Source organism: Brevundimonas sp. (assembly GCF_051860745.1).
Lineage (GTDB): Bacteria > Pseudomonadota > Alphaproteobacteria > Caulobacterales > Caulobacteraceae > Brevundimonas.
Genome location: NZ_JBHYDN010000001.1, coordinates 72,638 through 129,748 on the forward strand (window position 1 = coordinate 72,638; position 57,111 = coordinate 129,748).

Annotated in this window: 52 protein-coding genes, 1 pseudogene and 1 riboswitch (1 of these 54 running past the window's edge); of the genes and pseudogenes, 32 read left to right on the forward strand and 21 right to left on the reverse strand. The window is 63.9% G+C overall.

The features are described 5' to 3' along the window. Together ACTIEW_RS00340 and ACTIEW_RS00345 are read left to right on the forward strand one after the other, a co-directional pair. A partial coding sequence (locus ACTIEW_RS00340; RefSeq protein ID WP_439475915.1) for a calcium-binding protein occupies positions 1–1,511 on the forward strand: 1,511 nt, incomplete at its 5' end. A gap of 132 nt (positions 1,512–1,643) precedes the next feature. Continuing rightward, the gene (locus ACTIEW_RS00345; RefSeq protein WP_439475916.1) at positions 1,644–3,821 is read left to right on the forward strand and encodes an AGE family epimerase/isomerase; all 2,178 of its coding nucleotides are present in this window, start codon (positions 1,644–1,646) and stop codon (positions 3,819–3,821) included. 5 nt (positions 3,822–3,826) lie between these two features. On the opposite strand, the gene ACTIEW_RS00350 is transcribed toward ACTIEW_RS00345, so the two are convergent. After that, positions 3,827–3,997, reverse strand: coding sequence for a hypothetical protein (locus ACTIEW_RS00350; protein ID WP_439475917.1), 171 nt, complete (start codon positions 3,995–3,997; stop codon positions 3,827–3,829). Positions 3,998–4,199: 202 nt separating this feature from the next. Between ACTIEW_RS00350 and ACTIEW_RS00355 the strand changes: the two genes are divergently transcribed. Next, positions 4,200–5,093 carry a metallophosphoesterase family protein gene (locus ACTIEW_RS00355; RefSeq protein WP_439476298.1) on the forward strand — a complete coding sequence of 298 codons (894 nt, stop codon included), beginning with the start codon at positions 4,200–4,202 and terminating at the stop codon, positions 5,091–5,093. 92 nt (positions 5,094–5,185) lie between these two features. Here the strand turns inward: ACTIEW_RS00355 and ACTIEW_RS00360 are convergent, their stop codons facing one another. From ACTIEW_RS00360 to ACTIEW_RS00380, 5 genes are all read right to left on the reverse strand, one after another. Further along, a complete protein-coding gene (locus ACTIEW_RS00360; RefSeq protein WP_439475918.1) occupies positions 5,186–6,529 on the reverse strand; it encodes an O-antigen ligase family protein in 1,344 nt (447 codons plus the stop codon). 46 nt (positions 6,530–6,575) lie between these two features. After that, entirely contained in the window at positions 6,576–6,800 is a 225-nt protein-coding gene (locus tag ACTIEW_RS00365) for a hypothetical protein (RefSeq protein ID WP_439475919.1), read from the reverse strand. A gap of 129 nt (positions 6,801–6,929) precedes the next feature. Beyond that, complete coding sequence (locus ACTIEW_RS00370; RefSeq protein WP_439475920.1) at positions 6,930–7,997, reverse strand: tetratricopeptide repeat protein; 1,068 nt, start codon at positions 7,995–7,997, stop codon at positions 6,930–6,932. 173 nt (positions 7,998–8,170) lie between these two features. After that, the gene (locus ACTIEW_RS00375; protein WP_439475921.1) at positions 8,171–10,312 is read right to left on the reverse strand and encodes a GumC family protein; all 2,142 of its coding nucleotides are present in this window, start codon (positions 10,310–10,312) and stop codon (positions 8,171–8,173) included. Between the two features lie 293 nt (positions 10,313–10,605). Next, a complete protein-coding gene (locus ACTIEW_RS00380) occupies positions 10,606–11,301 on the reverse strand; it encodes a polysaccharide biosynthesis/export family protein (protein ID WP_439475922.1) in 696 nt (231 codons plus the stop codon). A 492-nt stretch (positions 11,302–11,793) separates the two neighbouring features. Between ACTIEW_RS00380 and ACTIEW_RS00385 the strand changes: the two genes are divergently transcribed. The 7 genes from ACTIEW_RS00385 (at position 11,794) to ACTIEW_RS00415 (ending at position 20,036) form a co-directional block, all read left to right on the forward strand. Further along, a complete protein-coding gene (locus ACTIEW_RS00385; RefSeq protein WP_439475923.1) occupies positions 11,794–13,728 on the forward strand; it encodes a polysaccharide biosynthesis protein in 1,935 nt (644 codons plus the stop codon). Between the two features lie 252 nt (positions 13,729–13,980). Beyond that, entirely contained in the window at positions 13,981–15,450 is a 1,470-nt protein-coding gene (gene wecC, locus ACTIEW_RS00390) for a UDP-N-acetyl-D-mannosamine dehydrogenase (RefSeq protein ID WP_439475924.1), read from the forward strand. Further along, complete coding sequence (wecB, locus tag ACTIEW_RS00395) at positions 15,447–16,565, forward strand: non-hydrolyzing UDP-N-acetylglucosamine 2-epimerase (protein WP_439475925.1); 1,119 nt, start codon at positions 15,447–15,449, stop codon at positions 16,563–16,565. Before wecC ends, wecB begins: the two co-directional genes overlap by 4 nt. Positions 16,566–16,570: 5 nt before the next feature. Then, positions 16,571–17,818 (forward strand): glycosyltransferase family 4 protein, encoded by a 1,248-nt coding sequence (locus ACTIEW_RS00400; RefSeq protein ID WP_439475926.1) that lies wholly within the window; start codon positions 16,571–16,573, stop codon positions 17,816–17,818. A gap of 5 nt (positions 17,819–17,823) precedes the next feature. After that, positions 17,824–18,423, forward strand: a complete 600-nt coding sequence (locus ACTIEW_RS00405) for a sugar transferase (protein ID WP_439475927.1) — start codon at positions 17,824–17,826, stop codon at positions 18,421–18,423. After that, a complete protein-coding gene (locus ACTIEW_RS00410) occupies positions 18,404–19,378 on the forward strand; it encodes an ATP-grasp domain-containing protein (protein WP_439475928.1) in 975 nt (324 codons plus the stop codon). The genes ACTIEW_RS00405 and ACTIEW_RS00410 overlap by 20 nt, the downstream gene beginning before the upstream one ends. After that, complete coding sequence (locus tag ACTIEW_RS00415) at positions 19,365–20,036, forward strand: HAD family hydrolase (protein WP_439475929.1); 672 nt, start codon at positions 19,365–19,367, stop codon at positions 20,034–20,036. Before ACTIEW_RS00410 ends, ACTIEW_RS00415 begins: the two co-directional genes overlap by 14 nt. 10 nt (positions 20,037–20,046) lie before the next feature. Here the strand turns inward: ACTIEW_RS00415 and ACTIEW_RS00420 are convergent, their stop codons facing one another. Next, a complete protein-coding gene (locus ACTIEW_RS00420) occupies positions 20,047–20,925 on the reverse strand; it encodes a class I SAM-dependent methyltransferase (protein WP_439475930.1) in 879 nt (292 codons plus the stop codon). Between the two features lie 85 nt (positions 20,926–21,010). Next, a complete protein-coding gene (locus tag ACTIEW_RS00425; RefSeq protein ID WP_439475931.1) occupies positions 21,011–21,748 on the reverse strand; it encodes a class I SAM-dependent methyltransferase in 738 nt (245 codons plus the stop codon). Between the two features lie 245 nt (positions 21,749–21,993). On the opposite strand from ACTIEW_RS00425, the gene ACTIEW_RS00430 reads away from it, so the two are divergent. From ACTIEW_RS00430 to ACTIEW_RS00485, 12 genes are all read left to right on the forward strand, one after another. Continuing rightward, a complete protein-coding gene (locus ACTIEW_RS00430; protein ID WP_439475932.1) occupies positions 21,994–23,184 on the forward strand; it encodes a DegT/DnrJ/EryC1/StrS family aminotransferase in 1,191 nt (396 codons plus the stop codon). Positions 23,185–23,392: 208 nt separating this feature from the next. Further along, entirely contained in the window at positions 23,393–24,427 is a 1,035-nt protein-coding gene (gene gmd / locus ACTIEW_RS00435) for a GDP-mannose 4,6-dehydratase (RefSeq protein ID WP_439475933.1), read from the forward strand. Then, on the forward strand, positions 24,411–25,319 hold the full coding sequence (locus ACTIEW_RS00440) for a GDP-mannose 4,6-dehydratase (RefSeq protein WP_439475934.1): 909 nt from the start codon (positions 24,411–24,413) through the stop codon (positions 25,317–25,319). Before gmd ends, ACTIEW_RS00440 begins: the two co-directional genes overlap by 17 nt. Then, positions 25,316–26,581, forward strand: a complete 1,266-nt coding sequence (locus ACTIEW_RS00445) for a hypothetical protein (protein ID WP_439475935.1) — start codon at positions 25,316–25,318, stop codon at positions 26,579–26,581. Before ACTIEW_RS00440 ends, ACTIEW_RS00445 begins: the two co-directional genes overlap by 4 nt. Positions 26,582–26,721: 140 nt before the next feature. Further along, on the forward strand, positions 26,722–27,798 hold the full coding sequence (locus tag ACTIEW_RS00450; RefSeq protein WP_439475936.1) for a glycosyltransferase family 4 protein: 1,077 nt from the start codon (positions 26,722–26,724) through the stop codon (positions 27,796–27,798). Between the two features lie 557 nt (positions 27,799–28,355). Beyond that, positions 28,356–29,714, forward strand: a complete 1,359-nt coding sequence (locus ACTIEW_RS00455) for a hypothetical protein (RefSeq protein ID WP_439475937.1) — start codon at positions 28,356–28,358, stop codon at positions 29,712–29,714. Between the two features lie 106 nt (positions 29,715–29,820). Next, a protein-coding gene (locus ACTIEW_RS00460) for an IS3 family transposase (RefSeq protein WP_439475938.1) occupies positions 29,821–30,926 on the forward strand; the annotation gives its coding sequence in 2 pieces (ribosomal slippage) (positions 29,821–30,079 and positions 30,079–30,926; 1,107 coding nt in all). Positions 30,927–31,234: 308 nt separating this feature from the next. Then, entirely contained in the window at positions 31,235–32,368 is a 1,134-nt protein-coding gene (locus ACTIEW_RS00465) for an N-acetyl sugar amidotransferase (RefSeq protein WP_439475939.1), read from the forward strand. Then, complete coding sequence (gene hisH, locus ACTIEW_RS00470; protein ID WP_439475940.1) at positions 32,365–32,979, forward strand: imidazole glycerol phosphate synthase subunit HisH; 615 nt, start codon at positions 32,365–32,367, stop codon at positions 32,977–32,979. The genes ACTIEW_RS00465 and hisH overlap by 4 nt, the downstream gene beginning before the upstream one ends. A gap of 2 nt (positions 32,980–32,981) precedes the next feature. Continuing rightward, entirely contained in the window at positions 32,982–33,752 is a 771-nt protein-coding gene (locus tag ACTIEW_RS00475) for an AglZ/HisF2 family acetamidino modification protein (protein WP_439475941.1), read from the forward strand. Positions 33,753–33,874: 122 nt separating this feature from the next. Continuing rightward, a complete protein-coding gene (locus tag ACTIEW_RS00480; protein ID WP_439475942.1) occupies positions 33,875–36,010 on the forward strand; it encodes a bi-domain-containing oxidoreductase in 2,136 nt (711 codons plus the stop codon). Next, positions 36,007–37,830 (forward strand): alginate lyase family protein, encoded by a 1,824-nt coding sequence (locus ACTIEW_RS00485; RefSeq protein WP_439475943.1) that lies wholly within the window; start codon positions 36,007–36,009, stop codon positions 37,828–37,830. Before ACTIEW_RS00480 ends, ACTIEW_RS00485 begins: the two co-directional genes overlap by 4 nt. Positions 37,831–38,011: 181 nt before the next feature. On the opposite strand, the gene acs is transcribed toward ACTIEW_RS00485, so the two are convergent. The 3 genes from acs to ACTIEW_RS00500 form a co-directional block, all read right to left on the reverse strand. After that, entirely contained in the window at positions 38,012–39,919 is a 1,908-nt protein-coding gene (acs, locus tag ACTIEW_RS00490; protein WP_439476299.1) for an acetate--CoA ligase, read from the reverse strand. A gap of 137 nt (positions 39,920–40,056) precedes the next feature. Continuing rightward, complete coding sequence (locus ACTIEW_RS00495) at positions 40,057–40,653, reverse strand: DUF5681 domain-containing protein (RefSeq protein WP_439475944.1); 597 nt, start codon at positions 40,651–40,653, stop codon at positions 40,057–40,059. After that, on the reverse strand, positions 40,653–41,399 hold the full coding sequence (locus tag ACTIEW_RS00500) for a DNA-methyltransferase (protein WP_439475945.1): 747 nt from the start codon (positions 41,397–41,399) through the stop codon (positions 40,653–40,655). Before ACTIEW_RS00500 ends, ACTIEW_RS00495 begins: the two co-directional genes overlap by 1 nt. 43 nt (positions 41,400–41,442) lie before the next feature. Between ACTIEW_RS00500 and ACTIEW_RS00505 the strand changes: the two genes are divergently transcribed. Then, positions 41,443–41,712 (forward strand): hypothetical protein, encoded by a 270-nt coding sequence (locus tag ACTIEW_RS00505; RefSeq protein ID WP_439475946.1) that lies wholly within the window; start codon positions 41,443–41,445, stop codon positions 41,710–41,712. 18 nt (positions 41,713–41,730) lie between these two features. Here ACTIEW_RS00505 and ACTIEW_RS00510 read toward each other — a convergent pair. Continuing rightward, positions 41,731–42,012 (reverse strand): annotated as a pseudogene (locus tag ACTIEW_RS00510) (ParB/Srx family N-terminal domain-containing protein); the annotation flags it as partial. Positions 42,013–42,210: 198 nt separating this feature from the next. On the opposite strand from ACTIEW_RS00510, the gene ACTIEW_RS00515 reads away from it, so the two are divergent. From ACTIEW_RS00515 to ACTIEW_RS00525, 3 genes are read left to right on the forward strand one after another with little or no spacing between them, the layout of a single operon-like run. Continuing rightward, positions 42,211–42,450, forward strand: a complete 240-nt coding sequence (locus tag ACTIEW_RS00515; RefSeq protein WP_439475947.1) for a hypothetical protein — start codon at positions 42,211–42,213, stop codon at positions 42,448–42,450. Positions 42,451–42,459: 9 nt separating this feature from the next. Further along, positions 42,460–42,927, forward strand: a complete 468-nt coding sequence (locus tag ACTIEW_RS00520; RefSeq protein ID WP_439475948.1) for a DUF2924 domain-containing protein — start codon at positions 42,460–42,462, stop codon at positions 42,925–42,927. Further along, positions 42,924–44,519 carry a recombinase family protein gene (locus ACTIEW_RS00525; RefSeq protein ID WP_439475949.1) on the forward strand — a complete coding sequence of 532 codons (1,596 nt, stop codon included), beginning with the start codon at positions 42,924–42,926 and terminating at the stop codon, positions 44,517–44,519. The genes ACTIEW_RS00520 and ACTIEW_RS00525 overlap by 4 nt, the downstream gene beginning before the upstream one ends. A 377-nt stretch (positions 44,520–44,896) precedes the next feature. Here the strand turns inward: ACTIEW_RS00525 and ACTIEW_RS00530 are convergent, their stop codons facing one another. Then, the gene (locus ACTIEW_RS00530) at positions 44,897–45,223 is read right to left on the reverse strand and encodes an acetyl-coenzyme A synthetase N-terminal domain-containing protein (protein ID WP_439475950.1); all 327 of its coding nucleotides are present in this window, start codon (positions 45,221–45,223) and stop codon (positions 44,897–44,899) included. Between the two features lie 526 nt (positions 45,224–45,749). Here ACTIEW_RS00530 and ACTIEW_RS00535 point away from each other — a divergent pair. Continuing rightward, on the forward strand, positions 45,750–45,941 hold the full coding sequence (locus ACTIEW_RS00535) for a hypothetical protein (protein ID WP_439475951.1): 192 nt from the start codon (positions 45,750–45,752) through the stop codon (positions 45,939–45,941). A gap of 86 nt (positions 45,942–46,027) precedes the next feature. Here the strand turns inward: ACTIEW_RS00535 and ACTIEW_RS00540 are convergent, their stop codons facing one another. After that, positions 46,028–46,477: an MAPEG family protein gene (locus ACTIEW_RS00540; protein ID WP_439475952.1), complete on the reverse strand. Its 450-nt coding sequence runs from the start codon at positions 46,475–46,477 to the stop codon at positions 46,028–46,030. After that, entirely contained in the window at positions 46,470–48,167 is a 1,698-nt protein-coding gene (locus tag ACTIEW_RS00545) for an MFS transporter (RefSeq protein WP_439475953.1), read from the reverse strand. The genes ACTIEW_RS00540 and ACTIEW_RS00545 overlap by 8 nt, the downstream gene beginning before the upstream one ends. A 129-nt stretch (positions 48,168–48,296) precedes the next feature. Here ACTIEW_RS00545 and ACTIEW_RS00550 point away from each other — a divergent pair, with 129 nt between their 5' ends. Then, positions 48,297–48,593 carry a hypothetical protein gene (locus ACTIEW_RS00550; protein WP_439475954.1) on the forward strand — a complete coding sequence of 99 codons (297 nt, stop codon included), beginning with the start codon at positions 48,297–48,299 and terminating at the stop codon, positions 48,591–48,593. Between the two features lie 87 nt (positions 48,594–48,680). On the opposite strand, the gene ACTIEW_RS00555 is transcribed toward ACTIEW_RS00550, so the two are convergent. The 5 genes from ACTIEW_RS00555 to metX form a co-directional block, all read right to left on the reverse strand. Then, positions 48,681–48,902, reverse strand: coding sequence for a hypothetical protein (locus ACTIEW_RS00555; RefSeq protein WP_439475955.1), 222 nt, complete (start codon positions 48,900–48,902; stop codon positions 48,681–48,683). Positions 48,903–49,178: 276 nt separating this feature from the next. After that, positions 49,179–49,403 carry a hypothetical protein gene (locus ACTIEW_RS00560; protein WP_439475956.1) on the reverse strand — a complete coding sequence of 75 codons (225 nt, stop codon included), beginning with the start codon at positions 49,401–49,403 and terminating at the stop codon, positions 49,179–49,181. A 276-nt stretch (positions 49,404–49,679) separates the two neighbouring features. Next, a complete protein-coding gene (locus tag ACTIEW_RS00565) occupies positions 49,680–50,915 on the reverse strand; it encodes a homoserine dehydrogenase (RefSeq protein WP_439475957.1) in 1,236 nt (411 codons plus the stop codon). A gap of 11 nt (positions 50,916–50,926) precedes the next feature. Continuing rightward, on the reverse strand, positions 50,927–52,111 hold the full coding sequence (metB, locus tag ACTIEW_RS00570; RefSeq protein WP_439475958.1) for a cystathionine gamma-synthase: 1,185 nt from the start codon (positions 52,109–52,111) through the stop codon (positions 50,927–50,929). Beyond that, positions 52,108–53,094, reverse strand: coding sequence for a homoserine O-succinyltransferase MetX (gene metX, locus ACTIEW_RS00575; protein ID WP_439475959.1), 987 nt, complete (start codon positions 53,092–53,094; stop codon positions 52,108–52,110). Before metX ends, metB begins: the two co-directional genes overlap by 4 nt. A gap of 103 nt (positions 53,095–53,197) precedes the next feature. Next, positions 53,198–53,319, reverse strand: a riboswitch (SAM riboswitch). Positions 53,320–53,484: 165 nt separating this feature from the next. On the opposite strand from metX, the gene ACTIEW_RS00580 reads away from it, so the two are divergent. After that, positions 53,485–54,054 carry a TetR/AcrR family transcriptional regulator gene (locus ACTIEW_RS00580; protein ID WP_439475960.1) on the forward strand — a complete coding sequence of 190 codons (570 nt, stop codon included), beginning with the start codon at positions 53,485–53,487 and terminating at the stop codon, positions 54,052–54,054. 22 nt (positions 54,055–54,076) lie between these two features. Here ACTIEW_RS00580 and ACTIEW_RS00585 read toward each other — a convergent pair whose 3' ends face one another. Then, positions 54,077–54,511, reverse strand: coding sequence for a PaaI family thioesterase (locus ACTIEW_RS00585; protein WP_439475961.1), 435 nt, complete (start codon positions 54,509–54,511; stop codon positions 54,077–54,079). Positions 54,512–54,558: 47 nt separating this feature from the next. Here ACTIEW_RS00585 and ACTIEW_RS00590 point away from each other — a divergent pair, with 47 nt between their 5' ends. The 3 genes from ACTIEW_RS00590 to ACTIEW_RS00600 form a co-directional block, all read left to right on the forward strand. Further along, positions 54,559–54,873 (forward strand): DUF3253 domain-containing protein, encoded by a 315-nt coding sequence (locus tag ACTIEW_RS00590; protein WP_439475962.1) that lies wholly within the window; start codon positions 54,559–54,561, stop codon positions 54,871–54,873. A gap of 163 nt (positions 54,874–55,036) precedes the next feature. Next, positions 55,037–56,020 carry an alpha/beta fold hydrolase gene (locus ACTIEW_RS00595; RefSeq protein WP_439475963.1) on the forward strand — a complete coding sequence of 328 codons (984 nt, stop codon included), beginning with the start codon at positions 55,037–55,039 and terminating at the stop codon, positions 56,018–56,020. 131 nt (positions 56,021–56,151) lie between these two features. Continuing rightward, on the forward strand, positions 56,152–57,111 hold the 5' portion of the coding sequence (locus tag ACTIEW_RS00600) for a Glu/Leu/Phe/Val family dehydrogenase (RefSeq protein ID WP_439476300.1). It continues 132 nt past the right edge of the window; only the first 960 of its 1,092 coding nucleotides appear in the window; it begins with the start codon at positions 56,152–56,154; its stop codon lies off the right edge, out of view.

The window sequence follows — 57,111 nt, forward strand, 5'->3', positions numbered from 1 at the left end:
TTGACGGCAATGACACCCTGATCGGCGGAGCCGGCGCGGACTTCCTCGACGGCGGAGCGGGTGATGACCTCCTGATCGGCGGGATTGGGGCCGACACGATGGTCGGCGGCGAGGGTATCGACACGGTCGACTATTCCTCGGCGCCGGACCGCATCGCTGTCTACCTTACGCAAGGCACGGCCCATGGCGGCCCCGATGCGCAGGGCGACACCCTGTCCGGCATCGAGAACGTGATCGGCACCAACAGCATCTACACCGACTTCCTCACCGGGAATGCGAGCGCCAATACGCTGAGCGGTCTCGCCGGCGATGATGAACTGCGCGGGCTTGACGGCAATGACACCCTGATCGGCGGAGCCGGCGCGGACTTCCTCGACGGCGGAGCGGGTGATGACCTCCTGATCGGCGGGATTGGGGCCGACACGATGGTCGGCGGCGAGGGTATCGACACGGTCGACTATTCCTCGGCGCCGGACCGCATCGCTGTCTACCTTACGCAAGGCACGGCCCATGGCGGCCCCGATGCGCAGGGCGACACCCTGTCCGGCATCGAGAACGTGATCGGCACCAACAGCATCTACACCGACTTCCTCACCGGGAATGCGAGCGCCAATACGCTGAGCGGTCTCGCCGGCGATGATGAACTGCGCGGGCTTGACGGCAATGACACCCTGATCGGCGGAGCCGGCGCGGACTTCCTCGACGGCGGTGGCGGCACGGATACGGCCGTTTATTCCGGCAATCGTGCAGCCTACGTCATCACAGTGTTGGGCGGGGTGACCACGGTGACCGGTCCGGACGGAACCGACACCGTGACCAATGTGGAACGGCTTCAGTTCGCCGACATGGTCACAGATGCCGCCGGCGAGCCCGCCGCCCAGCCGGCGCTCGCCCCGGCTGGTCCTATGGTCCTGCCCGCGATGGCCGCCGACAAGAGCGGCGACGGGCCTGAGGTGCTGCCTGTCGCCACGGGCGAAACGGCCAAGGATGGCGGACCCCGGATCTTGCCCGCCGCGCCGGGCGAGGTGGACAAGGACGCTGGACCTGAGGTTCTTCCCTCCGCGCCCGGCGACATGGCCAAGAACGCCGAACCCCAGACGTTGCCGGGCGAGACGGACGTCTTCCCGATCCTCGGACGGGAGCAGCTGACTGCGGGCGACTTCGCTCCGCGAGACGGCGACATCGCGGCGACGCTCTCCCTGTTCGGCGACATAGCTGCCGACGACGGCTATCTGTTCGTCGCCGCAAGGGACCCGGATTCCCCCGAGGTCCTGCCGGTCATGGACGACGACTTCGTGCTGACGGGCAAGTTCGAGAGCCCGCCGGTCATGCCCTCACTGGACGGCGACTTCGACGGGGCGGCGTTCCTCAAGGACATGGATTTCGCCCGGGGTCTGCTGCTCTCGCAGACAGGCGAGAATACGAACCCCTACGTCTCGCAGGACGGCCTGACCCTGTTCGACGACTGGTCCGGCATTGCCTCCCCAACCCGAAGCGACGTCTGGAGCTAAGGGGCGCCGCCACGATTTCCAGGGCGGTTCGGGCCATGCTGTCCGAACCGCTCCGGGACTCGCAAGCGGGATCATCGCTCCCCGGTTGCCCTCCGCAGGGGGGGCGGATAGACGTCGGGAGGGGGAACGACCATGGCTATTTATCCCGTAATCCTTTGCGGCGGGGCGGGCACCCGCCTCTGGCCTGCCTCCCGCCCTGCGCGCCCCAAGCAATTCATCGACCTGGTCAGCGACCTGTCTCTGTTTCAGGAGACCGTTCGACGGGTCGCACCGCTGGCCGACGGCGGTCGGATCGTCATCGTCGCGGGCCTGCACCATCGAGGTTTCATTGAGGCGCAACTGGCGGCGCTGGGGGTTGAAGGCGAGCTGATCCTCGAGCCCGCAGGTCGGGATTCGGCGCCTGCCATGGCCGCGGCGGCGCTCTGGATTGAAGGGATGGACCCTGAGGGGACCGCAGTGTTCGTGGCTTCGGATCACTACATTCCTGACGCGCCTGCGTTCCGGGAGACGGTGATCGAAGCGGTCGCAGTCGCCGCACACGGACGGATCGTGACCATGGGCGTCATCCCGACATCCCCGTCTCCAGCCTATGGCTATATCCAGCCTGATCGCCCCGGCCCGTCCCCGGTCCGGCGGTTTGTTGAAAAGCCCGACCGGACAGACGCCGAGCTCTACCTTTCGGAAGGGTATCTCTGGAACAGCGGCAATTTCGTCGCGCCAGTGCGTGTCCTTTTGGCGGAACTGGACACCTTCGCCCCGGACCTGGTCGCCACCGTCCGGTCCGCCTTGCCCGAGCCAGGGTCAGGTCATGTTCACGCGCTCGGGCCGGCGTTCGCCTCGGCGCCGAAGATCTCGATCGACTATGCCGTCATGGAGAAGAGCGAAACCGTCTGGGTTCTGCCAGCCGTGTTCGAATGGTCGGATCTCGGCGCCTGGGACGCCGTGACCGCCACCGGCCAAGGAGCGCGAGGCGTCTGGGTCGACCGGGGGAGCGATGGCTGTCTGGTCCGCGCCGCGCCGGGCATGGTCGTGGCGACGGCGGGGGTGTCGAACCTCGCGATCATCGTCGAGCCGGACGCCGTTCTGGTGTGCGACCTGGGCCGGGCGCAGGATGTGAAGGCGCTGGTCGAGGAACTCGGGCGGCGGCAGACCCCTTCGTCATCCAGCGGGACGCCGTCCCTGGAGTTGCTTTCGAACCAGCTGGGGCAGTGGCTGAAGCTGAACGCTCTGCCGCTATGGGCGACGCTGGGCGTCGACGCCGATGGCTCCTTCGCCGAAGCGATCGACGCCGCCGGCACACAGGTCGGGGACTTCCGACGGGCGCGGGTCCAGGCCCGTCAAGCTTATGTTTACAGCCTCGCTTCGACCTGGGGATGGGGGGATGGCCACGCCGCGCTTGTCGAGCGAGGCTTGGCGCGTTTCGAAACGACGAACCAGCGAGAAGACGGCCTCTACAGAACCGGGGTGACACGCGCCGGGGCAGTGCTGGATGATACGGCGTCCCTTTATGATCAGGCGTTCGTCCTGCTGGCGATGGCCACGGCCGTGCAGGCCGGGGTGGACGTGGACCGTTCCAGGCGAGCAGCCGCCTCCATCCAGTCCTCGCTTCGCACGCTCGCCTTGCCGCAGGGCGGCTGGCGGGAGCCGGTGGGGCCAGCCTTTCAGGCCAATGCTCACATGCATTTGCTTGAGGCGGCCCTGGCATGGGAGCCCCTCGATCCGGAGGGTCCCTGGACCGGTATGGCGGACTCCATCGTGGGTCTGGCCCGCGCGCACTTCATCGACGCCAAGGGCGGATTCCTGCGGGAGTTCTTCGAGGAAGACTGGCGACCCGCGGAGGGCGAGTCAGGTCGGCTGGTGGAGCCGGGTCATCAGTTCGAATGGGCCTGGCTGTTGACGCGGTGGGGCCGGCTGCGCGGCGACCCCTGGGCTCTCGGGGCGGCGCAACGCCTGTTTGCGGTCGGCGAACGCGGAATCGATATGGTCCGGGGGGTGGCGATTGATGAGCTGGACGACGCTCTGGAGCCTCGCTCGGCGCGGGCCCGGCTATGGCCCCAGACGGAATGGCTGAAAGCCGCGTTGATCCTGGCGGAGGAAGCGGAGGGTGAGGCGCGCAAGCGGTTGATCGAGAGCGCCGACGCGGCCTTGGGGGGCTTGTGGCTGTACCTCGAGCCGAGCGGTCTGTGGCGGGACAAGCTGGGTCAGGACGGCGTGTTCGAAACAGAGCCGGCGCCGGCCAGTTCGCTCTACCACATCGTGGCGGCGTACCGGCAGCTTCGGGAAACCGCGGTCAGTCTGGCAGAGCCCTGAGGCGCTCAGTCGGTCAGCGCCGCCTTGGACCGGGCCTTCCGCGTCATCGCGGAGGATAGTGGCGCGGTGACAGGAAGCGGCAGCGGCTGGAGCTCGCCGTAAAGTCCGGCGGCGCGCGCAGGCGCGCTGTTCCAGCCATCAACAGCGCGCGGAATTTGCGAATGAATTTCAGCCATGCAACATCCCCTGCCTCAATGATTACACTTCGGTAATGTCTATGCAACCCGTGACTCGACTCGCAGCAGTCACGGACGATCCTCCGACACCTGTGGCGATGCCGCTCTTCTTGCGGAACATCGTCGCTGCTATAGGAAGCGCTGGCGTGCCGGCGGAAGGCGAATGTCGCCGCCATCGACGCGCAGTTGTGTTCAGAGGCCTATGCTTTCAAAGCTTTTTCGATCCAGAACCCAGGTAGCCGCGCCCGCGGCGCCGGCCGTTCCGGACGGAACGGTTGTCTGGGCTGTCGGCGATATTCACGGCCGGCTTGATCTTCTGCAGCCCCTCGTGGGCGCGATCGTCGCCGATCTCCATGCGAGCACCGCCGCACGCAAGGTCGTGATCTTTCTGGGGGACTATATTGACCGGGGGCCGGACTCCCGCGGGGTGCTTCGGTTGCTGGCGGACCTTTCGGTCGTCGAGGGCGTCGAATGGCGGTTTCTGAAAGGGAACCATGAGCAGGCGATGTTGGGCTTTCTCCAAGACCCGTCCGCCGGACCCAAATGGTGCGAGTACGGCGGCGACAATGCGTTGCGCTCATATGGGCTGCGGGTTCCCGACCTCGTGCACCGGACAGAGGCCTGGGCGCGGGTGGCGGCCGACCTGCGGCACAAGTTGACGGCGCCCGAGTTGGCCTTCCTCGAGAACCTCGAACTGAGCCTCGCGGTGGGGGACTATTTCTTCAGCCACGCCGGAGCGCGGCCGGGGGTGGCGCTGGAGCGGCAGTCGTCAGAGGATCTGATGTGGATCCGTCAACCGTTCCTGAACAGCCGGACGGTGTTCGAGCGGGTGGTCGTGCATGGCCATACGCCGACATCCCATGTGCATGCGGACCATCGGCGGATCGGGATCGATACCAAGGCCTACCACTCGGGGGTGTTGAGCGCCCTGCGATTGGAAGGGCATGAGCGGAGCCTCCTGCAGACCATCGGGCCGCAGCGCGGATCGGAGGCGCAGTATGGCAGTGAAGAATACCTGCCCACGGACGATGCAGGCGTGGTCCTTCACACGGAGCGGCTCGAGCCCGTACGCGCTGAAATCGAAGCCGTCCGATAGTCCGCCGTCCTTGAAGGCCGCGGGACCGCGTGGGCGCTTTTCCCGATGCTTGCGTGCGCCAGCGGCCCATCGGATCTCCGACGTAGCCGCGGTCAGTGAGTCTGGTCAGTTCGCCGGGCCAGTTCGAGAAGGCCGCAACACATTGCGAAGACGACAGCCAAGGTGACAGTCCGCAGCGGATAGTCGCCGACGGAGTGCAAGAGCAGAACACCGATTCCGATGCTGGCGGCGCGCTGCAGGTCGCCTTCCCGGGACGGCGATGCTTTCCACGCTGTCCAGCACCGTCGGACGAACCAGATCAGGAACGCCAGAATCACGCCGATGCCAAGCCACCCCGCTTCCAGCCAAGTCTCCAAGTATTCATTGTGCGCCTGGTTAAAAAAGGAACCGTCCAGCTCCTCAAGCGGCTCCACCGAGCGATACACGGCGTCGAAACTGCCCATGCCGGATCCAAGTGGAAGATAGTTCTGGGCGGCTTCAGCGACCAGGGGCCAGCGCTCGAAGCGACCTTCAGGCGCACCCTGGGTGTCAAACCGCGCGAGGACGGGAGGAAGGGCCAGCATCGCGACGACTGTCAGTGCTGCTCCAATCGACCCGACCAGCACCAACAGCCCTGGACCCGGCCGACCGCGTCCGGCGGCGATCCAGGCGGCCAACAGACTGACCAGCAAGACCGGCGCGAACAGGGTGATTCCTGCCCGCGACCGGATCGCGGCAAGGGCCATGACGACGAGCCCCGCGAAAAGGGCTCCGAACCACAGGGCGGAGGTCCGCTGATCCCGTCGCCTGAGCGTCGCCGCGCCTGATACGACTGCGAAGGGCAGGGCGACCAACAGGGAGGACGCCAAGTGATTGCGATTGGCGAAAAAGCCCCTGATGTGGTCGCCTTCCGTCCAATCCCAGAGGTAGAGACGGCCCCCACTGGCCAGTTGGGCCGCCCCAAGAAGAATGCCCGCAATGGCTGCGGCGATACAGAACTGGACCAACCGCGCCCTATGTAGATGGGACAACGACAGCATGGCGAGGAAGAAGGCGGCCGGCGGCGCAAGCGCGAGGGCTGATCTCCAGGTCCGATCCGGGGTTACACTCAGGGGCGCCCAGCCCGGCTCCAGGCCGGCCAGCTCCAGGGCGAGCACCATCTGGTCCCGGCCGGGGAGACTGGTCCACACAGCCGGAGGGAGCGGAATTGACTGGATCAGCGGAATGGCGACGACGGCCGCCAGCAGGCCAAGCGAAAACCGATGCTCGCGCCACAGGCCGGTAAGAATCAGCTGCCGGGATGCGAGCACCAGAAGCGGCAGGGATGCCAGTTCAACAAGCGCCAGACGAAGAGCGTGGCCTTGACTGGCGCCGCCGAAGGCAAACGAAAAGGCCAGCAGAACCATCGCCGCAATCGCGACGGCGTCCCACTGGCCTTTCCAGGTAATTTTAGGCACGCGCTATGTCAGTTGATTGACGAAGGCGGCGTGACCGCAATCAGTCTTAGTCGCTTTCCGAGCTGTCGTCGGTCGCAACGATGACCGTCGTGATCAGAACGGCAGCGCCGATCAGGAGCACGAAGATCGGCACCCCAGCGAACTCGGAGTTCGCGTCGGCGGTGGCGCCCACACGGTCACCGACGCGGGTGACGGCTGAATTGTTGGCGGCGGCAGCTTGGCCGGCTACGAGCAGCAAGCCCGCCGTGACGGCAGCAATGGTCTTACGCATGCTTTGATCCCCTAGATCTGTTGGTACGACGGGCTGACCCGCGAGCTATCGAGAACGTGTATAGGGGTCGAAAGTTTCAAAAGCAATACGGATTCAAGGTGGATGCTTGGTCCTCGGGGCTTCCCGAGTTCAACCCACAGGGGAAATTGCTATCTGATCGAACCAGACCGAGGACGGGGTCCGTCGATCGTCCGCGCGAGTCTCCAGCCTCAACCACTGCGCCGTACAAGCGGCCGGCACTTCGAACCGACCAGAGAGGTTCACCCAGGTGTTCGCGGCGGCGCCCGAAATCCCGGTTGGGATAGAGGCTTTATCACCTCCGCCGGTGGCGCATGAGAGGGTCCAAGCGAGCCGGGCGGGGGGGCTGCCGGTCTCGCTCCTGACAACCGCGGTGAATCGATAGGAGCCGGGCGTCAGGTAGGTCAGCTGCTCCACTATCGTCCCTGTGGCGTAGCCGTCGTAGTCGACACGCAAGGCAGGATTGGACGGGCGAAGGTCGTCGGCGACAATCTCGGCTACAATTCCGGCCTTCTCGTAGAGTCGCCACTGGAACGGCCCAGGATGGTCGGTTTCGTCGAAGCCGCCATTGGTCACCGCCGTATCCAAGGGGGGGCGGTTCAATCGTCCGCGAACGGTCTGTATGCTCCCAATCCCACCCACATGGTTCAATGCGCTGTAGAGCCGCTGCAACTCGTCATTGGTGAAAGGGGTCCGACCTGCTTCGAGCAGGAGGGCAAGGTTCGCGGCCACCTGCAGACCCTGCGGCGTATGGTTCAGGCTGGCAAGATATGCTGTGCGCCACGGCGGATCGGCAGCGAGCAATCTGGCGACAACCGGCAGAGACCGCTGCGGATCCTCAGCCGCGGCCAAGGTAAACAGCTGGAAGACCTGGGGCTGAATGTCCTCCCGACGCCGAACCAGCGTGTCGGCATGGGCGAAGGATGAGGCGTAGTCGCCGCGCCGAAGGCGGCGCTCGACCAGCCAGGCATGGGTGGGGTCGTCCCGCAGGCTCCAGTTTCCGGCCAGCGTCAGGATATCGTCCGCCGCGTCTTCGCGTCTTGCCCGGGCTTCCGTAAGGCCGAGCACGCGAAGCGCCCGAACGTCAAAGGGCGACCGGACGAGGGCGTCGCGGCTGAGCGCCGCGGCGTTGTCGATACGCCCGGCGGCCAGTTCGGACTCCGCCGCCCGGCGCAACACCAGCGGTGATCCCGGAGCGAGGCGGATCGCCACCTCGACTGGCACCCGTTGAAGCAGGGGCTGGATGGCGATCTGCCAACCTAGGAGAACGGCGCCGATCACCAGACCATACGAGACGATATCCCCAACGGCCCAGCTCCGACGCGAGGTGGCGGACCTGTCCGCCCGATCCCTCAACCCCGCTTGTCCTTCTTGCCGACCTTCGCCTCAGGTTCGGCTCCGTAGTGGTAGTCGTAGGCGTAGTCATAGCCGCCGTAAGAGGTCGACTTGGTGCTGAATTTCGTCAGTACGGCGCCTAGCAGGTGGGCGCGGCCCACCTGGAGGCGCCGAAGGGCTCCCCGCGCCTGGCCCCGGCGAGTGCCGCGGGATTCCAGCACGAAAAGGACGCCGTTGACTGCGGCCGCCAGCATGGGGGCGTCTGCGAAGCCCAATACTGGCGGGCCATCGATGACGACGTGGTCGAAATTGCTGCGTGTCTCCGTCAGAAACTCCCGCAGACGATCTCCGCCCCAGAGCTCCGCCGGATTGGGCGGCAGGGGGCCGCAGGGAATGAAGGACAGATTCTCCTGCGGCGTGCGTTGCACGACCGCCGCCAAGTCCGCCGAACCGGAGAGAATATTGCTCATGCCGCGCTCATTCTCGACACCGACGACACGGTGCATCGAGGGGTTGCGCAGATCACCATCGACCAGAAGGACCCGCTTGCCGACGCGGGCCAGATTGATGGCCACGGCATAGGCGGTGGTCGATTTTCCTTCGGCCGGCCGGGCGCTGGAGACCAGCATACTGCTGGGAGCGCCGTCCGGGGTTGAGAACTGAAGCGCCGTTCGAAGAGAGTAATAGGCCTCCGAGAACCCGGAGCGAATGTCGGCGAGTGCAGTGGCGGGAGTCTCACCCTTGTCGAGAAAGGGCACAACCCCGAGCACCGGAACGCCCAGCTTCTTCTCGACGTCGTCAGGTGTCGCCAAGGTCTCGTCGAGGGCTTCCAGAACCAGGGCCGCCAGAACGCCGAGACCAAGCCCGAGGAGGGCTGCAAGCGCCATGTTCAGCAACATGTTCGGCTTTGACGGCTTCCGTGGCGGGGTGGCGACGTCCACGATGGAGATGTTGTTGGAGGTGACGCCGCCCGTGACGCCGACCTCCTTGTACCGCTGCAGCAGCCCCTCGTAGAGGGTGCGGGTGGTGTCCAGCTCGCGCTGCAGGATGTTGTACTGGATCGACCGGTCCCGCAGATCGAGAACATCGCCTGTCAGGCCGGTCACCTGGGCCTGGAGCGACCGCTCCTGGTTGGCTGCGATCTCATACTGGCTGCGGATGGAGCTGCGAATGTTGCCGGCGATGGTCCGGATCTGCCCATCGGCTTCGTCGATCCGGGCCTTGAGCTGCACCATTTCCGGATAGTCCGGCTGATAGATGCTGAGCTTCTGTTGATACTCTGCGTCGAGGAGAGCCCGTTGTTCCGTCAGCCGCTGGATCGTCAGATTCTGGAGTACTTCGGGCAGAGTCATGAGCTCAGACGTGCTGGCCGACCGCCAGCGTTCCTGGGCGGCCACGCGTTCCGCCCGGGTACGGGCGAGGGCGCTGTTGAGGGCGACCAGATTGTTGGATGTCAGGGATTCGGTTGCGCCACCTGAAGCAGCGCCTTCACTGGGTTCGCCGACGTTGATGATCTGCTGGTTGGCCGCATAGGCCACCAGTTGGCGTTCGGCGGATTCCAGACGCTCCTTGGTCTGGGCGATCCGCTCTTCCAGAAACTCCCGGGCGTACTTCGAGCTTTCGAATTTGCGGTCGAGGTTGGACTGGATGAAGTTCTCCGCGAAGCCGTTGGCGATGCGGGCCGCTACGACGGGGTTCGGGTTATCATAGCCCACCGAGACCAGGCGAGAGCCGCGGATCGGGGAGACGCTGAGGTTTTCCTGAATGGCTTTGAGCGCTGCAGCCCTGCGTTGTGAGGCTTGGGCGGCAGCGGTTCCGCCGGCCTCGGGCGCCTCGACCCCCATGGCTTCAAGCGCGTCGTTGGAGCTCGCCAGTCCCAAGCTTTCGATGACGCGCTCAGCCAAGGATCGACTACGGAGGAGGCCGTACTGGGTCTGGAAGAACTCCTCGCCCTGAATCATGCTTTCGGTAGGCGTGACATCTTCGGCATTGAAGACCCGAGCAGCCTCCCGATCAATTTGCAGGGTGGCTTGTGCCGTATACACGGGCGTCAGCAGGAGCGTAGAAGTCGCACCGATGACGAGCGCGCCGAGGAAGCAGCCGATGATCAAAAAGCGGTATTTGAGCGTGAGCCGCCAATAAGAGGCCAAGTCCACCATGGGCTGGTCGTCGCCTTGCGCTCCCCAGCCCTGCTCGCCCCCCGCGAAAGTGTCGTTGGGGTCGGTTCCCCGGCCCTGAGGCCGCCGACCGCGTCCGTCAGCGAGTTGATTATCGCCCAGCATTCTTGAAACCCGTCACAGTGTTGCGGCTACGACCACATGAAATCCATCGGGCTGATATCGTATTGCCCGTGATCGCGCACCACGAATTCGCCAGTAGCGGGTCTCTCGACCGAGCCAAGGCGAAACCCGACCAGGTGATGATCAGTCCCATACGCCGAGTATGCCAGTTGTTAGAAGTAGGCGAAGGCCGCGAGAGCCGGCAGGGCCCCCACAACTTCCCGGAGTGTGGAACTGAGGCGAGATGTGTCCACAACGATAACGTCATCACCCAAGACCTCCGGATCAGATGCCCGGCCCTGGCGGATAGCGCTCAAATCGAAAATCGCGACCGAGCGTCTTCCGTCGATGCTCCTGAAGACGGCGACCTTGGTCAGATCGGCGACCCGGGTCGGCCCTTCCGCCATTGCTACCGCCTGAAGAAGGGACGTCGAACCGCGCATCTCATAGACGCCCGGCTTGGTGACGGCCCCGTCGACGGTGATCTTCTGGCTAGCGGCCTCCTTGACGGTGACCGTGACCTGAGGGTTGCGCAGGTATTGCGCCGCCAGCCGTTCGGCGATGTCGGACGACATCTCTCCGGCGGTACGGCCCGCCCCCCGGACCGCCCCGATGAGCGGCATGTTGATGTTGCCCGAGGTGTCGACCACCAGCTCCTCGAACGACAGGTCCGCGACCTGGAACACCCGCACGTCGAGTTTGTCGCCGACGCCGATCTGATATTCTGCCTGCGGCGAGGCGACCACCCGCACTGATTGCAGATCGACGGGCCGGGCGGCGGTCATCTGGTCCATGTCCATGCGGGGTCCGCCGCAGCCGGCGAGCAGGACGGCCGCGAGGACCAGTAGAAGCGAAAGGGCGCGCATCATCGGCGACAATACCTCGAAGACAGACGTGGCCGGCCTGGCCGGACGGACGACGAGGGTGAGCCCGGTCGACGACCGGGCCGGCCCAAGCCGCGTTGGGAGCCTTGTCCAGCACCGAGAGCGGGCGGTCAACGGGTATCGTGCCCGCGATCCGCCGTGACGTTGACCCTGATGAGCCTATGAACGGACCGGAATCCGGAGTCGCCGCTGTCAGCGATCCACACCTTACGTTGGATCGAGGCTCCGAGCATGGGTTCCGAAGCCACTCGACGGACTTGCGGCTCCCTCTGACCGGAATCGGCCCAACCCTCGGGTCGCGACGATGGTCAATCTCGCCCTTTCGACCGATGGGGATGACGCTTAAGGCCTGATTGTCGTATGTATTTGCCAATTGTTCCGGAGTCTGCAAGACGGGCGAGCCTGCTACCTGAGCTAGGGTTTAGGCGGATCCCTTGGGCCCCGCGGGGCTGATGGGCTCGAACATCGAGGGGATTCATGACGGTTGTCGCCAGAACCGCGCGGGCTGACCTGACCTTGGTCTGGGCGGGGAAATTTGGCCTGCATGTCGGCCTGCTGTTCCTCGGCCTTGTCCTGGCCTATGAGCTGCGCCGCCCTGTGCCCGTCGACTGGTGGATGACGGACCCCGACGCTATCCGCGTGATCCGCTGGGCCGGCCTCTACGCCCTAATCGGCGCCGGGGTCGAGCTGATCTTCCAGTCGGAACGCTCGGCCTGGCGCTTCGCCTCCATGCGCGAGGTTATGGGCCTGGTCCGCAATGTCAGCGTCACTATCGGCCTCTTCCTGGGCCTGATCTTCTTCCTCGACCGTGGCGTGCAGCTGCCGCGCTCGGTCCTGCCCCTGACCTGGCTGGTGAGCCTGGCGCTGCTGGTCGGTTTTCGTATGGTCTGGCGCCTGCCTCAGGACCCGGGGCTGGCGGCTCACTTCCTGCCCGGCTGGTGGCCGCGGCCGGCGACGGGCCGGATGCCGCTGCTGATCGTCGGACCCATGGCCGTCGCCGATCAACAATTGAGACTGCTGCAGGGGGACCCTCATTCACCCTACCGGCCTGTCGGCGTGGTCACCCCCCATCCCAAGGAGGTCGGCCTACGCCTCCACGGCGTCCCCTTCATCGGCGATCTGGCGACCTGGCGACCGTCGCACAGCGGCCTGGCCGGATTGGGGGCCACGCCCCACGCCTTAATCTTTCTGGACGATCCGGTCCGAGCTTATGGATTCTCCACGGAGCGGATCGGTGAATTGCGCCGGGCCGGGCACACCCTCCTCAAACCGCAAAGCTTGGCGGATATCGACGGATCTCCAGATGCGACAAATCGGTTGGAGGAAATTCCGCTCGAGGATTTTCTCCCGCGCAAGCCGATTTCCCTCGACGCGGCGCCGGTACGGGACCTTGTAGTCGGTCGCCGGGTGCTGGTCACCGGGGCGGGCGGCAGCATTGGATCCGAGCTCTGCCGCCAACTTCTGACGCTCGGCTGCTCGCACCTCAGCATGGTTGATCATTCCGAATTCCTGCTATTTGAGATTGATCGTGAACTGGGGCGCTCCCGCTCCGAGGCTGGCCGCCGCGCCATCCTGGCCAACGTCCGTGACACCGACCGCGTCGCCGAGGTGGTTCGCAATGAACGACCCGACATCATCTTTCACGCCGCGGCGCTGAAACACGTCGCCCTTGTCGAGGACAATCCCGCCGAGGGCATCCTCACCAACGTGCTGGGAACATGGAACGTCATTCAGGCCGCCGTCGCCCACCAAGTGACCCAATTCGTGCTGATCTCGACTGACAAGGCGGTCGCCCCCACCAATGTCATGGGCGCGACCAAGCGGATCGCCGAGACCCTTCTGGACCTGGCGCCGCAGGGCCAGACGCGGATGACCGCCGTCCGCTTTGGCAATGTCCTGGGATCGGCCGGCTCGGTGGTGCCGATCTTCCGCGACCAGATCGCCCGCGGCGGGCCGGTGACCGTCACCCACCCCGAGGTCAACCGTTTCTTCATGACCATCCCCGAGGCGGTTCAGCTGGTTCTCCACAGCGCCGCGATCAGCACCGGCATGGAGGGCGCGGCACCGCGCAAATTCCTGCTGGAGATGGGTGAGTCGGTCAGAATCGCCGACCTGGCCCGCCAGATGATCGAACTCAGCGGCAAGATTCCGGATGTAGATGTTGTGATCGAGTTTACCGGCCTGAAGCCGGGTGAGAAACTGGCCGAGGCGCTGAGCGACGAGGGCGAGGAGGTCCGGCCCTGCGTGGAGGGGGTCATGGAACTGCTCTGGCGGCACTGTCCGGACGCGGTCCGCCTGGCCGATATCCTCGCCCTGGTGGACCAGTCCCGACAAGCCAGTGATCTCCCGGACCGGAGCGTTCTGGAGGTGGTCGACAGGATTCGATCCCGATCCCATGCGGAAGCCCTGTGATCAGGATGATTTTGGACGTTCAGGGCAAATCGGATGCATGCCTCCGGAACCTGGTCTTCGGCTTGCGGCCTTTGGATTTCAACGCCGCGACGCCCTGGATCCGCTGCCTTGGGTTGATGTTTCCATCATGGCGGTCCCGGCCCTGGAATTTCCAGGCGCTTCCGGGCCCACGACGTCGAATGGTTCAGTGTTTGCTATTTGCCGGGTGGCCCTGTTGGCCATCCAAATTGGGGTTGTAAGTTTTACGGGGCTGTGGTTTTCCGTCCCCAAGTCGCGACGGGGTTCGGCGGCGGAACAAAACGTTCGTCGCACACCCTGATCTGGCCGCGGGTCAAGGCTTTTTACGTGCACGGGTTCGCGGCGACGACCGAGCGACGTGATATCAACGGGGGTTCAGACGTGCGGCAACCGGCTATCTCGGCTGGCCCGAGCCTTACGAGCTCGCGGGAGTGGGACGCGATGATTGTCAAAAAGGTCTGTGTCCTCGGTCTTGGCTACATCGGCTTGCCAACCGCAGCGCTGATGGCCTCGCGCGGCATCGAGGTCGTCGGCATAGACATCAAACAGTCGGTCGTGGACTCGGTTAACCGGGGGCAGGTTCATATCGTCGAACCGCTCCTGGATGCGGTGGTTCAGGCCGCTGTTGGCTCCGGTCGATTGAGGGCGGCGACCCGTCCGGAACCCGCCAACGCCTTCATGATTGCTGTGCCCACCCCGATAACCATCGACAAGGCGTCAGACATGCGCGCCGTGTTTAGTGCGGTGGACGCCATCGGACCGGTTCTCAAGGCCGGCGATCTGGTCGTGCTGGAATCGACATCTCCGGTGGGCAGCACCGATCGCATCACCCAGCGGTTGGCGGCCGCCCGTCCCGATCTGCGCTTTCCCAGATCGGGTGCCGATGGTCCCATCGACATCCATGTGGCCTATTGTCCCGAGCGGGTCCTGCCGGGCAATGTCATCGAAGAACTGGTGTCGAATGATCGCGCCATCGGCGGTATGACCCAAGCCTGCACGGAATTGGCGGTCAGCCTCTATGCGTTGTTCGTCGAAGGCGAACTGGTGGCGACCCGCGCCCGCGAAGCAGAACTCTGCAAACTGGCCGAAAATGCGTTCCGGGATGTCAACATCGCCTACGCCAATGAGTTGGCCAATGTCTGCGACACCCAAGGGATCGACGTTTGGGAAGTCATCCGTCTCGCTAACCGCCATCCGCGGGTCAACATTCTGAACCCCGGCCCGGGCGTGGGGGGGCACTGCATCGCGGTCGATCCGTGGTTCATCGTTGAATCCGCACCAAATGACACTCCCGTCATCCAGGCGGCGCGCGCCGTCAACGACGGCCGCCCGCACAGGATTATGGAAAAGGTCCGCGTCGCGGTCGAGGGGCTCCATTCGCCGGTGGTCGCCTGCCTTGGCCTGGCGTTCAAGCCGGACATCGACGACCTGCGCGAAAGCCCCGCGGTCGACGTGGCGCTGAACATTGCTCGCCTTCCCGGCGTCACCGTACTGGCGGTTGAGCCCAACATCGACCAGCTGCCTTCCCGGCTTCGCGACGCAGGCGTCGAGTTGGTTGACCTTGAGACAGCTTTGGCGCGCGCCGACGCCGTGGCCCTGCTGGTCGATCACAAGGCCTTCAAGAAGAATGCGGCCCGCATCGCCCAAGGGGCCCGCGTCATTGACACCCGCGGCGTCTTGCCACGATCAGCGCCGGTTCCATGAAGCCGGTTCTCTGTGTTTTCGGGACGCGGCCCGAGGCCATCAAGATGGCCCCGGTGGTCCGCCGTCTGCGCGAAACAGGGGCGCCCTACAAGGTGGCGGTCACGGCGCAGCACCGGGGAATGCTCGATCAGGTGTTGGACATCTTCGAGATCGTTCCCGACTACGACCTGAACCTGATGACGCCCAACCAGTCGCTGGCGGACCTGAATGCGCGGTGTCTGACGGGCTTGAATCGGGTGATCGCGGAGTGCGATCCCGTCTGCGTAGTGGGGCAGGGGGATACCACAACGGTGTTCGCTTCGGCCTTGGCGGCCTTCTATCGTGGTGTGCCCTTCGCACATGTCGAGGCCGGACTGCGCAGCGGCGACCTGCGCAGTCCGTTTCCCGAGGAGTTCAACCGGGTGGCCGCGAGCAAGCTCGCCAGCCTGCATTTCGCGCCGACCGATCTGGCGCACCATACCCTGTTGCGCGAGGGAATTGACCCGACGGCCATTCTGATGACCGGCAACACGGTGATCGATGCCGTCGAGATCGCGCGCGCGCGCGTCGAACCGATGACGCTGCCGGAGTTCGACGCCTTCGGCCTCATCACTGTCCACCGCCGCGAGAATTTCGGTCAGCCGGTCGAGAACATCATCGCCGCGATTCGCGAAATTGCCCTAGCGCGGCCGGGATTTGGTTTCATCTGGCCGGTGCACCCAAATCCCAACATCAAGAACCGCGTCCATGAGGCGCTGGGCGAACTGCCGAATGTCTTTCTGCGCGAGCCGCTCGACTACCGTGAGTTTTTATCCGCTCTCTCCGGAGCCTCGATCGCGCTTTCGGATTCCGGCGGCGTGCAAGAGGAGGCGCCGACCCTGAAGACACCGGTGCTGGTGCTGCGGACAGAGACGGAACGTCCAGAGGGCGTCACCGCCGGCGCGGCTCTGCTGATTGGCGTGGAACGGACGGCGATCATCGAGAACACCCTTCGATTGATCGACGATGCGCAAGCGCGAAAAGCGATGATGGTGGAGCGATCCCCCTACGGCGACGGCCAGTCGGCCGGCCGGATCGTCCATGCACTGGCGAACCGATATCTGGGCGGTTCAGACGCGGTCGGACGGGCAAGCTGAAATCGATGCGTATCCTCTATGTCCATCAGTATTTTGCCACGCCCGCAGGCTCCGTCGGCACGCGCTCATATGAAATGGCGCGCGCGCTGGTCGATGCCGGACACGACGTTACGATGGTTTGCGCCTCTTACGACCGCTCAACGACAGGGTTGACCACCCCCTTCGCCAAGGGGCGCCGAGAGGGTCAAGTTGAGGGCATTCGGGTCATTGAGTTCGCGCTGGGCAGTTCGAACAATGATCCTCTTCTCACGCGAGCCTGGCGCTTCTCGGTCTTCGCGCGTTGGGCAATTGGGACGGCTTTGAGCGAGCAGTATGATCTGCTGTTCGCGACCTCGACACCCTTGACTGCTGCATTGCCTGGCATCGCCACCAAGCTGTTCCGCCGCAAAAGGTTTGTATTTGAAGTCCGGGATCTCTGGCCGGAGCTCCCTCGGGCGATGGGGATGAAAAACCCGCTGCTCCTTGGCCCCATGATCCTGTTGGAACGCCTAGCCTACGCTATGGCTGACCACGTGATAGCGCTGGCGCCGGGCATCCGGGAGGGTGTGGCCAAAACGGGTTTTCCGAAAGAGCGGATAACCTTGATCCCGAACGGTTGCGACCTCGGCCTGTTTGCCGCCGCTATTCCCAGAAAGCCCTCGGATCAGTTTCCCGAGATGATCGCTCCCAACGACTTTGTCGCCGTTTTCGCTGGCGCTCATGGCAAGGCGAACGGTCTGGCGGCCGTGATCGCCGCCGGCAAGGTCTTGGAACAGCGGGGACGGAGCGACATCAAACTGTTGCTGATCGGCACGGGAGCAGAAAAGGCCCAGCTGATGCGTGACGCGCACGGCCTGAAGACTGTTCGCTTCGCCGACGCCATGCCGAAGCTCATGATCGCCTCCTTGATCCGGGGCGGGGACGCCGGGTTGCAGATACTGGCGAACGTTCCCGCCTTCTACGATGGCACCTCGCCCAACAAATTCTTCGATTATCTGGCGGGCGGCCTGCCGGTCATCATAAACTATCCTGGGTGGTTGGCCGAGTTGGTGCGCGAGCAGCGTTGCGGATGGGCGGTCCGGCCGGACGACCCGGAAGCGTTCGCGGACGCCTTGATCGCCGCCGCCGACGACCGGGAGGAGGCCGGGAGGCGAGGCGCTGCGGCCGTGGCCCTGGGCGCCCGAATGTTCGCTCGCGAGGACTTGGCCAACAAGTTCGTGGAGACGCTAGAGGGGGTCGAACTCGGCGCCGGGCGGCGCGGGGGACCCCCTTGAAGCGCATGTTCGACATCGTCGCCTCGACGACAACCTTGATCGTCCTGCTCCCCATGTTGGCGGTGCTGGCGTTAGTGGTGCGCCGTCGCATGGGCGCTCCCGCGCTGTTCCGCCAGACGCGTCCCGGCCTTCAGGGGCGCCCGTTCGAGATGATCAAATTCCGTACCATGCGGGATGCGACCGGGCCTGACGGCCGCCCGCTGTCCGACGCCGAGCGTCTGACCCCCTTCGGTCGCTGGCTGCGCGCTACCAGCCTCGACGAACTGCCGGAGCTTTGGAACGTGCTGAAGGGCGAGATGAGCCTGGTGGGCCCCCGGCCCCTGCTGGTGGATTATCTGCCGCTCTACACGCCGGAGCAGGCGCGCCGCCACGAGGTGCGACCCGGCCTCACCGGCTGGGCCCAGGTCAACGGCCGCAACGCCGTCGACTGGGCGCGGAAGTTCGAACTCGATGTCTGGTACGTCGACAATCGGTCCTTCTGGCTGGACCTGAGAATCCTTTTTATGACTGTGCTGAAAGTGACCAGGAGCGAAGGCATCAGCGCAGCCGGAGAGGCGACCATGCCCTTTTTCACCGGGAAAACCGATGGCCCTGCCGGCTCATAACGTTCTGATCTTGTCGGCGGGTCGCCGGGTGGAGCTGGTCCAGGCCTTCCAGACCGAATTGCAGGCCCGGTTTCCGGGCGCGAAGGTTTTCGCCACGGACCTGAATCCGGAGATGTCCGCCGCCTGTCAGGTCGCGGACCGGGCCTTCCAGGCCCCCCACGTGACCGACCTAGACTATCATGACTTTCTGCTGGACCTGTGCCGGCGCGAGGGCGTCGGATTGGTTGCGCCGACGATCGACACCGAACTGCTGGGCTTGGCCCAGAATCGCGAGCGTTTCGCCGCTCATGGCGTGGCCTTGGTTATTTCCGACGAGGGGCTGGTCTCTGCCTGCCGCGACAAGCGCGTATCCTCGGCATTGTTCGAGGAGGTAGGCGTCGACGTTCCACACATTTTCGACCGCGATGCCCTGGAGTTTCCCTGCTTCGTCAAACCCTACGACGGGAGCCGCAGCGTGGGTGCCGTCCTGCTGCCGACGGCTGAAAACCTGACCGCGACGATGCTGGACGACCCGAAGATGATGTTCCTGGAATATATCGACCAGACGCACAAAGAATATACTGTTGACGCCTATTACGACCGGGTCGGCGCAATGAAGTGCATGGTTCCTCGCGAGCGTCTTGAGGTGCGCGACGGTGAGGTGAACAAGGGCGCCACGCGAAAGCATCACGTTTATGACTATCTGAAAGACAGGTTGCTGAAGGTAAAGGGCGCGCGCGGTTGCCTGACGGTGCAACTGTTCACCAAGGCCGACGGGTCGCGCTATGCTGCTCTGGAAATCAATCCGCGCTTCGGGGGCGGTTTTCCGTTGACCTATGCGGCGGGCGCCAACTACCCCGGCTGGCTGATCGACGAATATCTATTGGGCAAGGAAGTCGAGAACTTCGACGGCTGGGAGGCCGACCTGTTGATGTTGCGCTACGACGCCAAGGTGCTGGTCCGTGGACAGGCCTGAGATCGGTCGCACGGCCTTCGTCTTCGACCTCGACGACACTCTCTATCCGGAAGTCGACTACGTCAGGTCAGGCCGGGCCCATGTCTGCGAGCTGCTGTCGGACACCTTGGGCAACGACCTGCACGATGCGGTCGAGGCGGCAGTCGAGTCCGGCGAAAAGAACTGGCTGGGGTTCCTGGTCAGGGAGGCGGGGCTCCCGGCGTCAGCGCTGGAGACGCTACTTTGGATCTATCGCCTGCACCCCCCGAAGATCACCTTGGGGCCGGGGTGGGCGGCTCTGCTTGAGCGCCTTGAACGGGCTGGCAGGCCGGTGCTGATCCTGACAGACGGGCGCTCGATAACCCAGCGCCTCAAGCTCAAGGCTCTGGGCCTGTCTCACCTGCCCGTCCTGATCTCGGAGGATTGGGGGAGCGACAAGCAGGACCCGGCACGCTTTCGCGACGTGATGGCGCGCCATCCTGACGACTTCTGGCTATATGTCGGTGACAATCCAGCCAAGGATTTCCTGGCCCCCCGGACCTTGGGCTGGCACACGGTGGGGATGAGGACCGGCGAGCAGGGCGTCCACCCGCAACTACGCGCCGATCTGGGCCCGAACTACCAACCTGAAGTCTGGCTGGACGACGCGGTGGCGCTTGGTCGGTGGCTGGGATTGTGAGCCGTCAACCTCAGGCCGAGGGCGCGGCGTCCGTACGTCGTGCTACGGCGTAATAGCCGCCGGCGATCCGATCCCTTTCCGACGAACGCTCGGTCAGGCCGTCGAAAAGCTTGAAGGGATAGAGGAGGACGGCCGAAAGACCCTTGGCTGGCCGATAGAGACTCCGGTGAAGGGCGCTCATGGTCACTGCGCAGAATTCGACCGCGATCCGGTAGAAGGCGGTCCCGTGGCCGGTCGCGACGCCGACCTGTTCGATGTGCCATTCTGGTCCTTCGAACAACTGTTCCATACCTTGGCGGCTGAAGCGGCGATAGTCGTTGGGGCCGGGGTGGAAGCCGATCTGGAAGGGAAGCTGGCAATAGATGATACCCCCCGGCTTCAGGATGCGCGCCAGATCGCGGACCGTACCCCGATAGTCGGCCACGTGCTCGAGCACCTCCTGGGTGACGATCAGGTCGAGCGAGGCGTCCTTGAGCGGAATGTCTCCGCCGTCGGTGACGAGGTCGACGTGCGCCTGATCCTGGACATCCAGGTTGAGGATGCGCGGATGGAGGCGCCCCCCCCCTCCGGCTCCGAAATTGAGGCCGACCTTGCTCTCGTCGAGCGCCAGGTCGTTGACGAGCGGGCCCAGGGCGCGTCGGATCGCGCCTGAGGAATTGTGGGTGGCATAGAGGTTTCTGACGAGGAACGCCGCGAAGCCCGTTGAGGGGTTGGCGCCCGTATTCCCGGGTGCGCCGTGGAATACGAGCCGACCGTCCTTCCAACCGTAGTGGTCGGGAGAGAACTGGACCAGATGGGCGAACCATCCCGGCGGTCCTGTCCGGCCTTCGGGCGCGTACGGTCGATCATTCGTAACCAGAGTGTCTGTCATCATCAACCGAGTGAGCATGAGCCGGCCCCGGCGCGCCGCCCCGCAGGCCCGACCAGTGCTACACCATTTCGATTGCGCCCGTCGCTCCTGCCGCGCGTGCGTGTCATGATTGAGGGCGTTTCCTGAGGATCATCGTCAAGGCTGTTGCTGCGAAATCGATATTTGTGCCGGGCAGAAAGACGAAACGCGCCAGCGCATTGACCGCCCAGCGGAATGGCAAGGCGATAACCCGTTGCCCGGTATGTGCAAGCGAACCCGCCGGGATGGGGCGCGCCTCGCCATGCAGGAAGATCAAATCAGCGCCCGCAGCTTGCGCGTAATACCGGGCTTTCCCCGTGCCGATTGCGTTGACGTGCGTTACGTCACCATTCTGATTGTAGAGTCCGAAAGGCGAGTCGGCGTTGGGGAAATGAGCTACCAGAACCCCCCCCGGGCGCAATGTTCGAAGAAGGCTTTGAAGGAATGAAACAGTCCCCTCGGGCGGGATATGCTCGAGCACATCGATCGTGACCAGCAAATCGAAACTATTGGCTTCGAGGCCGTCAAGATCGGATGCCGCCCGCGCGTCAAATCCCGCGGACCTGGCCACTGCGACCAGTTCGGGATTGATCTCCGTTCCGGTGACCGACCAGCCTCGACGCTTGCAAAACGTCATAAAGTCGCCGTTTCCGAAACCGACCTCCAGGACATTGAGGTCGCGCTTGTCGAGCACTCCGGCGCGCTTCAGTTCAGCTTCATAGTATTTTTCAGTCGATCGGCTCAGAACGCCGAAATCTGAACCGCCCCAGCTTTTCCAGTCAAGATATTCGACGCCAAAGGCGCCCGACTTGTCGTCATCCATCCTGTCCGGAATCACTGACCTGCCCCCATCAAAGCCGCAACCTGTTGGCGTTCAAATCGAAGGCCTCTCGCGAACCATACCGCGCGCGCCTCATTTGGCAAATCCTGCGGGGGGCAGGCTGCGACGTTTCGCAATCGTCCAATCGAGATTCTTGCCCGCTTTGTCGGTTACAACCCTTTGGGGCGATGTGATAACGGGAAACTGTCGGGCAACGCTGCCGTCCAACGAGTTCCTGAGCCCCTCCCATGCTTGATACGCCATTCGCGCCCTGGCCCTCCTACACGGCAGAGGAGATCGACGCCGTCACCACGGTGTTGGCCTCCAACCGGGTCAACTACTGGACCGGCGACCGCTGTCGCGAGTTCGAACGACGTTTCGCCGACTGGGTCGGGACCCGCCATGCGGTCGCCCTGACCAACGGCACGGTAGCGCTGGACGTGGCGCTGAAGGCGTTGAGGATCGGGCCGGGCGATGAGGTCATCACCACCTCCAGAACCTTCCTCGCCTCCGCCTCCTGCATTGTAACGGCTGGTGCGATCCCGGTCTTCGCCGATGTCGACGCCAACAGCCAGAACATCACGGCGGAGACCATCGCGGCGGTGCTGACCCCGCGGACGAAGGCCATCATCTGCGTCCACCTGGGCGGGATGCCGTGCGACATGGATCCCATCATGGCGCTGGCGGCGCAGCATGGGCTGAAGGTGATCGAGGACTGCGCTCAAGCGAACGGCGCGCGCTACCGCGGGCGCAGCGTGGGGTCGATCGGTCACATCGGGGCCTGGTCGTTCTGCCAGGACAAGATCATGACCACAGGCGGGGAGGGCGGCATGGTCACCACCGACGACCCCGACCTTGCGTCCTTCATGTGGTCGTACAAGGACCACGGCAAGAGCTGGGAGGCGGTTTACGAGCGCCCGCACCCGCCGGGACCGCGCCTCGTGCATGACAGCTTCGGAACCAACTGGCGGATGATCGAGATGCAGGCGGCCATCGGCCTGATCCAGCTGGAACGGATGGCGGCGTGGACTGAGCGGCGCACCCGAATCGCCCTGGCCCTGTCGAACACCTGCGCGTCCTGTCCAGCTTTGCGGGCGCCCGTAACGCCCAACCATGTCACCCACGCCTGGTACCGCTTCTACACCTTCGTGCGGCCTGAGGCCCTGGCGCCAGCCTGGACGCGCGACCGCATCATCGACGCCATCGTCGCCGAGGGCGTGCCCTGTTTCCACGGTTCGGCGTCCGAGGTCTACCTAGAGCGGGCTTTCGACAACACGGGCTGGCGCCCGGCTGAGCGCCTGCCGGTCGCGCGAGAATTGGGCGAAACCAGCGTTGCCTTCCTGGTCCATCCGACGCTGACCGACGCCGAGGTGGAAAAGACCTGTGAGGCGATCGCCGCCGTCATGTTTCGCGCCACGGCCAGCGAAAGAACGTGGTAGTTCCGAACCCGCTGTGGCAATAGCTCCCCCTGAGGGTACGGTTCTCCATATATGCTGGTAAACGCAACGTATGTTGCGGGGATAATCCGACCGGTCGATCAGGTCACCTTCAAGAGATGAAAGCGCCGCAAGGCGCTCAGACTGACACCAAGAGCGGGGGCCGGGATCGCCTCCGCGCTGCGAATTGTGACGGATTGGGACGGAATCGATGAGGCGGGCATTTGTTACGGGCATCACCGGTCAAGACGGTGCCTATATGGCCGAGTATCTGCTTGGGCTCGGCTATGAAGTTGTTGGCGCATTCCGTCGCACAAGTTCAATGAATTTTTGGCGGCTTGAGGAACTGGGGATTGAGCAGCATCCCAACCTGAAGCTTGTTGAGTTCGACCTCACCGACCAAGCCGGAGTCATCCGCCTGCTCCGCGACCACCGGCCGCACGAAGTCTACAATCTCGCCGCCCAGAGCTTTGTCGCCGTGTCTTTCGAACAACCGCTGCTGACTGCGGAAATAACCGGCAAGGGCGCCGTGCATCTCCTGGAGGCGATCCGCATTGTCGATCCTTCGATCAGGTTCTACCAGGCATCCACCTCGGAGATGTTCGGGAAGGTTCAAGCGTCTCCCCAGAACGAATCCACTCCGTTCTATCCGCGCAGTCCCTACGGTGTGGCCAAGCTCTACGCGCACTGGATGACCATCAACTATCGAGAATCCTATGGCATCTTCGGAACGAGTGGGATTCTGTTCAACCATGAGTCTCCCCTCCGTGGTCGGGAGTTCGTGACACGCAAGATCACCGACGGTGTTGCGCGCATTGTTCATGGAAAAATTGACTGTCTTGAACTCGGTAATCTTGACGCCAGGCGCGATTGGGGTTTTGCGGGCGACTACGTGAAGGGCATGCATCTGATGCTCCAGATGGACGAGCCAGGCACGTTTGTGTTGTCCACCAATCGGACTGAATCGGTCCGCGATTTCGTCACCATGAGCTTCGCCGCGGCGGATATCGGGATCGAATGGTCGGGCGAAGGCGAGCAGGAAGTGGGCCGCGACAGCCGCACCGATGCCGTCCTGGTCAAGATCAACCCGCAATTCTATCGCCCCGCCGAAGTGGACCTTCTGATCGGCGATTCATCCCATGCTCGGGACAAGCTGGGCTGGCGGGCGGAGACCACGCTGGAAGAGCTTTGCCACTCCATGGTCAAGGCTGATCTTCGACGGGTGCAGGATGGCAAGTCCTTCTAGAGTCCTTATCACCGGTATTTCGGGCTTTACCGGACTACACTTGAGCAACAGGCTCCTTGCCGAAGGCTGTGAGGTCTTCGGCCTGGCCAATTCCCATGACGGCGTGCATGTCCCGAGCCTCTGTGCAGACTTGGGCGAGACCGACGGAATCGCTGACTGGATCCATTCGATTCAGCCAACTCATGTCGTCCATCTGGCGGCACTGAGTCATGTGGTGGGTCCTGCCCTCCCATTCTATCAGGTCAATGTGCTCGGCACGGAGTCCCTGCTGGAGGCGATCCGCAGGGCCGAGGTCCGGCCAGAAAAGGTTCTGATCGCCAGCAGCGCGAACATCTATGGCCAGACCCGGGTCAGCCCGATCAGCGAAGACGAGCCGCCGCTGCCGGCCAATCACTACGCGGCCAGCAAGGCCGCGATGGAATGGATCGCGCGGCAGTGGTTCGAGCGATTCCCCATCATCGTGACGCGGCCGTTCAACTACACGGGAGCGGGCCAGAGCGAGGCTTTCTTGTTCGCCAAGCTGGCGGGCGCATTTCACCGCCGCGTGCCTGTCCTCTCGCTTGGCAACGTCCGGGTCGCGCGCGACCTGTCTGACGTTTCTTTCGTTACGGAAGCATATCACCGCTTGCTGATGTCCGACCTCGCATCGACAACGCTGAACATTTGTTCGGGACGTAGTGTCGCGATCAGCGAGGCGCTGGCGATCCTGCGCGACCTCACCGGGCACGATCCCGAGGTGACGATCGATTCCGCCCTGCTGCGCCCCAACGACGTTGAGGTGCTGACCGGCGATCCGACGCGGTTGCAGGCGGCCATCGGGCCGATCATGCCGGTGGCGCCGGAAGAGATATTCAGGAGAATGGTCGCAACTCTGGAAAGCGGTCCGGCATGAATCTGAGCCGTCTCTTCAGTGTCGATGCCGGACTTAGCCTGTTGCTGCACTGCCTCAAGGCATTGGTCGCGCTGTTCGTAAACTGGCTGGTGCTGCGCCATTTCGCGGTCGACGATTTCCTGGTCTGGTCGGTGACGTCTTCGATCCTGGTGGTTGCCACCGCTTCGGATCTTGGAATCGGCCAATACACTGTCACCAAGCTCATCAATTCCCATCAACGCGAATGGGCGGGACATGTTAGCGAAAGTCTCGGCGCACTGATCCCGCTCGCGCTTGCGTCAGGCCTGTTCGTCTTCCTGGCGATCGGCGAGATCTCGCCGATCTACAAGAGCACCATGGCCGTGCTGCTGGCGGCGCGGATCCTGACCATTCCCTTTGCTGCGGTGCTCAATGCGGTGAACCAGTTCAAGATCCGGAAGGCGGTCGAGCTCGCGGCTTATGGCGTGGCGGCGCTAGGCGTCCTGGCCGTCGTCTGGACAGACGCGGACATCCGGCTGGCGCTGGTTGTGCTGAATGCCACCTTCCTGCTTGGCGCCATCCTGACTGTGGCGGCTGCCGCTCGCTATGTCTCGCTAAGGCAGTCACTCAGGGTCGCCTCCGCCGTAAATTCCGCGCAAGTATTCCGAGGCGCCATCCCCTTTATGATCAACAACCTGAGCGGCCTGCTGACCTATGGCGGCTTCATCTGGCTGAGCAGTCTCGTCCTGCCGCAAGCGGAAGTGGCAAAGCTGGCGGTGCTGCACAGCTTCGTGCTGATAAATCTATACCAAGTGTACGATGTGTTCCTGAAGGCGCGCCAAGCCGACTTGACCGACAGGTCTCGCTTGGCGCCCTACCGCCGGCTCAACTTCTTGTTCATGCTGGCGCTCCCGCCCCTCTTTGTCCTGGCGGGTCGCGAGGCGCTGGCGCTGATCGGCAACCCCGTAGCGTTAGACCTGCCCGAAACCGCCTTGTTCGGGCTGTTCATGGCCTTCGAGATGGGCAATCTCTTTGTCCAATCGATCACGCAGGTGAACCAGGCGCTGGTGCATCGATTGAACATTTATTCCGCGATCCGTTCGGCAATGTTAACTGGTTTTGTTCTTGCAGGCCTCCTGCCGATAGCCGGCGACGAGCGCCTGCTGCTGCTGCTCGCTTACTTGTCTCTGGGCTCGATGACAGCCTTCGTTTATTTGCTGCGAGGCTTGGAGCTGCATGGCGCCGATGACGATAACCCGCCGGGCGAGCTCGATTGCCCGCAGGCTGTCCGCGATAAAAGGTAGTTGTTGCGCCGCCGGGCCTCGCGATATCCGCCCCGTTCTTGTTGCCAGCGGCCTAGTATATAGTTTCCGGCAAAGAGCTGCCTATCTATAGACAATATAGATATTGCGTACTATTGGAAATCGCTTTCTGAGTTATCCATATGGCGAATATTGTCTTTTACTGTAATGACACACTGGAAAATATCCAGTCGATGGAGTATTATCGGCAAGATATCGAGGCCCTGCGAGCGCTGGGGCACGAGGTGGCGGTCTGTAATCGTTATCGCGACATCCCTTGGCGATTCGACGTGCTGTTCGTCTGGTGGTGGACTTACGCCCTGCTACCCGTGCTTCTGGCGCGATTGACCGGTCGGCGGACGATCATCACGGGAGTATACAACTTCCGTTTCGAAGATCCCTCGACTGGAACCGATTATTTCGGACGGCCGTGGCATCAGCGCTTCGTGATTGGCCTCGCGACCAAGCTGGCTCATGCCAATCTGTTCGTCAGCAGCCGTGAGTTCGAGGACGTGACGGCGAGTTTTGGTCTGCGCACGGCGTACTACGCGCCCTGCGCAGTCGGCGATGCCTATTTCGCGGTAAACGGACGCGGAGCCGAGCGCACGCTGCTTCTCAACCTTGCATGGTCGGGCCCCGAAAATCTCCAGCGCAAGGGTGTGTGGACCATCCTGGATGCCGCGGTGCTGCTCAAACAGCGCGGGCGGCGGTTCGAGCTGGTGTTGGCGGGCAAGCGGGGCGACGGGTTCCAAGCATTGCAGCAGCGCATCGTCGATTTGCACTTGAGCGATTGTGTGAAGGCCATCGGGGAAGTGACGTTTGAGGAAAAGCTCGATCTATTTGGCTCGGCAAAGCTCTATCTCCAGCCTTCTCGTTTCGAAGGTTTCGGCTTGGCCACGGCAGAAGCGATGGCGTCAGGGTGCTGCGTCATCACGACCGAAGTAGGTGAGGTTCCGACCGTAGTCGGCGAATGCGGGGTTTACGTCCAGCCGGGCGACAGCGAAGGCCTCACCGACACGATCGAAAAGCTACTTTCTGAACCCAACAGGATTGCTGAGTTTAGCAACCGAGCCTCTGAGCGCATTCAGCAGTTGTTTTCCTTTGCCGCCAAGAAGTCGAACTTCGATCTGATACTTCGAAGCCAAGGCATACAGAGCCGAACGAGCTCGGACTGCATGCGGGAAGGCCCTCCCGAGGGACATGCGAGCCCGGATCGCTAGCGGACCATTCATGAGGATCCTCCGGCGATTCCAAGGGGACCCCAAGCGGTGCTGAGAGCTGGGCCTGAGGGAGATCAGGCTCGGTTCAGGGGCTGGAAAGGTGATGATCCAGCACTTGTGTGGCCTGCAATCCGCCCTGTGGGATGTCAGACTCCCAGCCCATTGCCCCATCGAGAGGTTAACTGATCGAACTGGTGACTCTCATCATCGGCGTGACCGGAATGGATGGCGCCGATATCGCCGAGCTTCTGATAAACAAGGGGAATTTTGCTCAGGGGGCCCATGCCGGACGTCGATTCCAGGAGCACCGAGCTTGACAAGCGGCGCACGCTACGGACATTGAAGTCAAAGCTTTAGGTGCTGGTTGGCGGTCTCCTCGTCGGAGAGACGAGCGACAATTGCCTAGTGCGCAATATACTTCCCGCAGGAATTCTCTGTGTTTCTATCCAGCACCAGGTTCGAAATGAAAACGATTTCGGCCTTCCAGACGCTTGATGGCGACCTCGGCAAGGATGCCCGGAACGCAGTCGTCGTCGCGTTCGCCGTCTGAGATGAGCGTGCAGGCTGAGCACTGGCGGCAGAATCGTCCGCAGGCCGCTCGTACGGCCGCCGCGGGCTACAGTCCGATCTGGATTTATCTCTTCCTGGCCCCGGCCTTCTTCCAGCGCGTCTTCATCGGCGGTGATGGCACGGAAGCGTCCTATGACGAAATGGCCGGCGCTTCGACCGTACTGCTTGGATACGGAGTGCATCTTCTGGTGTGCCTGCGATATCTGTCGGTGCCGAGTAATTTCCAGAGAGATCCGCTCTTTCTGAATGTCTTTCTCTCGTTTTCCCTGGTTTCCGCGCTCCACATACTCCTGCTGTTCGCCGAACCTTTCGGCGCCAGCCAGGCCGTGTTGGGCATTCTGCGCTCGCTGTTCTGGCTCCTAGCCTGCGTCGCCATCGTCAGATACGCGTCGCCGAAAGATTTTTTGAACGCGGTTATCAACCTCGTCCACATCACCTTCGTCGTCATCATCATTTCATCGATCGCCTACCGGATCACGGGGATTCCCTACCAGATCCTTATGTACGGTGATGTCCCGCGCGCCCAGGGGTTCCTGTCGGAGCCCTCAGGCATCGCCACTTTGCTGGCCGGTTATGTGGCCCATGCCCTCTACGTCCGGAAATACTGGCGGTTGGCGCCAGCGATAGTCGTGGTTGTGCTTAGCGGTTCCGTGATCGCCTACTTCGGCTTCATCGCCGCGCTCGCATTCGGCGGGATCAGCCTTCTGGTGGCCTCCCCGCCCAGCCGGGTAATGCTCCGACGGATTATCCTCTATTCGGTTCCGGTATTATTCGTTTTCCTCGCGATCTTCAGCGGTCCGATTTCGACTTTCGCAGCTGAAATGCGGGCCAGTGTAAGTCTCACCTCATTCGGCGATACCGTAGTGTACCGGGTGGTCTTCGACCGCCTGCTGGAGGCAATGAGCGTGCTGCAGACGGGCATCGATCTGGCGCGGGCGGGAGCCAACGTCACCGAGGGTGGTCTTTTCCGCTACACCTCGATGCTCCTGCTGGTCGGCGATCTCGCCCAGTCGTGGCGCGGCCTCACCGGGTACGGCCTTGGCGCCCACGCCCAGCTGATGCAGGCCCAGCAGATGTCGCTGCTCGATTTCGGGCTCCTCCCCCTGGCGTTCTCGTCGTTTGGTTTGCCCTTGGGCTTCCTTCTGTTTGCATCCGTGGCAAACCTCATATCGCGGTCCGAGCATCCGCTCGCGATTTTCGCCACGCCCTGCCTTTTCGTTGGCCTTTTCAACTCGGCCGGGGGCATCCATGGCTATTCTATTGCAATCGTCACCGCACTGTTCCTTCTGAAGTTCTCAATGGTACGACAGACGTCCCAAGTTCGCCGCGGACTTACGGCCGGTTGAAGCGTCGGACTGAGTGAGGATCTGGTGGTCCTCACCCTGAAAACTGGATCGTTCTTTTTGAGAATTTTCCCGGTTTCGCGCTTTGTGGCGCGACCGGGAGGTTCAGATGCGCAAGTCGAGGTTCAGTGAGCAGCAGATCGCCTTCATTCTGCGACAGGCGGAGGAAGGCACGACGGTGGAGGAGGTCTGTCGCAAGGCCGGGATATCGGTCCAGACCTACTACCGATGGCGGTCGAAGTACGGCGGTCTGATGCCGTCGGAGATGAAGCGGCTGAAGCAACTGGAGGAGGAGAACGGCCGACTGAGGAAGCTGGTCGCCGATCTGTCTCTGGACAAGGAGATGCTGCAGGACGTCATCAAGCGAGAGCTCTGAGGCCTGATCGAAAGCGTCAGCTTGTCGACGCGGTTCGGGCGACCTGGCAGGTGTCGATCTGGCGCGCGTGTAGCGTGTTCCGGGTCGATACCTCGACCTATCATTACCAGGCCCGCAGCCCCGATCAGGCCCCACTGAGGAAACGGATTCGAGAGATCGCCGAGACACGCGTGCGGTACGGCTATCGGCGCGTCCACGTCCTGCTCCGCCGCGAGGGTTGGGACGTCAACCACAAGCGGACCTACCGGCTCTACCGGGACGAAGGTCTTCAATTACGGAGGAAAGTTCCGCGCCGGCGGGTGAAGGCGGCGCTGCGCGATGATCGCGCGCCGCCTTCCGGCCCCAACGACGTGTGGGCGATGGACTTCATGGCCGACCAGACCTTCGACGGGCGCAAGCTGAGGATTCTGACCATCGTCGATGCGGCGACCCGGCTCTGTCCTGCGATCGACGTGCGGGCGACCTATCGCGGTGCCGACGTCGTCGAGACGCTGGAGCGGGTGACCGCCATCCATGGTCGGCCGAGGCGGATCCGGACCGACCAAGGCACAGAGTTCACATCTAAGGACATGGACCTCTGGGCCTGGCAGCACGGCGTGGTGATGGACTTCTCCAGGCCGGGCAAGCCGACGGACAACGCCTTCGCCGAGGCGTTCAACAGCCGGGTCCGCGCCGAGCTGCTCAGCGCCAACTGGTTCCTGAGCCTGGCCGACGCCCGCGCCAAATGCGAGGCTTGGCGGAAAGAGTACAACACGCTACGACCCCATGGCTCCCTCGGCTGGAAAACCTCGATGGAGCAAGCGCAAGCGCTCCTCGGGATACCCCCGCCGGAGGGCTAAGGAACCGGCCAGATTCTCATTACTGGCGGTCCAAGGTCGGGGTGCGGACCACTCAGCGGAAAACTCTAACGTCCAGTGATCCAGTTTCCGGGGAGCAGATCATAAGCCTGCGGACTCCCGTCATGACCACGGGACGAAAAGGGGGGCCGGCCAACGTCAACTCGGGATTGCGCATCCTTCGAGAGCCACTGGCGCGCGACGCCCATCGCGTCTACAGGCGTTTCGGAGAGCCTTACGGGCTGACTCCGAGGGCTAATTAAAGTGAGATGGCAGGTGCCTACTGCGCGGGCACTCGAAATGTGGGGACGATGAGAAACTACCAGATATGCACTAACTGCGTGATGGACACTTCGGATTCAAACATCACGTTCGATGATCAAGGCGTCTGCGATCACTGCACCGGGTTCCGCATACACGTCGCCCCAAAATGGCATCCCGACGAGACGGGCCGGCAGATGTTCTCGCGCACGGTCGAAGAAATTCGCCAGAGCGGCAAGGGGAAGGAGTTCGACTGCATCATCGGCCTCAGCGGCGGGTTGGACAGTTCGTTCCTGCTGCACCTCGTCGTAACCGAATTCCAACTGCGGCCGCTGGTCTTTCACGTCGATGGTGGTTGGAACACCGACATCGCCGTGAACAACATACAGGTTATGGTTGAGAAACTGGGTCTGGAATTATTTACTGAGGTCATCAATTGGGAGGAGATGAAGGATTTCCAGCTAGCTTTCTTCAAGTCTGGCGTTCCTCATATCGATACTCCGCAAGATCACGCCTTTATTGCCACGCTTTACCAATTCGCCAACAAGCATGATATCAAATACATTTTGAATGGCGGTAACATCTCAACTGAGTGCGTCCGCAACCCGTTAGAGTTTCTATACTATGGAACCGACATGCGTCAGTTGCGGGATATCCAGAAGCAGTTCTGTACTATAGAATTGAAAACCTATCCCTTCAGCGACGTTCTGTTTCATAAGGTATATCTGCGTTACTTTCGTGGCTTGAAGGTCGTGAAGCCGCTTGACTGGATGCCGTACACCAAGGCGATGGCGCGCGAGACCCTGAGCCGCGAGTACGGTTGGAAGCCCTATCCGCAGAAGCATTTCGAGTCGCGCTTCACCAAATTCTACGAAGGCTACTGGCTGCCTGAACGGTTCGGGTTCGATACTCGGCGGGTGCAGTTTTCAAGCCTCATTCTAACTGACCAGATGACCCGTGAAGAGGCTCTCAGCCAGTTGGAGCGTCCGGCGTACGACCCAGAGACCATCGCACATGAGTTCGACTACATCGCCAAGAAGCTGGGCATCACCAGTGAGGAACTTCGCGGCTATTTTGAAATGCCGCTCAAGTCATACCGCGACTATGACAACTCGTTGTGGATGTTCAATTTCGGCGCAAAGGTACTTCAGGCGATCGGCGTCGAGAAGGCGATCAAGCGTTGATCGCGATCCTCCACTATGGCTTGGGCAACATCAAAGCCTTCGCCAACATCTATCACGAAGCGAATATTCCGTTCCGCGTCGCTGAGTCGGCGGAGGACCTCAACGGCGCCAGCAAGATCATCCTGCCCGGCGTAGGTTCATTCGATCATGCCGTGCGACAGTTTCGCCATTCGGGGATGGCGGAACGGGTGGAGGAACTCGTCATGGGCGACCACATCCCGGTCCTGGGCGTTTGCGTCGGTATGCAGATGCTGGCGCGTTCCAGCGAAGAGGGAAGCGAAAGCGGACTGGGATGGATTCCGGGGGTCGTCCGAAAAATCCGATTTACCGACACAAACGCTCGAGAACTGCTCCCCCACATGGGTTGGAACACGATCGATCCCGATGACCGGGAACCTCTGCTGGCGGGGCTGGATCCGGTGGCCGGCTTCTATTTCCTGCATTCATATCGCTTCGAGTGCGACAACGAAGCCAACGCTATCGCCCACGCCGACTACGGTGCGAGGTTCGCCTGTGTCGTGCGTGAGAAGAACGTCTACGGAATGCAATGCCACCCGGAGAAAAGTCACCATAACGGCATTCGTCTTCTCAAAAATTTTGCGGAGCTCTGAGCTTGCTGCGTGCTCGCATTATTCCGTGCCTCCTTGTCCGCGATCGTGGGCTGGTGAAGACGCGCAGGTTTGGCGAGGATCGCTATGTGGGCGATCCTCTGAACGCCGTCCGCATTTTCAATGAGAAGGGTGTCGATGAACTGATCGTTCTTGATATCGACGCGACGACGCAGGGGCGCGAACCTGACTATGGCCTGATCGAGAACATGGCTGCTGAGTGCCGCATGCCGCTCGGCTATGGAGGGGGTGTCTCAACCGTCGAGCAAGCAAAGCGGATCATGGCGCTTGGCGTCGAAAAAATCTCACTGAGCGCCGCCGCCGCGGCCCGCCCTGCCCTTGTCGCTGAAATCGCCCGGCAGGTTGGCAGCCAGAGCGTTGTCGTTGTCCTCGACGTTAAGAAAAAGATGCTCGGGGGGCACGGCGTATATGTCCACAACGGCGCGAAAGACACGAAGCGCGATCCGGTGTCATTTGCGCGTGAACTCGAATCGCTTGGCGTGGGCGAGATCGTCATCAACTCGATTGACAACGACGGGATGATGAAAGGCTATGATCTCTCGATCGCCGAAGATATCCGACGCGCCGTTTCCGTACCGATCACGGTGATGGGAGGCGCCGGCTCGGTTGAAGATATGAAACAGGCCGTGCAACGCCTTGGGGTGGTAGGCGTCGGCGCCGGCAGCCTGTTCGTCTTCAAGGGACAGTTTCGCGCAGTCTTGATAAGCTATCCATCTCCAGCTGAACGGGACGACCTTCAGGCCGTCCTGAAGTAAAAGCAGCCGGAGAGCTCAAGCGGATCGGCGATTTACTGCCACCCCGCCCTAGCGCCGGCGACGATTTTTGGACTATGTGCGCAATCTCGCGGCCTCCCCACCGCGACCAGACCAGAGACATCATGCGGCAGATCGTGCAACACATGGGCCAAGGCCTGACGGAGATCGTGGAGGCACCCGCTCCGTCGCTCCAGGCCGGCTCGCTCATCATAGCATCAACGGTGACGCTGATCTCTGCTGGCACCGAGCGCATGTTGGTCGATTTCGGCCGGGCAAATATGATCGACAAGGCTCGCCAGCAGCCTGAGAAGGTCAAGATGGTGTTGGCCAAGGTGCAGACCGACGGCCTGACCGCCACAATCGATGCGGTCCGGTCCAAGCTCGCCCAGCCCCTGCCGCTCGGATATTGCAACGTCGGCCGTGTCGCCGCCATCGGCGCTGGAGTCGATGGGTTCAAACCTGGCGATCGGGTGGTGTCGAACGGCTCTCACGCTGATGTCGTCCGTGTTTCCAGAAACCTGTGCGCCCGCATCCCCACCGTCGTCGACGATGACTCCGCAGCCTTCGTGGTGGTGGCCAGCATCGGACTTCAAGGAGTCCGACTTGCCCAGCCGACTCTGGGCGAGGCCTTTGTCGTGACGGGGGCAGGCCTGATCGGTCTGTTGACTGTACAGTTGTTGCGCGCCCAGGGCTGCCGGGTGCTGGCGATCGATTTCGATGAGGCCAAGCTCGACCTGGCCCGACAGTTCGGCGCGGACACGTGCAATCCTGCCAACGGCGAGGATCCAGTGGCCGCAGGCATGGCCTTCAGTCGCGGCCGAGGCGTCGATGGCGTGATCATCACCGCCTCGACCAAATCCAGTGACCCTGTCACCCAAGCGGCCCGCATGTGCCGCAAGCGAGGCCGGATCGTCCTGGTCGGCGTTACCGGCCTGGAATTGAACAGGGCCGACTTCTACGAGAAGGAAATATCCTTCCAGGTGTCATGTTCCTACGGCCCCGGCCGTTATGACCCCCGGTATGAGCAGAAGGGTGAAGACTATCCCTTCGGCTTCGTGCGGTGGACGGAACAGCGCAATTTTGAAGCGGTCCTCGATCTGCTGGCTTCGGGCCAACTGGATGTGAGGCCCTTGATCAGCCACCGTTTCCCGTTCGAACAGGCCGGGCAGGCCTACGCAATGCTGAGCGAGGACAAGTCGGGCCTTGGCATCCTGCTCGACTACAAATCGCCGTTTGAAGAACGGCTGGTGAGCAAGGTTGCTCTCGTCGCCGATGCGCGGTTCGACCCTCACAAGCCGGTCATTGGCTTCGTTGGTGCGGGCAACTACGCCTCGCGCGTGTTGATCCCTGCATTCAAGGAGGCAGGCGCCCAACTCCACACGGTCGTGACCTCCGCAGGCCTAAGCGGCGTAACCAACGGTCGCTCCATGGGGTTCGCTGAAGCCTCGAACGATGTCACGGCCATGCTGACGGACCCTCAAATCAATACGGTGGCCATCGCCACGCGACACGATTCTCACGCCCGATTCGTGACGCAGGCCCTGAAGGCCGGAAAGAACGTATTCGTCGAAAAGCCCTTGGCTATCGACTGCGACAGCCTCTCTGACGTCGAGGCTGCATACGCCGAGGCGCATCGAGATGGCACGGGACCGCAATTGATGGTGGGCTTCAACCGTCGCTTTGCTCCGCACGTCCGAAAGATCAAGGAATTGCTGGAGGGTGTGCGCGAGCCCAAGGTTTTCATCATGACGATGAACGCGGGCGCAATTCCTGGAGAGCACTGGACACAGGATGCCGAGATCGGAGGTGGCCGTATCATCGGTGAAGCGTGCCACCTCATCGACCTCATGCGCTTCCTGGCTGGCAGCCCGATTGTTTCCGTTCAAGGGCGCCGGATGGGAGACGCGCCGGGTATCGATATTGCCGAAGACAAGGCGGCGATTACCTTGGGCTTCGCCGACGGTTCGTTCGGCACGATCTTCTACTTGTCCAACGGCGCGGCGGACTTCCCCAAGGAACGGATTGAGGTTTTCTCGGCTGGCAGGACCCTCCAGCTCGACAACTTCCGCAAACTGAGAGGCTTTAACTGGCCAGGTTTTCGGCAGATGAACCTGCTGAACCAGGACAAGGGGCAAAAGGCGGGCGCCGCTGCCTTCCTGAAAGCGCTTGAGGTCGGTTTGCCGGCCATTCCAGTGGATGAGATCTTCGAGGTCGCCCGCATTACTATAGACGCGGCGTATCAACTGCGTGAGCAATGAGCGGCTTACGCTCCAAGGCGCAAACCATTCTGGGACTCGGCCTTCTGAACCTGGTTCGGGTGGCTGGCTACCGCGTCGGCGTCCGCAGCGGCCTACATCCAGTGCGCCGTATACGAGCCTCGACGCCGATCGGGCCGTTCTTCATGGACGTAGAGCCGGGCGGGTCGCCCGCCGTGACGCCCGCGGAGCCGATCTTGCTGTTCAGCCGCTGGTCGGCCTCCGCCGCCGGGGATCCGCCGGACTGGCTGGCTGACCCGCTCACTGGAAAGCGCATCGACCGAGCGGAACAGCCGTGGTGGCTCATCCCCGATTTCGATCCGACGGTGGGCGACATCAAGCGCATCTGGGAGCTTTCCCGCCTGGACTGGGCGCCACGCCTCGCCCGGCGCGCCCGGTCTGAAGGCGCGGGAGGGAGCGACCGCCTTGAGCGTTGGGTCGCCGACTGGGTGGCATGCAACCCGCCTTACTACGGACCAAACTGGAAATGTGGTCAGGAAGCATCGATCAGGGTCATGAACCTGGCTATGACGGCGCTGATTTTGGGGCAGGCGGATCAGCCGACACCGGGAATGCTGGACCTCATCGAGGTCCACCTGAGACGGATCGCGCCTACCATCCAGTACGCGGTGGCTCAGGACAACAATCATGGGACTTCTGAAGCGGCGGCGCTGTTTATCGGCGGAGCCTGGCTGGCGGACCATGGCCGGAGCGACGGAGCTGAGTGGGAGCGGACGGGCCGGCGCTGGCTGGAGGAGCGTGCGAAACGCCTGATTGGACCCGACGGAGGCTTCAGCCAGTACTCCCTAAACTATCACCGTCTGATGCTCGATACTCTTGGCATAAGCGAGATCTGGAGACAGCGACTGCACCGTGCGCCGTTCTCATCTCAATGGCATGGGCGCGTTCAGGCGGCGACCGAATGGCTACGGCACATGATCAACCCGTGGAACGGTGACGGTCCCAACGTCGGGGCCAACGATGGGGCCCGTCTGCTGCAGATTACTGACACCGTTTATCGCGATCATCGCCCAACGGTGCAGTTGGCGGCCGCGCTGTTCCTTGATAGGCGGGCCTATGACAGCGGCCCCTGGAGTGACGGCCTCGCTCTCCTCGGCGTCGAGACACCCACCAAACAATTGCCTCCCGCTGGCAGTCGGGTCGCCGACGACACGGGCTTTGCCGTCCTGGCGCGCGATGATGCAAGAGCCGTGCTTCGCTATCCGCGTTTCCGTTTTCGCCCCAGTCAGGCGGATGCCCTCCACCTCGATCTGTGGGTCGGTGCCAACAACCTCCTGCGCGACGGCGGCTCCTTTACCTACGCTGACGCCCGAGCGGTGGAATATTTCGGCGGCGTGTTCAGCCACAATACCATCCAGTTCGATGGGCGAGACCAGATGCCACGCTTGGGGCGATTTCTGTTCGCCGACTGGCTGCGCACATCCAATCTGGAGCCCTTGTGCGAGACCTCCGACGCCGTCGCCTTCAGCGCCGCTTATCAGGACGGAGCCGGCGCGACCCATCTGCGCCGTGTTCGCCTCGAGACCAATGGCATGGTGGTCACGGACGACATCTCCGGATTCAGCCAATCTGCCGTGCTCCGCTGGCGCCTGGCGCCGGGTGACTGGAGCCTCCAGAACGGCCTCTGCTTCGTGAGTGGCGACCGCATGATCAGCCTGTCTGCCACAGCGCCGATCATACGGTGCGAACTTGTGGAGGGGCGTGAATCCCTCCACTACCTTGAGCAAACTCCGCTCCCGGTTGTGGAGATAGAGGTGGCGGGGCCATGCGTGCTGACCACCGATGTCCGTTGGCGGAACTGACCTGCCTGGATCGTGAACCCGATCGCGCCGGGGTTCGCTATATGGCTTCGACACGGTGTACTGCGAACGGGCGACAGGGATCCAGCTCTCACTGAATGACCGGCAAAGCCATTCGGACAGGGCGCCGTGATCGGCGCAGCCTCATCCCCCGTCACGCAGTACTCATGGCTCGGATTTGCCTTCACGCCATTCGCCCTTGGTTGGCGCCCCTGTCTTTTACGAGCTGCTCGATGACGTTGGGATCAGCCAGCGTGGATGTATCCCCCAGCGCGCCCACGTCCCCCTCGGCGATCTTCCTCAATATCCGCCGCATGATCTTCCCTGACCGTGTCTTCGGCAGACCCGGCGCCCAGTGGATCACATCCGGCGCCGCTATTGGACCAATTTGATTGCGGACGTGGGCGACCAGCGCCCTCTTCAGATCGTCGTGCGGTTCGACGCCGGCGTTCAGCGTGACATAGGCGTAGATGCCCTGGCCCTTGATGTCGTGGGGGTAGCCCACCACCGCGGCCTCGGCGACGTGTTCGTGGGACACCAGGGCGCTCTCGACCTCGGCCGTGCCCATCCGGTGACCCGAGACGTTGATGACGTCGTCGACCCGGCCGGTGATCCAGTAGTAGCCGTCCGCGTCCCGGCGGCAGCCGTCGCCGGTGAAATATTTGCTCGGATAGGCGCTGAAATAGGTGTCGAAGAAGCGCTGATGATCGCCCCAGACGGTCCGCATCTGGCCCGGCCAGCTATCGGTGATGCACAGGTTGCCGCTGGCGGCGCCCTCCAGCACCGCGCCCTCGGCGTCGACCAGTTGCAGTTCCACGCCCGGCAGGGGTTTGGTCGCCGAGCCCGGCTTGAGGTCCGTCGCGCCGGGCAGGGGGGAGACGAGAATGCCGCCGGTCTCGGTTTGCCACCATGTGTCGACGATGGGACAACGGCCCTCGCCGACGACCTCGTGATACCAGCGCCAGGCCTCGGGATTGATCGGTTCGCCGACACTGCCCAGCAGGCGCAGGGATTTACGGCTGGTCGCCTTCACCGGCCCGTCGCCCTCGCGCATCAGCGCCCTGAGTGCTGTGGGAGCGGTGTAGAAGATCTCGACCTGATGCTTGTCGACCACCTGCCAGAAGCGGCTGGAGTCGGGATAGTTGGGCACGCCCTCGAACATCAGGGTGGTCCCGCCGTTGGCCAAGGGGCCATAGACGCAATAGCTGTGGCCGGTGACCCAGCCGACGTCGGCGGTGCACCAGAAGACTTCGCCGGGCCGGTAGTCGAACACCAGCTCATGCGTCCAGGCCACCCAGAACAGATACCCGCCCGTGGTGTGCAACACCCCCTTGGGCTTTCCGGTCGAGCCCGAGGTGTAGAGGATGAACAGCGGGTCTTCGGCGTTCATCGGCTCGCATGGGCAGTCGTCGCTGACGCCGCGTTTGGCCTCACCGTAGCGGACATCGCGGCCCGGCACGATCGGGATGTCGGCGTTTTTGTGGGAGACGATCAGCACTGTCTCGACGATGCTCGCGCCCGGCCGTTCCAGGGCGGCGTCGACATTGGCCTTGAGCGGTACGCGCTTGCCGCCGCGCAGGCCTTCGTCGGCGGTGATGACGATCTTCGAGCCGCAGTCCTCGATCCGGCCGGCCAGGCTGTCGGGCGAAAAGCCGCCGAAGACGACGGAATGGACGGCGCCAATACGGGCGCAGGCCAGCATGGCCACGGCCGCCGCCGGAATCATCGGCAGATACAGGGTGACCCGGTCGCCCTTCACCACGCCCAGGCCCTTCAGGACATTGGCCATGCGGCAAACCTCGGCGTGAAGTTCGCGATAGCTGAGTTTGCCGGACTGGGTTGGCTCATCGCCTTCCCAGATGATCGCCGTCTCATCGCCGCGGGTCTGGAGATGCCGGTCGAGGCAGTTCCACGCGACGTTGAGCACGCCGTCCGCGAACCAGCGGATGCGGAAATCGGCCTTGTCGAACGACGCGTCCTTGATCTGGGTCGGGGACGTCATCCAGTCCAGGCGCCGGGCCTGCTCGCTCCAGAATGCGTCGGGTCGTTCGCGCGCCGCGACCCTCGCCGCTTCGTATCCCGACTTGGTCATGCGGGCGCGTTGGGCCCATTCGGAAGGGACTGGATAGAGTCTGGGATCACTCACGGCTAATCCTCGATCGGCGGGACTTTTTCCTTCCCATGGAACTGTAACGAAATCCCCGAGCTCTCACACCCTCGGGGTGCTGGTTATCGTCGACAGTGCAGAAGTTGCTCCAGCACCCGGGAAAATACTTCGAACACGCACTCGCGATCCGCTTGGGCCCTCCCGGCTTCAATTTGAGAGGTTGTCAGGCGAAGTTCAGGCCCAGGAGGTCGAGAGCTCCGTCCAGCAGTGGCTGCCTCGAAGACCTCACGCTTGAAGTACAGGTTGTGGTCCGCGTCGGAGAACAGGAGCCCGGCGTGGCCGAGAGACTCTTCGAGGTCACTGAGGCTCCAGAGGCGTTTCAGGAGAACCCTGTAATCTTCATCGAACTCCGGAGGCAGGTCGCGTTTCATCTCGCCGGCTGCACCAACCGCCATGACCAACCTTATCGCCCCGAGGTCGCCCTTGGCAGCCTTGTCGACGAGTTGGAGTGCGATCGCTTCCTTGATCGGGACTCGTCGTGTCCGGCCGTCAATCGCGATGTTGATCCTCCGGCTGATGACCCGGCTGAGGATGGAATCTTCGGCGGGCCCGCTGAAAGCGTAGCGCGGGCGACCCTTTGGATTGCCGCTCACACCCTTCTTGAAACGATGCGCGCGCGGTGGGCGGCCGTAGCCTACCGCCTCGTCGTCGGCCGCCATCAGAACAGCTCGCTGATCGGGTTTTGCCGGACTTCGGAGTAGGTGTGCCCGGTGCGTTCAAGCACCGGTTCCCGACAGGTGAGGCGAGCCCATCGTTCCAGGGCCACATCGACATAGCGCGGGTCCAGTTCCACGCCGCGGCATGCGCGGTCGATCTGCTCGGCCGCCACGAGGGTCGTGCCGGAGCCGAGGAAGACATCGAGAACTACGTCGCCGGACCTGGTCACGTCCATGAGAGCGTCCGCAACCAACTGGGCGGGCTTCACGGTCGGATGCAGGTCCAGTTCGTGCCGACGCGCGCCGCCCGGTGAACTGACCGAACTATAGTCCCAGACATTGCAGCGGTTGCGACCATGGCGGCCGAGCTCGACGGCGTTGTGGTGGGGTCCGGGACCGTGGCGATAGACGAAGATGAGCTCGTGCCTGGATCTGTAGAGGCTGCCCATGCCGCCATTGGATTTGTTCCAGACACACAGGTTCAGGAGGGTGTCGTAGACGGCCCGACCGGCGTCGAGCAGTTCGCTCATATGCCGCCAGTCCATCGCCACAAAATGCACGCCGCCGGGACGCGTCACCCGGCAGGCGGAGCCGAGGGTCTGTTTCAGGAAGGCGACGAACTCGGCCGGACTCATCTCGCCGGTGGCGCATGCGAACTCCGGGTGGCGCCCCTTGCTTACGGCGAACCCCGATATGGGAATATTGTAGGGCGGGTCGAGGAAGGCGGCGTCCGCCAGGCCTCCCGCCATCAGCCGCTCCATCAGGACCGGATCGCGGCAGTCCCCGCAGGCGATGCGGTGGTCTCCGAGAACCTACACGTCGCCGACCAGAGACAGCGACCTGTTCGGGCGCCCGGGCGGGCGCATCCTCGACCTTGCCCCGCCGGCGGGACAGGGCGATGTCGATCTCGGGCGCGGAAAACCCGGTGAGGGAGATATCGAAGCCGAGCCCGGGGATGGACAGCGCCTCAAGCTCGACGCTCAGAAGATCAGCATCCCAGACGGCGCCGAGCGCGAGCTTGTTGTCGGCCAGCCGAAGCGCGCGTTTTTCAAGGTCGGATAGGCCGCGGACCGTGATGGTGGGTACGCTGCCAAGCCCGGCCATCTTTGCGGCGATCAATCGCCCGTGGCCCGCGATCACGCCGCCGGCCTCGTCGATAAGGATCGGATTGACGAAACCGAACGATCGGATGGAGGCGACCAACTGATCAATCTGACGCTTTGGATGGATCCGGGCATTGCCCGGATCCGGCCGCAGAACAGCCACATCAGCGTAGACAATTTCGAGATCAGCCACGACGACGCTTCCCAACTCAAGGGTGCTGCGGACACCCCCTCGACGGGCGGTCTGGCGTCGCAGCACAGAGAAGGTGCGTGGCGCTCACCTCGAAGAATAGAGTCGAGCGAATTGCCGGGGCCGTCAACAGGCCTTCCGTCCGGCGGTTCACCCAATCTTCTCCAGCGCCTCTGTTGGCGGCCGTGAGCGTCGCTACCCGACTGGACTTCGTTGGGTATCGGAGCGTGTGTTCGGCACGCGAAAACGCCAAAGGGGAGACGGACCTTGCTTGATCAGGAGACCGCCGAGAGAGCCATTGAGGATCTGGGATCGCTGGTGAATCAGGTGATCGCCGTCGCCGCCACACAGCCTGTCGCTCTGAAGGGAGAGCACCGCTGGATCGGGATCACCAACCTGGTCTCGGCCGGTCAGGACATCGCGGTGCTCGCCTCAGCCATCGGCGTGTTGGCGCGACGGTCGGAGGTTTATCCGCCTCAGGCCGAGCGATACCCCCGAGGTCTGTGAATGGCGCCGGTGACGAATTCCGCCCGCGCCCGACCCTACTCGCGACCGCTGGATGTCGATCACGCCAATCTTGATGTCGTGCTGGCGCGGATCGAGGCAGCGGATCGACCCGCGCTCCTGAGGTTGTGGGCAGGCCGGTGGGAAAAGAAAGCGCCATCCTGCCTTTCGCTGGAAAAGCTGCGGCGGCTGATCTCCTACCGGCTTCAGCAGCAGCGGCTGGATCCGACGCGCAGTTTCAGCGAGGCGCTCCAGGCGCCGCTTTCGATCACCTGCGCGCCTGAAGTGTTCCGCCGGACCTGGCGGGGCGCGGAGCATACCGTCCTGCGGACGGCCCAGGGCTTCATCTATGAAGGGGCGCCGTACCGATCGCTCTCGGCGGTGGCCCGGACCATCACCGGGACCCAATGGAACGGCCTGGCTTTCTTTTCCGCCCAGCATCTGAAGAGACGGCCGCGACCGGAGCGATCGTTGTCATGAGATGCGCCGTCTATACCCGCAAATCATCGGAGGAGGGTCTGGAGCAGGCCTTCAACTCGCTCGACGCCCAGAGGGAGGCCTGCGAGGCCTATATCCTGAGCCAGCGTCATGAAGGTTGGGAGCTCGTCCTCACCCGCTACGACGATGGGGGTTGTTCCGGCGGCGATATGCACCGGCCCGGACTTCAGGCGCTCCTCGCCGACATCCGGGCCGGCCGCGTCGATGCCGTGGTCGTCTACAAGATCGACCGGTTGACGCGATCGCTGGCGGACTTTTCCCGCATGGCCGAGGATTTCGATCGTTCCGGCATTTCCTTCGTCGCCGTCACCCAGGCGTTCAACACCGCCACGTCGATGGGGCGGCTGATGTTGAATGTGCTCCTGTCATTCGCCCAGTTCGAGCGCGAGATCACCAGCGAGCGGATTCGCGACAAGCTCGCGGCGTCGCGGGCCAAAGGCATGTGGATGGGGGGAAATGTCCCGTTCGGCTACGATGTCGTTGAAAGCAAACTCGTCGTGAACCCGACCGAAGCCCCGGTGGTCAGAGACCTGTACGCCCGGTTCCTGGAAATCGGAGACCTCCAGCCTCTGGTCAGGGAATGCGCGAGGCTGGCCATCTACAAGCGGCATCGCGGGAAAATCCTGGATGGACATCCGATCAATCGCACACCGTTCCAACGTGCTGATCTCTACAAGCTGCTGACCCAGCCGCTCTACATCGGTCTGATCCGACATCACGATACCCTCTACCGAGGCATTCACGAGCCCCTGATCAGCGAGGCGACCTTCAAGAGCGCCGCCGTCTTGATGAAGCGGCTTCACGCCCAATGGCGTGAGCGCCGGCCGCCGCCGCCGCCCTTCCTTCTCGAGGGACTGCTGCAGACGCCCGCGGGCCAGGCCTTCGTCATGGAGCAGATCAAGCACCATCCGGGCCGGGCGAGATTCTATCGTTTCCCTGATACCGGCGGAGACGCGACCCGGGCGTCCGAGCGGTCCACCAATCGGGCCGTGATCGATACCCTGTGCGCCTTTCTGCTCGGCCTGCAGTTCGCCGGGCCGCGGGCCGTCCGGGCCAAGGCCGAGATCGAGCGCATCGCCGCCGTCCTGCGTACGGGAACGCCGACGGACGCCAAGCATGCGCTCCATGAGATCGTATCGGCTGTCTATCTGGATGAGGCCAGTCTCAGCATTCACGTCCGGGCGTCCGGAACGCACGGCCTGCTCGCAGCCGACACAGAGATTACGGTCAGGGCCAGGCTCAAGGGGGCGCGACACTATCTGGCGGTTGGCGCCGAAGGCGTTCGCCGCAAACCCCACGCCGGCATGATCCGGCTGTTGGGGAATGCCTCCCGCTGGCTGGATGACGTGGTGAGCGGCCGCGTGCATTCCCTGTCGGCGATCAGCCGGCGCGAGGGTCTCAGCCTGTCCCGGGTCTCCAACATCATGGAGCTCGCCTTTTTGGCGCCGGACCTGAAGACCGCCATCATGAACGGCGAACACCCGGTCGGACTGACGTCGAGCGTGCTCCAGAATGCCTGTCCGCTGCCATTGTCCTGGGAGGCGCAGCGGCGCGTGCTCAAGTTTCGGCCTTGATGCACATTTGAGGGAGCTGACCTCCCTGTTCTGCGGCGCAGTTTCCCTGATATCCCGCAAAATATTCCCTGCTTGCATCAGCCGGTCGAGACCCAAAATCGCGGGATTGTGAGGCGAAGACAAGGGGATATGTCCGGACCTGCCCAGCGCAGCCGGTCATAAAATCATCCTGTTCCCTGTTAAGTTCCCTGTTAGCAGGGACATGCTCCTCCCACGGCCCCCAAGGGCGCATGAAAATCGGAGAGACCTTTTTCTCTGTTTGAAGTATTAGATGTACGGTCAGCTTGTTTGGAACCCGCGAATACTTCTCAGAGAGCGAATTTACGGCCGTAAGGGTCGGAAATATCGCCCTAATAGACCACAAAAACTATTCGAAATCAATGAGTTATCTTCGCTGGCATGCGGCAGACCTCGGCGTGCGGTTCGCGATATGTCAGGCCGCCGGATTGGGTCGGCTCGTCGCCCTCCCAGATGATGGCCGTCTCGTCGCCGCGCTCAGCCAGATGCCGGTCGAGGCAGTTGTGTGCCACGTTGAGGACGCCATCGCCGAACCAGCGGATGCGGAAGTCAGCCTTGTCGAACAAGACGTCCTTGATTGAGGTTGGGGGTGTGATCCAGTCTAGGCGGCGGGCCTGTTCGGCCCAGAAGGCGTCGGGCGTCTCTCGCGCGGCGTGGCGCGCCGCTTCGTACCCAGATTTCGTCATCCGGGCGCGCTGAGACCATGCGGACGGGACCGGGTAAACGTCGTCCGTCGTTGAAGGCATGGCTTGTACTCCAGCGGTCAAGCGGTGGCCTGCTCGCCCCTCAGGATGGCTCGCATGATCCACATCCAGACAGTTCGCTGATGCTAGACTCCCGCGCTGTCCGATTCCAACAAGAACATCAGGGCAGCGGATCAACGGCGCTTCTCTTGGCGGCCTTGGGGAGCTGCGCCCTAAACCGGCGGACATCCCGCGCCCCCCTCCCGCCAACTCCCGTATCAGGCGGCCGATGTTGCAACTGGTTGCAGCCCGCTATTTCTCTCCGGATCAAAGAACAGTCCGCCCCCCGTGCATTCGGCCCAAGGGAGTTGCCGCCGACGCAACGGAACCGGCTCGGAACCGGGGACATTGCCGACCATATCGCCTTTGCCGGATCGCTCTGGTAGAAGCGGCTCCGCCGGCTGTGTCCCGGGAACATGGAGCCAGCGCCTTGGCGAACGATCGACTAAAAACCAGACACGTCAGTCCCATGATCGCGTGGATCGCCATCGGCGTCCTGCTGGTCCTGGTGGTTGGGCTGCTCGCCACTTATGTGCTGCGGCCGGGCCGTAGTCCCGCCGAGGACGCCCAGACGGCGGCCGCCATCGGCAATATGGATGAGGCCCAGAGCGAAGCCGATACAAAGCGTGATGAAAAGCGCAGCGCCGCCGCCTTGCTTTGAGTTGAGGCTGTGAGTCGAGCGCCCCTCTGATTTCCGGCGCGCTTCTGATTTCTCTGGCCGATTGCCGACTTCCCGTGGGGTCGCGCTCAGGCGACGCCGAGGACAGCCAGCAAGGCATGGCCCATAAGCCAGAGAACGGCCAGGAAGTTGATCGTAAACACCTGACCCCGCAAGGCGACATTGTCGCCGCTGCACTGGACGGCGGTGTGGATCAGGCGGCCGGCGAGGAAGACCCAGGCGGCGGCGACGTCCCAGACGGTGATCTGGGCTGCGAGGATCAACAGCAGGGCCGCGATCCAGGCAAAGACCGGCGCCTCGAACTGGTTGGCCAGATTGCGCTGGATACGCGCTGACACGGGCGGATCACCGTCGGCGCGGGCGAAGTCGGCCTTGGCGGCGTCGCCCCTCCGGACCGCGACGAGCCGGGCCCAGGTCAGGGCCGCATATAGGCCGACCACCAGACCAAAATGCAGGAACAGCGGCAGCAACAGCTGCGCCGCAGGGGCCGTCAGGCCCAGCGACCCCACCTCAGGCATGGATGTCCACGTCCTTGCGGTCACGGATGAACAGGAAGCCGACCACCACCGTGACCAGCGCCACCACCACCGGATACCACAGGCCGTAGTAGATATTGCCCGTGGCGGCGACCATGGCGAAGGCCGTAGTGGGCAGGAAGCCGCCGAACCAGCCGTTGCCGATGTGATAGGGCAGGGACATCGAGGTGTAGCGGATATTGGTCGGGAACATCTCGACCAGCGCCGCCGCGATCGGGCCGTAGACCATGGTCACATACATCACCAGCACGAACAGGATGGCGACCACCAGCGGCTTGTTGACCCGGGCGCTGTCGGCCTTGGGCGGATAGCCGGCGGAGGCCAGGGCGGCGCCGAGGCCGGCCTCGAACGCTGCCTTGCGGGCTGTGAAATCATCGCGGCTGATGGCGCCGCTGGGGGTGGAGGCGAACTGCTCGTCCTCGGCAATGATGCTGTGGAAACTGGTCACAACCGTTTCACCGATGCGGACCTCGGCGGTCGCACCCGCCGGAGCGGCGATGTTGGCGTAGGTCACCCCCGCCTTGGCCAGATACGACTTGGCGAGATCACACGAGCTGTCGAACACGGTCTTGCCGACAGGATCGAACTGCAGGGCGCAGTCGGCGGGGTCGGCGTGGACGCTGACAGGCGCGCTGGCGGTGGCCGCCGCGAGCTGCGGATTGGCCGCCCCGGTCAGGGCGTGGAACAGCGGGAAATAGGTCAGGGCCGCCAACAGGCAGCCGACCAGAATGATCGGCTTGCGGCCGACCTTGTCCGATAGCCAGCCCCAGAAGACGAAGAAGGGCGTGGCCAGCAGCAGGGCGATGGCGATCAGGATATTGGCCAGCGGCCCGTCGACCTTGAGCGTCTTCTCGAGAAAGAACAGGGCGTAGAACTGGCCCGTGTACCAGACCACCGCCTGACCCGCGGTCAGGCCGACGAGGGCCAGCAGCACCAGTTTCAGGTTTGGCCATTTCGCGAAACTGTCCTTGAGCGGCGTCCTTGAACCCTTGCCTTCGGCCTTCATGCGCGCGAAGGCCGGGCTTTCCGCGAGCTTGAGGCGGATCCATAGCGAAACGCCCAGCAGCAGGATCGAGACGAGGAAGGGAATGCGCCAGCCCCACTCCTTGAAGGCCTCCTCGCCGACCGCGGTGCGTACGCCGAGGATGACCAGCAGGCTCAGCATCAGTCCGGCGGTCGCGGTGATCTGGATGAAGGAGGTGTAGAAGCCGCGCTTTCCGGGCGGCGCGTGCTCGGCGACATAGGTAGCCGCTCCGCCGTATTCCCCACCGAGAGCCAGACCCTGGACCAGCCGCATGGCGATCAGGATCGCCGGCGCCGCCACACCGATGGCGGCGTAGGACGGCAGCAGGCCGACGACAAAGGTCGACAGCCCCATCAGCAGCATGGTCACCAGGAAGGTGTTCTTGCGCCCCCACAGATCACCCAGCCGGCCGAAGAAGATGGCTCCGAACGGCCGCACCGCGAAGCCGGCGGCGAAGGCCATCAGGGCGAAGATATAGCCGGTGGTCTCGTTGACCCCCGAGAAGAACTGGACGGTGATGATCGCCGCCAGCGAGCCGTACAGATAGAAGTCGTACCACTCGATCACCGTCCCGACTGACGAGGCCAGGATAACCAGACGGTCGTCGCGATCGACGGTATGGTCCTCGGCGGCGGCGTTGTTGGTCATACGGTCCCTCCCCGGACTCACGTTGGACCGAGCCTAGACCGGGAAACCGGAAAGCGCATCCGGGCGAGGGCGCGTCGTTGACTCTCGTTCTCTTCTGTCTCTCGCTATGATCAGTAAGAGGGGGATGGAATGGCGGACAACGACCTTTACCGGCGCCGGCTTGTGGAACGCCTCGAGCGTGAGAAGGCGGACGCGCACCAGGACATCGCCAGGGCGCAGGCGGACGAGGCGCGCGCCCGCGCCAGGGTCGCCGAGAAGACCGCGGCCATCGAACGGGTGTTCGCGGCCCGGGAGCCGCAGGCGGACGAGTGCAAGCGATGCCGGTTCGAGTTCGGCCGGACCTCGGTCCTCAGGCCGATGCCATCGAAGTCAAAGGTCGCCCGCTTCCAGTGTTCGCTCTGCGGCGACGAGGAAGAGCGGGCCTGATCCCGGCCCCGGGATGCAGGTGACAAAGCAAAGCCCCCGCCGCTCGCGCGACGGGGGCGAAACCTGTGGCCAGTACGGCCGGGCCGCTTAGTCGCTCTCGCTGTCGTCGGTAATTTCGATGACGCCCCAGACAATAAGGGCGCCGCCGAGGATGAGCAGCGGAAGCGGAACCGCGGCGAATTCGCTCGACTCGCCGGCCTGGGCGCCGACGCGGTCGCCGACGCGGGCGCTGGCGGCGTTGTTCTGGGCGACGGCCTGGCCTGCGACGAGCAGGAGGCCGGCTGTGATGGCTGCAATGGTCTTCTTCATCAGTCAGACTCCTTTGGATTCGGCAACGGACAAGGTGTCCGCTCAAACGATCATGCACACCGGAACCGGAAAGACCAGAAAATATGGTCAAGCTTGTGCGGCATTGTCCCGGGTCAGGGCTCTCCGGGTCCGGGCTCTATTGCCACACTCGCTCATCCGCGTGGGCGCCGGGGCGCGTTGAATCGATCGATCTGAGTCCGCCCCGGATCCGCGCAAAGCAAAGCCCCCGCCGCTTGCGCGACGGGGGCGATTCTTGTCGCGAAAAGGTTGGGAAGCTTAGTCGCTTTCGCTGTCGTCGTCAGTGGCGACGACGATGGTGGTGATCAGGACGGCCGCCCCGATCAGCAGCACAAAGATCGGCACGCCGGCGAACTCGCTCGAGTCGCCAGCCTCAGCGCCGACGCGGTCGCCGACGCGGGTCGTCGCGCTGTTGTTCTGGGCGACGGCCTGACCTGCGACGAGCAGGAGGCCGGCTGTGATGGCTGCAATGGTCTTCTTCATCAGTCAGTCTCCGGGTGATTGGTTCGCACTTAACGCGGTTACATAGCCTGAGTTGCATACAGATTTATGAAAGGCCACGCTTGTTCATCCAGGAAGCATCAGTTCGGCGCAGCCTGTTGCTGCGCCGCCGCAATCGAAACAGGGCGCAGCGGACCGGCCAAGCGTGGTTTGGGGGCGATTTCAACAACCGAAGGTCATTTCGGGATTAGCGGATCGCCGCGGCGCCGGCGACTCCAGCGCCGCCGGTTCTCAGGAACCGGCGGCGTTTGCCTTGGATCAGACGCGGGGCTCGACAAGGTCCGTCAGGTCAGCCCAGATGCTTTCGGCGGTTGGCGTCCGCCCCGCGCCCCGTCCGCGCGCGGTGAAGACCCGCCCGTCTCCGGTCGTGACCCGCAGGGCGTTCCATTCGTCCCCAAGGTCGGCGAACAACGGGTCGCCGTCGACGGCGCGGAGGGCGATACCGACCTCGCCGGTGCGGACGTCGAGCCGGGCCAGCTGACGCACCCGACCTGCCGGAAGAACACCGTCCCGGCCCAGGGTCTGACGGGCGACGCTGTCCACCGTCAGCCGTCCCCGCAGCGCCTCATGCCCCAGGATGGCCAGTTTGGCGGCCGCGTCCAGACCGGTCAGGTCGTCGGACGGGTCCGCCTCGGCGAAGCCGGCGTCACGCGCGGCGATCAGCGCCTCCTCGAACGGCCGGCCCTCGGCGAGGCGGTTGAGGACGAAATTGCAGGTGCCGTTGAGCACCGCCTCGATCCGCACCACCGCCCCGTGGGTCCTCGCTCTTCGTACGGTTTCGATCACCGGCGCGCCGCCGCCGACGCTGGCGGAGTAGAGCAGGCGCGCACCGCCCGCCGCGGCCAGATCGATCAGGGCGGGCAGGTCGGCGCCGACCGCCTGCTTGTTGGCGCTGACCACATCCACGCCGCGCGTCAACGCCGCCCGGATCAGGGCCAGACCGGTGGAGGCGTCGGAGATCGCCTCAACGAGAATGTCCGGTTCGCGCGCCAGCAGGGCCGCCGGGTCCGATACGGCCAGACCGGCGGGGATGGCGGTGTCGCGGGCCTTGGCCGGGTCGCGCACCAGAACGCCGACGACCTCGAACCGGGCATCGGCGAGCAGGCGCGGCAGGACGCCGCCGCCGACCACGCCGCACCCGGCCAGGGCCACGCGCAGCACCCGCGCCGGGCTGGACCGCGGCCGACCGGGAAGAGCCTCGGGACCGGCCACGACGGTGACCCCGGCGCCCAGTACGGCCTCGCCCGGCGTGGGCAAGGTCGCAACGACGCCGATGGCGTCCAGGGCCCGGGCAAGGCGGCCAGCAGCATCCGGGTCGCCACAGGCGACGGCGACGACCCGGCGGCCGCGCCGGACTTCGCGATAGACGGCGGACGCCGCCTCGACGGAGTCGGAGCCGTCCAGCTGAAGCAGGGCGACGGGTTCGTCCGTATACGGACTGGACGCGTGGCCGACGGATGTGAGGCCGGGCAGGGGAAGGGGCAGGGAGGGCATGGCTGTGTCCCTCACGCGGCTTCGGCGGCAAGCGGGAGCGGCACGGAACGGAGCGCCGCCGACAGATCGGCGAGCAGATCGTCTGCATGCTCCAGACCGATGGACAGGCGCAGCAGGCCGTCGGTGATGCCGGCCGTTCGGCGCGCCTCGGGCGTCATGGCGGCATGGGTCATCAGGGCCGGATGGGCGATCAGGCTTTCGACCCCGCCCAGCGACTCGGCCAGGGTGAAGACCTCGAGCTGGTCGACGAAGGCGCGCACGGCCGCGATGTTGTGCAGTTCGAAGCTGAGCATGGCGCCGAAGCCGGCCTGCTGGCGCGCCGCCACGGCGTGGCCGGGGTGGGTCTTCAGGCCCGGATAGTGGACCGCGCGCACGGCCGGCTGGGCGGCCAGCCATTCGGCCACGCGATGCGCCGTCGCCTGTTGCCGCTCGATGCGGGCGAACAGGGTGCGCACGCCGCGCAGGGTCAGATACGCATCAAATGGCGAACCGGTGACGCCGAGACAGTTGGCCCACCAGGTCAGCTGTTCCAGATCAGCCGGTTCCTTCGCCACGACGCTGCCGCCGACCACGTCGGAATGGCCATTGATGTATTTGGTGGTCGAATGGATCACCAGATCGGCGCCCAGCGCGATCGGCTGTTGCAGCGCCGGCGACAGGAAGGTGTTGTCCACTGCGGCCTTGCAGCCGACGGCGTGGGCCCGGGCGCAGATGTCGGCGACGTCCACCACCCGCATCAGCGGATTGGACGGCGTTTCGATCAGGATAAGTTTGGGCTTGAGAGCGAAGGCGGCGTCGAGGGCGACCCCGTCGTTCTGATCGACGAATTGAACGTCGAAATGACCGCGCTTCGCCCGGGCGCACAGCAGGCGGTGGGTGCCGCCGTACAGGTCGTGCGGGGCGATCAGCAGGTCGCCGGGCTCGAGTGAAAACAGGGCCAGATCGACCGCCGCCATGCCGGTCGCCGTCACGACCGCGCCGCAGCCGCCTTCGAGTTTCGCCAGCGTCTCGCCCAGCACGTCGCGGGTCGGATTGCCTGACCGCGTGTAGTCGTAGCGCCGCTTTCCATCGAGGCCGTCGAAACTGTAGTTCGAGGACAGATAGAGCGGCGGCATCACCGCGCCGTGCGCCGGGTCGCTGTTCACGCCGTAACGCGCGGCGGTCGTACAGGGGTGGGGGTCGGACGGACAGGTCATGCGGCGATCTCGCGGGAAGGAAGGGAAAGGGAGTTGAGGACGTCGTGCAGGGCGTGGCTGACCCGCTCACGTTCCTTCAGGAAGGCGTCGTGGCCGAAGATCGAGGGAGCCTCGATCAGACGGCGCAGGTTCGGCGCGCGGGCGGCCAGGTCGCGGCTGTCCTCGATCGGAACCAGCCGGTCCGAGGTGAAGCCGATGACGGTCAGGGGGCAGCGGATCGCCTCGGGCGCGACGGCGTGCCGGTCCAGCGAATCCGACAGGGCGATCCAGCGCGCGGCGTCGGTCACGCCTTCATAGGCGACGCCGCGGGCGATCAGATAGTCGCAGACGGGATAGGCGCCGCCGGCCTCGGCGGGCGGCGTCGAGGCGAAGCGCAGCCCGAACTCTTCGGGGGTGCGATAGGCGGTCATGGCCAGTTCACGGGCCAGGGCGACGCCTTCGGCTTCGCGGCCGCAGGCGCGGGCGAAGGCCAGCAGCCGGCGCTGCACACCGCGCGCGGCGGTCGCCGCCGGGTGAGCGCGGTGAGCGGCCGAAATGACGGCCAGTTCGCCGATCCGGTCGGGGAAGGCGGCCGCGAACGCCAGACCGATGCAGCCGCCGTAGGAGGCGCCGATGAAGGCGTCGATCCGGGACTCGCAGATCCCGTCGAGAAGCACGGCCAGCAGGCGGGCCTGATCGGTGGTGGTGACGGTGACCGCGGGTTCGCCCACGCCCGGTGTGAGGTCGAAGGCCAGGACCCGGACGCGGTTCAGGTCGATCGGGCCGCCGGCCGTCACAGCCCAGGACCACCAACGCGCGACGAACCGCCCGCTCGAGATTCCGCCGGCGACGACCACCAGCGGGCCGTGCCCGGGGCCGTGCAATCGGCCGACGACCTCGGACGCCGCAAGCCTCTGGCCCGACGCCAGCCGGAAATCGTTGGGAAGGGCGACCCGGACATCGCGTTCCGGCGCTTCTTCAATGTTCCAGTTCGTGGACGCCACGATCCGCTCCGCTCTCGCTCAGCGAAACCGATGGGGCGAACCAATTCGTGCGTGACAGACCCGTGAAGTCAGCCGGTCCCCGGACGTGAAGGGACCGTCGCTTCACTCATCTCTCGCGGCTTCCGGGGAGGCCTCGCAGGAGTTGGCACCATCTCCGGGACTGGGAAGTCCCGGAAGGTTGCCCCGGCATCAAAGGGCCTATCCCTCCGCCGGTCTTGATGAGTGCTCTTACGGTGGTGGACACTTTCCGTGACGTCAATCCCCCTTGTTGCAGTGCGAAAACGCCCGCTGGACGCGATCGGTCGCCAATCAGGGGTGAAGCGGTTCGCCCTTGTCGGCGGATGATGACAAAGTCATAAATCGCGCGGGGGCTATTGCGGAGATTACGAATTGTTTTGCCACGTCGCGCCCCGGCCCCGGAATGCCGAAGCGACCCGAGCCGCCATCCTGACCGCCGCCCGCGAACGCTTCGCGCGCGAGAGCTATGACGACGTCGGCATGCGCGACGTCGCCGGGGACGTCGGTGTCGACGCTGCCCTGGTGTCCCGTTATTTTGGCTCCAAGGAAGAGCTGTTCGTCTCGGTGCTCGACAGCTGTGAGAACGGCGCTGACCTGATGACCGGCGAGCGTCAGGATTTCGGACAGCGCATTGCGCACGAGGCGATTTTCGAAGCCAAGAGCGAGAGCAAGCTGCGCGGCCTGTTGATCCTGTTGCGGTCGATCGGCTCGGCCAAGGCGGTGGAACTGGTGCAACGCGCAGGGAATGAGCGGTTTTTCGGCCCCTTCGCAGAATGGGTCGGCGGCCCCGACGCCGCCGTCCGCGCCCGGTTGGCCTCAGGCTTCATCATGGGCATGACTGTCAGCCGCGAGATCACCGGCGGCTACGGCCTGACCCCGGCCGAATGCGACCAGATGCGCGACCGGATGGCATCGATCCTTCAGAGCATTATCGACGGCTGACACCGGTTTCGATCGCGGCGAGTCAGCCCCGCGGCCGGAATTTCCGGATCACGCCCGAGTAAGTCATCAGCACCCGCTCGCCGGCATGGATCTGGCCCCGGACGAAGATCAGGCTCTTGCCGGCCCGGACCACTTCGCCGGTCGCCTCGACCAGTTCGCCGACATAGGCGCCGTCGATGAAGGTGGAATCCAGCGACACGGTCACCCCCGAAGCCCCCTCCATCTCCTGATAGGCGGTCTGGAACAGGGCGATGTCGGCGAAGGTCATCAGACAGCCGCCGTGCATTCGGTGGCCCGCGTTCATATGTTTGGGCTCGGCGCGGAAGGCGCAACGCATACCTCCGTCCGGGTCGGGCCGGAAGTAGAAGGGGCCCACCACCTGATCAAAGGTGCCGTGCAGATCGTACATCTGCCAGCCGGCGAACTCGCCTTCGGTGACGGTGACTTTCTCGACCATGCGACCCTTGCCTTCTTATTGCTCTCGCAATGCAGCATATAGGCGCAATGAGCGACCCCATCGAATCCGCCATCTTTGAAAAACTGGCGAAGGCCGACCCCAAGGGCGTCGGCGGCAAGAGCATCGAACCGGCCGATGTGGCCAAGGAGTTGCAGCCGGAGCAGTGGCAGCGGATGTTGCCCAAGGTGCGGCACTGCGCCCTTGCCCTGATGCGTCAGGGCAAGCTGACCATCACCAAGAAGGGCAAGGCGATCGATCCGAACGCCTTCAAGGGCGTCATTCGCCTGCGTTTGCCGACCGAGGCCGAGACCGCCGCGGCCCTGGCGGCCTTGCCGCCGGCCATTGAAAGCGATGAGGACTAGGTTTTTCTCAATCCGCTCATCCCGGCGAAAGCCGGGACCCAGTCCTGTCCAGCTTGACGCCGACGTTTCAGGACTGGCGTTCAAGCGTGATCGACATGACCTTTCACTCAAAAGACTGGGTCCCGGCTTTCGCCGGGATGAGCGGAACGTTTGGATTGCGTGCGTGCTAGCCCTTGGGCTGGCGGCCTGCGCCACGCCCGCCATCCAGCCGTCGCAGACGCCGCCGCCGGGGTTCGCCGGACCGGCCCTCGAAGGGCGAACCTTGCTGATGGACGACGGCGCACGCCTGCCGCTGGCGCGCTGGGCGCCGGAGACGGGCGAGCCCTGGGCGGTCATCGTCGCCCTGCACGGCATGAACGATTCCCGCGCCTCCTTCCGGTTGGCCGGCCCCTGGTGGGCCGAGCGGGGTATAGAGACCTGGGCCGTCGACCAACGCGGCTTCGGCGAGGCCCCGGGCCGCGGCGTCTGGGCCGGGCAGGCGCGAATGACCGAGGATCTGCGCACCGCCGTCGCCCTCGCCCGCGCCCGTCATCCGCGCGCCGTCATCGCCGTTGCGGGCGAGAGCATGGGCGGGGCGGTGACGATCGCCGCCTTCAGCTCGAACCGGCCGCCGGACGCCGACCGCGTCATCCTTCTGGCTCCGGCCGTCTGGGGTTGGTCGGCGCAGGGACCGGTCAATTCGGCCGGACTGTGGATCGCCGCCCGGGCCATGGGAGACCGCGCCGTCGATGCGCCCGAATGGGCGGTCCGGGCGCTTCCGGCTTCGGACAACCGCATGGAGCTGTTCCGCAACTATCGCGACCCGAACAGCCTCATCTCGACCCGGTTCGACGCCCTGTACGGTCTGGTCGACCTGATGGAGACGGCGTCACTGCGCCTCGGCGACATTCGAGCCCCGACGCTGCTGCTGTACGGGGCAAATGACAATGTCATCCGGCCGGACCCGATGCGCCGCGCGCTGGAGCGGGCGGGGGACCGACCGGGCTTTCGCACCGGCTTCTATGCCGACGGCTGGCACATTCTGAACCGCGATCTCCAGGCGACGACCATGTACCGCGACGTTGAAGCCTGGCTGCGCGACGCCGCCGCGCCCCTGCCGTCGGGAGCGGGGGCGGTGCTGCCGGCGCTCAGGGACCAGGGCCACTGAGATCTGGATCGAGCATAACCACGTTCGCTCTCCATCCCCTCCGGTCGCGAAACCGCCATGCTTGCCCTGTTAAGCGTCCCGGCGTATCAGCCGCCCAAATAAAAAATACCCCGGGAGACGCCCAAGTGAGCATGACGCTGTTTGATTCCCCGTCCTTCGCGAACCACGAAGGCGTGCACGCGGTCTTTGATGAAAAGACCGGCCTCCGCGCTATTATCGCTGTTCACTCAACCGCGCGCGGCCCCGCCGTCGGCGGCACCCGGATGTGGAACTACGCCTCCAGCGCCGAAGCCCTTGAAGACGTCCTGCGCCTGTCGCGCGGCATGAGCTACAAGAACGCTGTCGCGGATCTGGAGATGGGCGGCGGAAAGTCGGTCATCATCGGTGACAGCCGCACCCAGAAAACCCCCGAACTCTTCCGCGCCTTCGGCCGCGCGGTCGATACTCTCGGCGGCATCTACTATGCGGCGGAAGACGTCGGCGTGTCGGTCGCCGACATCGCCGAGGCCCGCAAGGTCACCCCCTGGGTGCTGGGCCTGAACGACGGCCGCGAGGCCTCGGGCGACCCCAGTCCGGTCACCGCCGAGGGCGTGTTCCGCTCGACGCTGCTGGCCGCCAGGCGCCTGTGGAAACAGGACGACCTGACAGGCCTGACCGTCTCGGTGCAGGGCATCGGCCACGTCGGGGGCTATCTGGCCGACAAGCTGTACGCCGCCGGCGCCAAACTGATCATGACGGACGTCAACACCGCCCTGCTGGCCGAGGTCGCCGCCCGCACCAATGCCGAGATCGTGGCTCCTGACGCCATCTATGACGTCAAGGCCGACATCTACGCCCCGTGCGCCCTGGGCGCGACGCTGAACCCGCAGACGCTGGACCGGCTGACGGTCAAGGCCGTGGTCGGCGCCGCCAACAATCAGCTGGCCACCCCGGACATCGGTCAGATCCTGTTCGAGCGCGGCGTGCTCTACGCCCCCGACTATGTCGTCAACGGAGGCGGCATCATCAACGTCGCCTCGGAACTGAAGGCTCGCCAGACCGGCGGGGCCTATGACGCGGCCTGGGTCGAGACCAAGCTGTCGCGCCTGATG

Bases quoted from the DNA above. Each gene is read 5' to 3' on its own strand.
- ACTIEW_RS00495 (WP_439475944.1), bottom strand. From the start codon at position 40,653: ATGGCGGCCGACGACGAGGCGGTAGGCTACGGCCGCCCACCGCGCGCG.
- ACTIEW_RS00430 (WP_439475932.1), top strand. From the start codon at position 21,994: ATGCTTGATACGCCATTCGCGCCCTGGCCCTCCTACACGGCAGAGGAG.
- ACTIEW_RS00465 (WP_439475939.1), top strand. From the start codon at position 31,235: ATGAGAAACTACCAGATATGCACTAACTGCGTGATGGACACTTCGGAT.
- ACTIEW_RS00530 (WP_439475950.1), bottom strand. From the start codon at position 45,223: ATGACGAAATCTGGGTACGAAGCGGCGCGCCACGCCGCGCGAGAGACG.
- ACTIEW_RS00550 (WP_439475954.1), top strand. From the start codon at position 48,297: ATGGCGGACAACGACCTTTACCGGCGCCGGCTTGTGGAACGCCTCGAG.
- ACTIEW_RS00380 (WP_439475922.1), bottom strand. From the start codon at position 11,301: ATGATGCGCGCCCTTTCGCTTCTACTGGTCCTCGCGGCCGTCCTGCTC.
- wecB (WP_439475925.1), top strand. From the start codon at position 15,447: ATGAAGCCGGTTCTCTGTGTTTTCGGGACGCGGCCCGAGGCCATCAAG.
- ACTIEW_RS00385 (WP_439475923.1), top strand. From the start codon at position 11,794: ATGACGGTTGTCGCCAGAACCGCGCGGGCTGACCTGACCTTGGTCTGG.
- ACTIEW_RS00485 (WP_439475943.1), top strand. From the start codon at position 36,007: ATGAGCGGCTTACGCTCCAAGGCGCAAACCATTCTGGGACTCGGCCTT.
- ACTIEW_RS00585 (WP_439475961.1), bottom strand. From the start codon at position 54,511: ATGGTCGAGAAAGTCACCGTCACCGAAGGCGAGTTCGCCGGCTGGCAG.
- ACTIEW_RS00405 (WP_439475927.1), top strand. From the start codon at position 17,824: ATGTTCGACATCGTCGCCTCGACGACAACCTTGATCGTCCTGCTCCCC.
- ACTIEW_RS00540 (WP_439475952.1), bottom strand. From the start codon at position 46,477: ATGCCTGAGGTGGGGTCGCTGGGCCTGACGGCCCCTGCGGCGCAGCTG.
- ACTIEW_RS00450 (WP_439475936.1), top strand. From the start codon at position 26,722: ATGGCGAATATTGTCTTTTACTGTAATGACACACTGGAAAATATCCAG.
- ACTIEW_RS00410 (WP_439475928.1), top strand. From the start codon at position 18,404: ATGGCCCTGCCGGCTCATAACGTTCTGATCTTGTCGGCGGGTCGCCGG.
- ACTIEW_RS00565 (WP_439475957.1), bottom strand. From the start codon at position 50,915: ATGCCCTCCCTGCCCCTTCCCCTGCCCGGCCTCACATCCGTCGGCCAC.
- ACTIEW_RS00545 (WP_439475953.1), bottom strand. From the start codon at position 48,167: ATGACCAACAACGCCGCCGCCGAGGACCATACCGTCGATCGCGACGAC.
- ACTIEW_RS00525 (WP_439475949.1), top strand. From the start codon at position 42,924: ATGAGATGCGCCGTCTATACCCGCAAATCATCGGAGGAGGGTCTGGAG.
- ACTIEW_RS00355 (WP_439476298.1), top strand. From the start codon at position 4,200: ATGCTTTCAAAGCTTTTTCGATCCAGAACCCAGGTAGCCGCGCCCGCG.
- ACTIEW_RS00505 (WP_439475946.1), top strand. From the start codon at position 41,443: ATGCGGTGGTCTCCGAGAACCTACACGTCGCCGACCAGAGACAGCGAC.
- ACTIEW_RS00500 (WP_439475945.1), bottom strand. From the start codon at position 41,399: ATGGCGGGAGGCCTGGCGGACGCCGCCTTCCTCGACCCGCCCTACAAT.
- ACTIEW_RS00425 (WP_439475931.1), bottom strand. From the start codon at position 21,748: ATGGATGACGACAAGTCGGGCGCCTTTGGCGTCGAATATCTTGACTGG.
- ACTIEW_RS00445 (WP_439475935.1), top strand. From the start codon at position 25,316: ATGAATCTGAGCCGTCTCTTCAGTGTCGATGCCGGACTTAGCCTGTTG.
- ACTIEW_RS00345 (WP_439475916.1), top strand. From the start codon at position 1,644: ATGGCTATTTATCCCGTAATCCTTTGCGGCGGGGCGGGCACCCGCCTC.
- metB (WP_439475958.1), bottom strand. From the start codon at position 52,111: ATGACCTGTCCGTCCGACCCCCACCCCTGTACGACCGCCGCGCGTTAC.
- ACTIEW_RS00365 (WP_439475919.1), bottom strand. From the start codon at position 6,800: ATGCGTAAGACCATTGCTGCCGTCACGGCGGGCTTGCTGCTCGTAGCC.
- ACTIEW_RS00555 (WP_439475955.1), bottom strand. From the start codon at position 48,902: ATGAAGAAGACCATTGCAGCCATCACAGCCGGCCTCCTGCTCGTCGCA.
- ACTIEW_RS00375 (WP_439475921.1), bottom strand. From the start codon at position 10,312: ATGGTGGACTTGGCCTCTTATTGGCGGCTCACGCTCAAATACCGCTTT.
- acs (WP_439476299.1), bottom strand. From the start codon at position 39,919: ATGACCAAGTCGGGATACGAAGCGGCGAGGGTCGCGGCGCGCGAACGA.
- gmd (WP_439475933.1), top strand. From the start codon at position 23,393: ATGAGGCGGGCATTTGTTACGGGCATCACCGGTCAAGACGGTGCCTAT.
- ACTIEW_RS00535 (WP_439475951.1), top strand. From the start codon at position 45,750: ATGATCGCGTGGATCGCCATCGGCGTCCTGCTGGTCCTGGTGGTTGGG.
- ACTIEW_RS00480 (WP_439475942.1), top strand. From the start codon at position 33,875: ATGCGGCAGATCGTGCAACACATGGGCCAAGGCCTGACGGAGATCGTG.
- ACTIEW_RS00590 (WP_439475962.1), top strand. From the start codon at position 54,559: ATGAGCGACCCCATCGAATCCGCCATCTTTGAAAAACTGGCGAAGGCC.
- ACTIEW_RS00350 (WP_439475917.1), bottom strand. From the start codon at position 3,997: ATGGCTGAAATTCATTCGCAAATTCCGCGCGCTGTTGATGGCTGGAAC.
- ACTIEW_RS00440 (WP_439475934.1), top strand. From the start codon at position 24,411: ATGGCAAGTCCTTCTAGAGTCCTTATCACCGGTATTTCGGGCTTTACC.
- ACTIEW_RS00400 (WP_439475926.1), top strand. From the start codon at position 16,571: ATGCGTATCCTCTATGTCCATCAGTATTTTGCCACGCCCGCAGGCTCC.
- ACTIEW_RS00560 (WP_439475956.1), bottom strand. From the start codon at position 49,403: ATGAAGAAGACCATTGCAGCCATCACAGCCGGCCTCCTGCTCGTCGCA.
- ACTIEW_RS00420 (WP_439475930.1), bottom strand. From the start codon at position 20,925: ATGCTCACTCGGTTGATGATGACAGACACTCTGGTTACGAATGATCGA.